The 56308-nt window shown below is 65.1% G+C and carries 51 protein-coding genes and 1 pseudogene (2 of these 52 cut by a window edge); 25 read left to right on the top strand and 27 right to left on the bottom strand.

The window, feature by feature from the left end; all coding sequences use genetic code 11:
- Positions 1–626, bottom strand: the 5' portion of a protein-coding gene (locus N0D28_RS07545) for a TrmH family RNA methyltransferase (protein ID WP_260561750.1). 175 nt of this gene lie to the left of the window's left edge; the window shows 626 of its 801 coding nt (coding positions 1–626); the start codon lies at positions 624–626; the stop codon falls past the left edge of the window.
- A 242-nt stretch (positions 627–868) separates the two neighbouring features.
- Here N0D28_RS07545 and N0D28_RS07540 point away from each other — a divergent pair, with 242 nt between their 5' ends.
- From N0D28_RS07540 to N0D28_RS07530, 3 genes are all read left to right on the top strand, one after another.
- Entirely contained in the window at positions 869–2188 is a 1320-nt protein-coding gene (locus tag N0D28_RS07540) for a cytochrome P450 (protein WP_260561749.1), read from the top strand.
- A 258-nt stretch (positions 2189–2446) separates the two neighbouring features.
- Positions 2447–5629 (top strand): excinuclease ABC subunit UvrA, encoded by a 3183-nt coding sequence (gene uvrA, locus N0D28_RS07535; RefSeq protein ID WP_260561748.1) that lies wholly within the window; start codon positions 2447–2449, stop codon positions 5627–5629.
- Positions 5626–6231 carry a hypothetical protein gene (locus N0D28_RS07530; protein WP_260561747.1) on the top strand — a complete coding sequence of 202 codons (606 nt, stop codon included), beginning with the start codon at positions 5626–5628 and terminating at the stop codon, positions 6229–6231. The genes uvrA and N0D28_RS07530 overlap by 4 nt, the downstream gene beginning before the upstream one ends.
- A 149-nt stretch (positions 6232–6380) precedes the next feature.
- On the opposite strand, the gene map is transcribed toward N0D28_RS07530, so the two are convergent.
- The gene (gene map, locus N0D28_RS07525) at positions 6381–7142 is read right to left on the bottom strand and encodes a type I methionyl aminopeptidase (RefSeq protein WP_260561746.1); all 762 of its coding nucleotides are present in this window, start codon (positions 7140–7142) and stop codon (positions 6381–6383) included.
- 251 nt (positions 7143–7393) lie between these two features.
- On the opposite strand from map, the gene msrP reads away from it, so the two are divergent.
- Together msrP and msrQ are read left to right on the top strand one after the other, a co-directional pair.
- Positions 7394–8377 carry a protein-methionine-sulfoxide reductase catalytic subunit MsrP gene (gene msrP / locus N0D28_RS07520; protein ID WP_260561745.1) on the top strand — a complete coding sequence of 328 codons (984 nt, stop codon included), beginning with the start codon at positions 7394–7396 and terminating at the stop codon, positions 8375–8377.
- A 5-nt stretch (positions 8378–8382) separates the two neighbouring features.
- A complete protein-coding gene (msrQ, locus tag N0D28_RS07515) occupies positions 8383–9078 on the top strand; it encodes a protein-methionine-sulfoxide reductase heme-binding subunit MsrQ (RefSeq protein WP_376777661.1) in 696 nt (231 codons plus the stop codon).
- Positions 9079–9168: 90 nt separating this feature from the next.
- Here the strand turns inward: msrQ and N0D28_RS07510 are convergent, their stop codons facing one another.
- Positions 9169–9570, bottom strand: a complete 402-nt coding sequence (locus N0D28_RS07510; protein WP_260561743.1) for a DUF4259 domain-containing protein — start codon at positions 9568–9570, stop codon at positions 9169–9171.
- Positions 9571–10012: 442 nt separating this feature from the next.
- Complete coding sequence (gene ispG, locus N0D28_RS07505; protein ID WP_260561742.1) at positions 10013–11248, bottom strand: flavodoxin-dependent (E)-4-hydroxy-3-methylbut-2-enyl-diphosphate synthase; 1236 nt, start codon at positions 11246–11248, stop codon at positions 10013–10015.
- A gap of 234 nt (positions 11249–11482) precedes the next feature.
- Here ispG and rimP point away from each other — a divergent pair, with 234 nt between their 5' ends.
- The 6 genes from rimP to N0D28_RS07475 all read left to right on the top strand — a co-directional run bounded on the left by rimP (position 11483) and on the right by N0D28_RS07475 (position 17080).
- Positions 11483–11938 (top strand): ribosome maturation factor RimP, encoded by a 456-nt coding sequence (gene rimP / locus N0D28_RS07500; RefSeq protein ID WP_260561741.1) that lies wholly within the window; start codon positions 11483–11485, stop codon positions 11936–11938.
- Between the two features lie 71 nt (positions 11939–12009).
- Entirely contained in the window at positions 12010–13203 is a 1194-nt protein-coding gene (gene nusA, locus N0D28_RS07495) for a transcription termination factor NusA (RefSeq protein WP_260561740.1), read from the top strand.
- A gap of 9 nt (positions 13204–13212) precedes the next feature.
- The gene (locus tag N0D28_RS07490; protein ID WP_260561739.1) at positions 13213–13518 is read left to right on the top strand and encodes a YlxR family protein; all 306 of its coding nucleotides are present in this window, start codon (positions 13213–13215) and stop codon (positions 13516–13518) included.
- A gap of 52 nt (positions 13519–13570) precedes the next feature.
- Complete coding sequence (gene infB / locus N0D28_RS07485; RefSeq protein ID WP_260561738.1) at positions 13571–15376, top strand: translation initiation factor IF-2; 1806 nt, start codon at positions 13571–13573, stop codon at positions 15374–15376.
- 474 nt (positions 15377–15850) lie between these two features.
- Positions 15851–16267, top strand: a complete 417-nt coding sequence (locus N0D28_RS07480; RefSeq protein WP_260561737.1) for a pyridoxamine 5'-phosphate oxidase family protein — start codon at positions 15851–15853, stop codon at positions 16265–16267.
- Between the two features lie 93 nt (positions 16268–16360).
- Complete coding sequence (locus tag N0D28_RS07475) at positions 16361–17080, top strand: YkgJ family cysteine cluster protein (protein ID WP_260561736.1); 720 nt, start codon at positions 16361–16363, stop codon at positions 17078–17080.
- Here N0D28_RS07475 and N0D28_RS07470 read toward each other — a convergent pair.
- The 5 genes from N0D28_RS07470 to N0D28_RS07450 all read right to left on the bottom strand — a co-directional run bounded on the left by N0D28_RS07470 (position 17077) and on the right by N0D28_RS07450 (position 20424).
- A complete protein-coding gene (locus N0D28_RS07470; RefSeq protein WP_260561735.1) occupies positions 17077–17355 on the bottom strand; it encodes a hypothetical protein in 279 nt (92 codons plus the stop codon). The two genes, N0D28_RS07475 and N0D28_RS07470, sit on opposite strands and share 4 nt — an antisense overlap.
- A gap of 70 nt (positions 17356–17425) precedes the next feature.
- Positions 17426–18055: a phospholipase A2 gene (locus N0D28_RS07465; RefSeq protein WP_260561734.1), complete on the bottom strand. Its 630-nt coding sequence runs from the start codon at positions 18053–18055 to the stop codon at positions 17426–17428.
- 178 nt (positions 18056–18233) lie between these two features.
- Positions 18234–19184 carry an electron transfer flavoprotein subunit alpha/FixB family protein gene (locus tag N0D28_RS07460; RefSeq protein ID WP_260561733.1) on the bottom strand — a complete coding sequence of 317 codons (951 nt, stop codon included), beginning with the start codon at positions 19182–19184 and terminating at the stop codon, positions 18234–18236.
- Complete coding sequence (locus N0D28_RS07455; protein ID WP_260561732.1) at positions 19181–19942, bottom strand: electron transfer flavoprotein subunit beta/FixA family protein; 762 nt, start codon at positions 19940–19942, stop codon at positions 19181–19183. The genes N0D28_RS07460 and N0D28_RS07455 overlap by 4 nt, the downstream gene beginning before the upstream one ends.
- 95 nt (positions 19943–20037) lie before the next feature.
- Entirely contained in the window at positions 20038–20424 is a 387-nt protein-coding gene (locus tag N0D28_RS07450; protein WP_260561731.1) for a GNAT family N-acetyltransferase, read from the bottom strand.
- Between the two features lie 85 nt (positions 20425–20509).
- Here N0D28_RS07450 and N0D28_RS07445 point away from each other — a divergent pair, with 85 nt between their 5' ends.
- Complete coding sequence (locus tag N0D28_RS07445; RefSeq protein ID WP_260561855.1) at positions 20510–20866, top strand: antibiotic biosynthesis monooxygenase family protein; 357 nt, start codon at positions 20510–20512, stop codon at positions 20864–20866.
- A gap of 82 nt (positions 20867–20948) precedes the next feature.
- A complete protein-coding gene (locus N0D28_RS07440) occupies positions 20949–22220 on the top strand; it encodes a hydroxyacid-oxoacid transhydrogenase (RefSeq protein WP_260561730.1) in 1272 nt (423 codons plus the stop codon).
- A 640-nt stretch (positions 22221–22860) separates the two neighbouring features.
- On the opposite strand, the gene N0D28_RS07435 is transcribed toward N0D28_RS07440, so the two are convergent.
- Entirely contained in the window at positions 22861–23274 is a 414-nt protein-coding gene (locus N0D28_RS07435) for a S1 RNA-binding domain-containing protein (protein WP_260561729.1), read from the bottom strand.
- A gap of 104 nt (positions 23275–23378) precedes the next feature.
- On the opposite strand from N0D28_RS07435, the gene N0D28_RS07430 reads away from it, so the two are divergent.
- Positions 23379–24068 (top strand): septum site-determining protein MinC, encoded by a 690-nt coding sequence (locus tag N0D28_RS07430; protein WP_260561728.1) that lies wholly within the window; start codon positions 23379–23381, stop codon positions 24066–24068.
- A 43-nt stretch (positions 24069–24111) separates the two neighbouring features.
- On the opposite strand, the gene N0D28_RS07425 is transcribed toward N0D28_RS07430, so the two are convergent.
- Both N0D28_RS07425 and N0D28_RS07420 read right to left on the bottom strand, forming a co-directional pair.
- Positions 24112–25212, bottom strand: a complete 1101-nt coding sequence (locus N0D28_RS07425) for an NADH:flavin oxidoreductase/NADH oxidase (protein ID WP_260561727.1) — start codon at positions 25210–25212, stop codon at positions 24112–24114.
- A 98-nt stretch (positions 25213–25310) separates the two neighbouring features.
- Entirely contained in the window at positions 25311–26090 is a 780-nt protein-coding gene (locus N0D28_RS07420; RefSeq protein ID WP_260561726.1) for a DUF4388 domain-containing protein, read from the bottom strand.
- A 205-nt stretch (positions 26091–26295) separates the two neighbouring features.
- Between N0D28_RS07420 and argC the strand changes: the two genes are divergently transcribed.
- On the top strand, positions 26296–27357 hold the full coding sequence (argC, locus tag N0D28_RS07415; RefSeq protein WP_260561725.1) for an N-acetyl-gamma-glutamyl-phosphate reductase: 1062 nt from the start codon (positions 26296–26298) through the stop codon (positions 27355–27357).
- Between the two features lie 44 nt (positions 27358–27401).
- Complete coding sequence (locus N0D28_RS07410; RefSeq protein ID WP_260561724.1) at positions 27402–28673, top strand: 3-isopropylmalate dehydratase large subunit; 1272 nt, start codon at positions 27402–27404, stop codon at positions 28671–28673.
- A 206-nt stretch (positions 28674–28879) separates the two neighbouring features.
- Here the strand turns inward: N0D28_RS07410 and rpmE are convergent, their stop codons facing one another.
- The 4 genes from rpmE to N0D28_RS07390 form a co-directional block, all read right to left on the bottom strand.
- The gene (gene rpmE, locus N0D28_RS07405) at positions 28880–29098 is read right to left on the bottom strand and encodes a 50S ribosomal protein L31 (RefSeq protein ID WP_260561723.1); all 219 of its coding nucleotides are present in this window, start codon (positions 29096–29098) and stop codon (positions 28880–28882) included.
- Between the two features lie 79 nt (positions 29099–29177).
- The gene (mutL, locus tag N0D28_RS07400) at positions 29178–30830 is read right to left on the bottom strand and encodes a DNA mismatch repair endonuclease MutL (RefSeq protein WP_260561722.1); all 1653 of its coding nucleotides are present in this window, start codon (positions 30828–30830) and stop codon (positions 29178–29180) included.
- 344 nt (positions 30831–31174) lie between these two features.
- The gene (gene mutS / locus N0D28_RS07395; protein WP_260561721.1) at positions 31175–33748 is read right to left on the bottom strand and encodes a DNA mismatch repair protein MutS; all 2574 of its coding nucleotides are present in this window, start codon (positions 33746–33748) and stop codon (positions 31175–31177) included.
- A gap of 112 nt (positions 33749–33860) precedes the next feature.
- A complete protein-coding gene (locus N0D28_RS07390) occupies positions 33861–35396 on the bottom strand; it encodes a sensor domain-containing diguanylate cyclase (protein ID WP_260561720.1) in 1536 nt (511 codons plus the stop codon).
- 157 nt (positions 35397–35553) lie between these two features.
- Between N0D28_RS07390 and N0D28_RS07385 the strand changes: the two genes are divergently transcribed.
- Complete coding sequence (locus tag N0D28_RS07385) at positions 35554–36051, top strand: DUF4142 domain-containing protein (protein WP_260561719.1); 498 nt, start codon at positions 35554–35556, stop codon at positions 36049–36051.
- A 66-nt stretch (positions 36052–36117) separates the two neighbouring features.
- Here the strand turns inward: N0D28_RS07385 and N0D28_RS07380 are convergent, their stop codons facing one another.
- The 5 genes from N0D28_RS07380 to N0D28_RS07360 all read right to left on the bottom strand — a co-directional run bounded on the left by N0D28_RS07380 (position 36118) and on the right by N0D28_RS07360 (position 39786).
- Positions 36118–36615, bottom strand: coding sequence for a hypothetical protein (locus N0D28_RS07380; RefSeq protein ID WP_260561718.1), 498 nt, complete (start codon positions 36613–36615; stop codon positions 36118–36120).
- Between the two features lie 146 nt (positions 36616–36761).
- Positions 36762–37382 (bottom strand): superoxide dismutase, encoded by a 621-nt coding sequence (locus N0D28_RS07375; RefSeq protein ID WP_260561717.1) that lies wholly within the window; start codon positions 37380–37382, stop codon positions 36762–36764.
- Between the two features lie 130 nt (positions 37383–37512).
- On the bottom strand, positions 37513–38508 hold the full coding sequence (locus N0D28_RS07370; RefSeq protein WP_260561716.1) for an RluA family pseudouridine synthase: 996 nt from the start codon (positions 38506–38508) through the stop codon (positions 37513–37515).
- 28 nt (positions 38509–38536) lie between these two features.
- Complete coding sequence (locus N0D28_RS07365; RefSeq protein ID WP_260561715.1) at positions 38537–38842, bottom strand: hypothetical protein; 306 nt, start codon at positions 38840–38842, stop codon at positions 38537–38539.
- 80 nt (positions 38843–38922) lie between these two features.
- Positions 38923–39786: a GNAT family N-acetyltransferase gene (locus N0D28_RS07360; RefSeq protein ID WP_260561714.1), complete on the bottom strand. Its 864-nt coding sequence runs from the start codon at positions 39784–39786 to the stop codon at positions 38923–38925.
- Between the two features lie 296 nt (positions 39787–40082).
- On the opposite strand from N0D28_RS07360, the gene N0D28_RS07355 reads away from it, so the two are divergent.
- The gene (locus N0D28_RS07355) at positions 40083–40691 is read left to right on the top strand and encodes a hypothetical protein (RefSeq protein WP_260561713.1); all 609 of its coding nucleotides are present in this window, start codon (positions 40083–40085) and stop codon (positions 40689–40691) included.
- Positions 40692–40796: 105 nt separating this feature from the next.
- Here N0D28_RS07355 and N0D28_RS07350 read toward each other — a convergent pair whose 3' ends face one another.
- From N0D28_RS07350 to N0D28_RS07330, 5 genes are all read right to left on the bottom strand, one after another.
- The gene (locus N0D28_RS07350) at positions 40797–41990 is read right to left on the bottom strand and encodes an acyl-CoA dehydrogenase family protein (RefSeq protein ID WP_260561712.1); all 1194 of its coding nucleotides are present in this window, start codon (positions 41988–41990) and stop codon (positions 40797–40799) included.
- A 75-nt stretch (positions 41991–42065) separates the two neighbouring features.
- Complete coding sequence (locus tag N0D28_RS07345) at positions 42066–43988, bottom strand: acetate--CoA ligase (protein WP_260561711.1); 1923 nt, start codon at positions 43986–43988, stop codon at positions 42066–42068.
- A gap of 52 nt (positions 43989–44040) precedes the next feature.
- On the bottom strand, positions 44041–45696 hold the full coding sequence (locus N0D28_RS07340) for an acyl-CoA carboxylase subunit beta (RefSeq protein WP_260561710.1): 1656 nt from the start codon (positions 45694–45696) through the stop codon (positions 44041–44043).
- The gene (locus N0D28_RS07335) at positions 45693–46169 is read right to left on the bottom strand and encodes a MaoC family dehydratase (RefSeq protein WP_260561709.1); all 477 of its coding nucleotides are present in this window, start codon (positions 46167–46169) and stop codon (positions 45693–45695) included. Before N0D28_RS07335 ends, N0D28_RS07340 begins: the two co-directional genes overlap by 4 nt.
- Complete coding sequence (locus N0D28_RS07330; RefSeq protein ID WP_260561708.1) at positions 46166–47044, bottom strand: HpcH/HpaI aldolase/citrate lyase family protein; 879 nt, start codon at positions 47042–47044, stop codon at positions 46166–46168. The genes N0D28_RS07335 and N0D28_RS07330 overlap by 4 nt, the downstream gene beginning before the upstream one ends.
- 135 nt (positions 47045–47179) lie before the next feature.
- Between N0D28_RS07330 and N0D28_RS07325 the strand changes: the two genes are divergently transcribed.
- The 3 genes from N0D28_RS07325 (at position 47180) to N0D28_RS07315 (ending at position 49700) form a co-directional block, all read left to right on the top strand.
- Positions 47180–47812, top strand: a complete 633-nt coding sequence (locus tag N0D28_RS07325) for a TetR/AcrR family transcriptional regulator (protein ID WP_260561707.1) — start codon at positions 47180–47182, stop codon at positions 47810–47812.
- Between the two features lie 6 nt (positions 47813–47818).
- Positions 47819–48724: a metallophosphoesterase gene (locus tag N0D28_RS07320; protein WP_260561706.1), complete on the top strand. Its 906-nt coding sequence runs from the start codon at positions 47819–47821 to the stop codon at positions 48722–48724.
- Positions 48725–48794: 70 nt separating this feature from the next.
- On the top strand, positions 48795–49700 hold the full coding sequence (locus N0D28_RS07315) for a metallophosphoesterase (protein WP_260561705.1): 906 nt from the start codon (positions 48795–48797) through the stop codon (positions 49698–49700).
- A 22-nt stretch (positions 49701–49722) separates the two neighbouring features.
- Here the strand turns inward: N0D28_RS07315 and tnpC are convergent, their stop codons facing one another.
- Positions 49723–51072 carry an IS66 family transposase gene (tnpC, locus tag N0D28_RS07310; protein ID WP_260561822.1) on the bottom strand — a complete coding sequence of 450 codons (1350 nt, stop codon included), beginning with the start codon at positions 51070–51072 and terminating at the stop codon, positions 49723–49725.
- Between the two features lie 342 nt (positions 51073–51414).
- Here tnpC and N0D28_RS15660 point away from each other — a divergent pair.
- The 4 genes and pseudogenes from N0D28_RS15660 to N0D28_RS07290 form a co-directional block, all read left to right on the top strand.
- Positions 51415–51654: pseudogene (locus N0D28_RS15660) on the top strand (GNAT family N-acetyltransferase); the annotation flags it as partial.
- Between the two features lie 164 nt (positions 51655–51818).
- Positions 51819–53309, top strand: a complete 1491-nt coding sequence (locus tag N0D28_RS07300; protein WP_260561703.1) for an amidohydrolase — start codon at positions 51819–51821, stop codon at positions 53307–53309.
- A gap of 89 nt (positions 53310–53398) precedes the next feature.
- On the top strand, positions 53399–56203 hold the full coding sequence (locus N0D28_RS07295; RefSeq protein ID WP_260561702.1) for an ATP-binding protein: 2805 nt from the start codon (positions 53399–53401) through the stop codon (positions 56201–56203).
- 38 nt (positions 56204–56241) lie between these two features.
- Positions 56242–56308: the 5' portion of a hypothetical protein gene (locus N0D28_RS07290; protein WP_260561701.1), read on the top strand. Its footprint extends 122 nt past the window's final position; 67 of the gene's 189 nt are visible here — the first part of the coding sequence; the start codon lies at positions 56242–56244; its stop codon lies beyond the right edge, outside the window.

Below are 56308 nucleotides of genomic sequence, written 5' to 3'. Positions count from 1 at the left end.
CCTGAAAGCGGCGCGTCCCAGTAGGTCTGGGTCGCCTGCGGTGTGCAGGCCAGCAGGGTAAAGCCCCTCGCGCGCAGCCAGGTGAGCGCCGCCTGCGGTTCCAGCACAACCACCGGTTGGGTAAACACACTGCCCTGCGAGGCGCGGATCAGGTTGGGGTTGCCCAGGTCGAGGCCGTCGCCGACCAACAGGGTGGCGTGCGCTCCCGCCCCGTCGGCACTCCGCAGCAGCGCGCCCACATTGCCAGGCTTTTCCAGACCGTCGAGGACCAGCACGCTGGCCTGTTCGGGCGGTTCGGGCAGCGGGCGGGCTTCCGAGCGGGCCAACGCCAGCACCCCGTCGGGGCCTTCGCGGAGGCTGATTTTCTCGAAGGCGGCGCGGCCCAGTTCGGTGATCGGCAGGCCAGTCTCAAGCAGCCCGGCCCAGGGCAGGGCGCGGGCGTCTTCGCTGTGGAGGTCGGGGCAGGTGTAGACCGCCTCGATCGGCACGCCCGCCGACAGGGCGCGGGAGAGTTCACGCGCGCCCTCAATCAGAAAAACACCTTCCCGCAGCCGCTCCCGGCGCTCGCGCAGCCGGATCAGGCGCTTGAGCTGGGCATTGTGTAGAGAATGAATGGGAACGGTCACCGGGGCATTATGCCGCGTCGGGGGAAAATTGGTCTCTCCACCGGGGGCTTGGAGCGCTCAGGCAGGCCCGCTGAGTTCACGCACGAACTCGCGGGGCTGGTCCACGATGCAGCTTAAACTCCGGCCCGGCCAACTCTATTCCCTCGCACCCGCTTTCCGCCGCAGCGCTGCGTCTCCACCATCTGCCCACCTGCTTGCCTTACGCTGAAGACCAACCCCAAACTGCCCCTCTGGAGAATGTCATGACGATCAAAACCCTGCCCGTCGCTCCTGGTCTTCCCCTTCTCGGCAGCCTCATCCCGATGGTGCGCGACACCGAAACCTTTCTGGCCCACCAGTACCGCCGTCTGGGACCGTGTTACCGGGTCAGGATTCTGGGTCAGTCGCTGGTCGTCGTGGGCGGCCCCACCGCCGCCGAGACGATGGCCAACAACGCGGGCGAGATTGACGCCTGGGACACCTGGGAAGGCATGATCCGCGAGTTTGGGGGCAGGCAGGTGCTGACCATGCTGGAGGGGGCCGACCACCTCAAGTACCGGGCGGCGGCAAGGAACGGCTTTGCCAAGAGCCGGGTGCTGGAGCAACTGCCGCTGATCATGAGCCTGACCCGTCAAGCCCTTGACCAGACCCACGTCAGCGGCCACCTCAAGGTCGTTGCGTTCGCGCAGCGGCTGGTGGCCGACTGCATCGGCACCCTGACACTGGGACGCCGCCCCGGCCTCCACCTGAGCGACTTCATCACCTACTGGCACACCCAGCTGGCCGTGCATCTCATCGGCTCGGCCCGGCCCTCGGCGCTGCGCCGCGCCGCTTACCTGAAGGCCCAGCACAGTGCCCGCGCCATCGCCCAGGATATTCTCGATCAGGCTGACACGCCGGAGGGCCTGCCTGCCCTATCGTCGACCTACGTCGCCGACCTGCGTGCCCTGATGAACGAGCGCCCCGATCTGCTCAACCGCGACGAGTTGCTGTTTATGATGCTCATCCCCTACATGGCCGGTCTGGATACGGTGGTCAGCGTTTTTTCGCTGTGCCTGTATGAGCTGTACCGCCGCCCCGAGATCTTGGCACGGGTACAGGCTGAGGCGCGTCCACTCGTTGAGGCTGGCCTCCCTGCCGCCCGACTGCGCGAACTGAAGGTGCTGCACGCGGTGGTGCTGGAAGTCATGCGGCTCTATCCCATCGCCAACAATCTGCCCCGCACCGCCAAACAGGATTTTGAGATTCAGGGCTTCCCCATCAAGAAAGGCGAGAAACTGCTGATGGCCCTGTTCGCCGCCCAGCGCAACCCAGAACTCTTTGCCGACCCAGACCGCTTCGACATCGACCGCTTTCTGGAACCGCGCCACGAGCACAAGCAGAAAGGAGCCTTCCAGCCTTACGGTGCCGGAGCGCACACCTGTCTGGGGGCGGGCATGGCCGAGGCGCTGCTGGCCACCATGCTGGCGACCACCGTCACGCATGGCCGCTTTGAGCTGTTTCCCAGAGACTTTAAAATGAAACCGTTTCACTCGGCCAACCTCTCGCCCGACGCCCGCCTGACCCTCAGACGGCTCCAGTAAATGGCGTGACCCACTGTTCCGGCTGAGCCTGCCAAACCAGGCGTCGCCGGTCAATCGACTTCTTCGTCGCCAGCGAAACCCAGCCTCGCATCCCCGCAGCGACGCTGCCGTCGTCTGTCATTTCACCCGTACACCCATCTCCCCTGACGGTGTAGAATACGATGTTTACCCAGAAGCGCTCCCTCTGCTTCTGCCCTCAACGTATCCACGGCGGCCCCAGACCCCATCCACCGCCAGCCCAAAAGGAAGGTTCCCGGTTTGCAAAACCTGATTGTGCGCGGTGCCAGAGAACACAACCTCAAGAACGTGACGGTGGAATTGCCCCGTGACAAGTTCATCGTCATCACCGGGGTGTCGGGCAGCGGCAAGAGCACGCTGGCCTTCGACACCATCTACGCTGAGGGCCAGCGAAGATATGTCGAGTCGCTCTCGGCCTACGCCCGGCAGTTTCTGGGCCTGATGGAAAAGCCCGATGTGGAGAGCATCGAGGGGCTGTCACCGGCCATCTCGATCGACCAGAAGACCACCTCGCACAACCCGCGCAGCACGGTGGGCACCGTCACCGAGATTCACGATTACCTGCGCCTGCTGTACGCCCGCACCGGCACGCCCTACTGCCCCGTCTGCGGGCGCAAGATCGAGCGCCAGAGCCCCACCGAGATCACCGACAAGTTGCTGGCGGGCTTCACCGATCAGCGGGCCATTCTGCTCGCGCCGCTGGTGCGTGGGCGCAAGGGCGAGTACCGCAAGCTGTTTGCCGACATCCGCCGCGAAGGGTATGCCCGTGTGCGGGTGGACGGCGTGCTGTACGAACTCGACGAGGCCGAGAAACTGAAGCTGGAGAAGTTCGAGAAGCATGATGTGGACGTGGTCATCGACCGCCTGACAGTGCGCGAGTCGGACCGCTCCCGCCTGGCCGAGAGCGTGGAACTGGGACTGCGGCGCGGTGAAGGCCTGCTGCGCGTCCTGTTTCCTGATTCCGGTGCCGAAGAACTCTACTCCGAGAAATTCGCCTGCCCCGAACACGGCAGCGTGCTGGAGGAACTGGAACCCAGGTCGTTCAGCTTCAATAACCCCTACGGCGCGTGCCCCGACTGTGCGGGCCTGGGCAGCAAGCGCGAGTTCTCGCCGGACCTGATTATCGACGACGCGCTGAGCATCGCTGAGGGCGCGATTTTGCCCTGGAGTAAGAAAGGTACTGGCGGCGGCGTCTACTACTGGGACAAGCTCAAGGCCCTGTCCGAGCACTTGAGTTTCGACCTCAAGACACCCTGGCGTGATTTGAGCAAGGCGGCGCAGAAGTCCATCCTGCAAGGCCCCGGCGAAGCCTTCGAGGTGGTCTACCGGCGCGGCGGCAAGGAAACCATGCGCTTCATGACCGAATTCGAGGGCGTGCTGGTCAACTTGGAGCGCCGCTACGCCGAGACCGAATCGGAATTTATGCGCGAGAAACTCGAAGAGATGATGGAGCTGCGGCCCTGCCCGACCTGCGGCGGCACCCGCTACAAGCCCGAGATTCTAGCAGTGCGGGTCGGCGGCCTCAACATCGCCCAGGCCAGCGGCATGAGCGTGCTCGACGCCGATCAGTTCTTCAGGGAACTCCAGGACGGCGAGGTCAACCATGAGGTCATCAAGTCCTACCTCGGCCAGCACGACGGCGGAGAAGCCAGAATCGCCCGGCCCCGGCACTACGAGTACGGCCTGAGCGAGTTCGGCGCGGCGGTGGCGGCCCCGATTCTGCGGGCCGTCCGCACCCGGCTGACCTTTCTGGTGGACGTGGGTCTCGATTACCTGAGCTTGGATAGAACCGCCAACACCTTATCGGGCGGCGAGGCGCAGCGCATCCGGCTGGCGACCCAGGTGGGTTCGGGCCTGACCGGCGTGCTGTACGTGCTCGACGAACCCAGCATCGGGCTGCACCCCAAGGACAACGGGCGGCTGATCGAAACCCTCAAGCGATTGCGCGACCTCGGCAATACCCTGCTGGTCGTCGAACACGACGAGGACACCATGATGTCTTCGGACTACGTGGTGGATATGGGGCCAGGCGCGGGCGTCCACGGCGGCGAGGTGGTGGCCGTCGGCACCCCCGCCGAGATCAAGGCCAACCCCGACAGCCTGACCGGCAAGTACCTGCGCGGCGAACTCAGGATCGAGGTGCCCACCAAGCGGCGGCGCGGCAACGGCAAGCGCCTCAAAGTCATTGGCGCGCGCGAGCACAACCTCCAGAACGTCACCCTGGAGGTGCCGCTCGGCACCATGACGGTGGTGACGGGGCCGAGCGGATCAGGCAAAAGCACCCTGATTCACGACATCCTGCATGCCACCCTGGCCCGCGACCTCAACGGAGCCAAGACCACACCCGGCAAGGCCGACGCCATCACCGGCATCGAATATCTGGACAAGGTCATCGAGATCGACCAGTCGCCGATTGGCCGCACGCCGCGCAGCAACCCGGCCACCTACACTGGCGTGTTTACCGAGGTGCGCGATCTGTTTACCCGCACCCCGGAAGCGCGGCGGCGCGGCTATCTGGCCGGACGCTTTTCCTTTAACGTCAAGGGCGGACGCTGCGAGCACTGCAAGGGCGACGGCGTGATGAAGATCGAGATGAACTTCCTGCCGGACATCTACGTGCCCTGCGAGGTCTGCAAAGGCGCGCGCTACAACCGCGAAACGCTGGAAGTCAAGTACAACGGCAAGACCATTGCGGACGTGCTGGACATGACGGTAGAGGACGCCCACGCCTTCTTTGAGCCGATTCCGACCATCGAGCGCAAGATGCAGCTGCTGTGCGACGTCGGACTGGGCTACATGAAGATCGGTCAGCCCTCCACCACCTTATCGGGCGGCGAGGCGCAGCGCATCAAGCTGGCGTCCGAACTCAGCAAGCGCGCCACCGGCAAGACCATCTACATTCTCGACGAGCCGACGACCGGCCTGCACTTCGAGGACGTCCGCAAGCTGATGGAAGTGCTGGAACGGCTGGTCGAGGGCGGCAACACCCTCATCATCATCGAGCATAATCTGGACGTGATGAAGTGCGCCGACTGGATCGTGGACCTCGGCCCGGAGGGCGGCGTGCGAGGCGGCACCATCGTCGCCACCGGCACGCCCGAGCAACTGGCCGCCCACCCGACGAGCTACACTGGCGAGTTCCTCAAACGGGTACCGGGCATCGTGCCGAGCAGCAAGCCGCTGGTCAGCGTCAAGCCTGACCCGCTGACCGAAGCCGAGCGCCCTGGGGTGGACCCAGACGGCCTGACCGACGCGGGCGAACTGGAGGCCACCGGAGCCGTGAAGAAAGCCAAACCCAAGGCCGCATCCAAGAAAGTACCGTCCAAACGCGGCAAGAAGCAGATCGAGGCGCTGGATGATCTCCTCGACGATGAGGACGCCGAGCTGATGGCCGTAGACGCGCCGCACAAGAAGACCGCGTGAGTGCAGCGCGCGGGATGAGTGGGCAGGCCAGGCACGCCACCTTCGTGGCGTCCATGTGGGTGCTGGGGCTGGCCTCGCTGGGCGTGCTGGCCTACGCCATGACCTTGCCACTCGACTGGCAGCAGAAGCTGGTCGTGTGGATCGTGCTGACCTTTATCGCCGACGAGGCAGGCAACTGGTTCGGCTACAGCGCCGTGCCGCTGGGCATCATTCCGCTGGGGGCACTGCCGTTTTTGCCCATTGCAACGGTGCCGGAGCAGTGGTGGGTGATCTTTCCACTGATCACCGGAGCGCTGCTGGCCGCCCTGGTCGTGAAGCACGCGGGCGGCCCATTGGTGCTGCCGTTCGCCGCCGCGCTATTTGCCCTGCCGATTCTGGCGGCGGCCCGGCTCGCGCCGCTGCTCGATCCCACCATCAAGTTTCCGGCCAATGCCCAGTTTCAGAAACTGGCTTTCATCGCGGCGGGTATCGGCTTACTACTGAGCCTGATCCGGCAGGTCGCAGCGGCGATGGTGCGGGCACGGATGGAGCGGCCAGCCCGTGTGCCGAGGCTGGAGCCGGTGGCGACCGCAGGAACCGTTTCACTGAACAAAAAAAACTGAAATTCAATGTCGAGGACGGCCCCACTTCTTTGAGGTTGGGGCCGTTCTCATAACAGCTCAGTGGTCTTGAGGTGACCAGAATGAAGCCGCTCAGCCCGTCTTGCACCGCCCGCCCGACATGCAGAGCACTTGAGCCTGAAGGCAATACCTCAGAGCGTCAACAAATCGTACCCCTTGTCAGTCACCACCAAGGTATGTTCGAACTGGGCGCTGGGCTGGCCGTCCGCCGTCACCACTGTCCAGCCATCGGCCAGCAATTTGGTTTCGGCACGGCCCAGGTTAATCATCGGCTCGATGGTGAAGACCATACCCGGCGAGAGCTTCATGCCGGTTCCGGCGCGGCCCACGTGCGAGACAGTGGGTTCCTCGTGAAGGCGGTAGCCGATGCCGTGGCCGGTGTACTCGCGCACCACCGAGAAGCCGCGTGGCTGGGCGGTGGCCTGAATTGCCGCGCCAATATCGCCCAGGTACGAGCCGGGCCGGACGGTTTCCAGCGCCGCGTCCAGGCTGGCGCGGGTGGCGTCCACCAGCTTCTGGACCGGCGGGGCCACCGCGCCCACCGTGTAGGTGTGACAGGCGTCGCCGTAGACCCCGCCGAGCTTGACGCCGATATCCACGCCGATGATGTCGCCCTCCCGCAGCTTGCGGGGAGTGGGAATGCCGTGACAGATGACCTCGTTGACCGAGGCACAGATGGTCGCCGGAAAGGGATTGTTGCGCGGGCCGTAGCCGACGTAGGCAGGCACCGCGCCGCACGAGCGGATGAAGTCCTCGGCAATCTTATCGAGTTCCTGAATGCTGGCACCCGGCACGACGTAAGGATCGAGCAGCCGGAAGGTCTCGGCCACCAGCGCCCCCGCACGGCGCATGAGTTCGATTTCGCGGGCGGTTTTCAGGGCTACTTTGCTCATCTCGGCGTCAGGCTAGCACGCGGCTGCGCGCGGGGCCGGAGCCGTTTCACCTTCCTGGCGGGCATCTGCCTTGTGCCAACCGTAAGACTCCGCGAAGTTCGCTGTCATGGCTGGAGCGTAAGCTGAAGATCTTGCCGCCCGCCGCAGACTTCTACCGACAGCTTTAAATCCATCTGGCCCCGGCCCGCGTATATCTAATCAGAAGCACGCACTCGCCCTCACCCCCCACGCACTGCCACCAAGGAGACCCCATGACCAAGTTGCCCCCTGAGCCGGACCAGAACGCCGCCAAGCCCGAACCGTCCAGGATCGTCAATCCCCGCCGCGAATTTCTGCGGAGTGCGGGCCTGTTTACCGGCACGGTGGCAGCCCTCGGCGGCGGCCTGGAACTGCTCAGCCGCAGGCCCGGCGCGGTGGCCGAGAGCGTCGTGCCCGGTCTGGTGGGTCAGGCCAAGCGCCCACTGGGGCCGTACGACGTGTCCGATCCGGTGACGCCCTACCAGCAGGCCACCACCTACAACAACTTCTATGAGTTCGGCACCGACAAGGCCGACCCGGCCCGGCTGGCCGCCACCCTCAAGCCTCGCCCCTGGACCGTCAAGATCGACGGCGAGGTCAAGAAGCCGATGACGGTGGACATCGACACCCTGCAATCCTGGTTCCCCCTAGAAGACCGCATCTACCGAATGCGCTGCGTGGAGGGCTGGTCAATGGTGATGCCCTGGCTGGGCTTTCCGCTGGCGGGCCTGATTCGCCGCCTCAACCCCACCAGCAAGGCCAAGTACGTGCAGTTCACAACGCTGCTCGACCCCAAGCAGTTTCCTGGCCAGCGCTCCGACGTGCTGACCTGGCCCTATGTGGAGGGACTGCGACTCGATGAAGCGCTCAATCCGCTGGCCTTCATGGCGGTGGGGCTGGCGGGCCGGGTCCTGCCGGGGCAGAACGGCGCGCCGCTGCGGCTGGTGGTGCCCTGGAAGTACGGTTTCAAGAACATCAAGTCCATCGTGCGGATCACCTTCACCGAGAAGCAGCCCAAGACCACCTGGAGCATCGCCGCGCCCGATGAGTACGGCTTTTACGCCAATGTAAACCCCAAGGTCGATCACCCGCGCTGGAGTCAGGCCACCGAGCGGCGCATCGGCGATCTGGGACGGCGACCCACGCTGATGTTCAACGGCTACGCCGATCAGGTCGCCTCGCTGTATTCGGGCATGGACCTGAAGAAGAACTTTTAAACGCCATGTCCAAAGCCTCCCCTTCCCCGGCAGCCAGCCTCACCAAGAGTAAGCCGCGCCGCAAAACCAGCAAATTCGGTGGCCTCGGCCCAGGCATCGTGGTGGGCGGTCTGGTGCCGATGGCCGTGATGCTCTGGGACGCCCAGACCGGTGCGCTGGGCGCGAACCCGGTGCAGCGCCTGCAACTCCAGACCGGCATTCTGGCACTGGCCCTGCTGATCATCTCGCTGGCTGCCACGCCGCTAAGGCTCGTCACCGGCTGGACCTGGCCCGCCCGCGTCCGCAAGGCGCTGGGGCTATTGGGCTTTCTGTACGCCACCCTGCACGTGCTGGTGTATCTGGTCGACAAGGGTATTCTCAACGGCGACTTTGGTCTGTCTACTGTGCTGGACGACATCGTGAAGCGGCCCTTCATCACAGTGGGCTTCGTGTGCTGGCTGCTGCTCATCCCCCTGACCCTGACCAGTTTCAAAAATTCGGTCAAGAAACTCGGCTTCGAACGCTGGACGCTGCTGCACCGCCTGGTGTATTTCATCGTGGCGCTGGGCGTGGTGCATTACTGGTGGGGCGTCAAAAAAGACCATACCGAGCCGCTGATCTACGGCCTGGTCGCGGCCATGCTGCTGGCGCTCCGGGTGATTTTCAAGGATTACCGAAGCAAGAAGAAAGTGAGTGGGACAGGAAAAATAGTGGCACCCTGAATTTTCAAGTCACTTGCGGCGGCGTGGGCGGGGGCCTGTGCCGCTTTCTCGTTTTTCGGTGTTTTCCCAAGCTGCACAACACAGGCCGCCCTACTCCAGCACTTCCCGCAGCCGCGCCATGTTCCCCGTCCACACTTCGCCGTCCTCAGTCTCGGCCCAGAACTCTGGCAAATCCGAGTTTGGACCCGCCACGCGCTCCAGCGCCTCACTCGCCAGCTCACGCATCGGCTCCAGCTCACCCGCTTCCAGTTGGCCGAGCCAGTCGCGCAGGGCAGCATCGAAAATGGTCCCAGTGTCACCTGAAAGATGCGCAGCCAGAACCTCAGCGGCGGCGACAGCCCGCGCACCTTCCTCCTGGGCCACGAAATCGGTGTCAGGATCGAGAACGACCTCGAAGGCTTCTTGCAGGGCGAACGCGCCGTCTTCTAGCACTTCCTGAAGAAACATCTTGGCGGCGTCGTTGTCGAAGGCGGCAGTGCCCCAGGTGTTCATGCGTTTATGGTACTCGGCGGCTGGGCAGCAACTTGCACGGCACCCAAGACAACACCCCGCTGAGCCAGGGCCGTCTTAAGTCGAGTGGCCAGGACCAGATCAGTTGTCTGCAAGTGCAAGTCATTATTCATGGCAGCACAGCAACTTGAGGAGCACGTCGGTCTGCCCCTCCAACACCCAGTCGTCTTTGCCCAACGTCCCAACGTGAAGCCTAATTTTTGCCGCTGCTCCAGCAAAACGGGCAAGTGAGCTGGAATCACCAGGATGTCTACCCACTGCAAAGCCTCGAACTCTGGGTGATCCTCAAATGCCGATTCTGTCCAGCCGTGCATGCTGGTCAGCATCGTTACATCCCCGTTTGCCAAAACCTTCGAGCAAACACCGATGACTTCGGGCCATAGCAACGGGGAGAGTTGAGGGGTGACCCAGGTCGGGGCATCGTTCACACCTCTACTCCAGCTCCGTAGCGCCGCTCCACGTACCTCTCCATCAGCTCCTGAAACTCCTCGGCGATGCGGGGGCCACGCAGGGTGGTGAGCAATTTGCCGTCTTGGTACACCGGGGCGCGGGGGTCCTCACCCGTGCCGGGCAGTGAGATGCCGATGTTGGCGTGCTTGCTCTCACCTGGGCCGTTGACGACGCAGCCCATGACGGCCACCTGCATCTCCTCCACACCGGGATACTTGGCCTTCCAATCGGGCATGGTGTCGCGGATGTAGTCCTGAATCTTCTGGGCGAGTTCCTGAAAGAAAATAGAGGTGGTGCGCCCGCAGCCGGGGCAGCTCGTCACCTGCGGCAAAAATTGCCGGATACCCAGGCTCTGCAAGATCTGCTGGGCAACTTCCACTTCCAGCTTGCGCGAGGCTCCGGGTTCGGGAGTGAGGCTCACACGGATGGTGTCACCGATGCCCTCCAGCAGCAGCGGCGCGAGGGCCACGCTGGACGCCACCATACCTTTCATGCCCATGCCCGCCTCGGTCAGCCCCAGGTGCAGCGGATAATCGCACTCGGCGGCCAGTTGGCGGTAGACCTGCCAGAGTTCTGGGGCGCTCGATACCTTCACCGAGATCAGGATCTTGTCGTGGGCCAGGCCCAGCTCCTCAGCGTAGCGTGCACTCTCCAGGGCCGATACCACCATCGCGTCGATCATCACGTCGGTGCCGGACTTGGGGCTGCCCTTGCTGGCATTGGCGTCCATCAGCCGGGCCAGCACCTGCTGATCGAGGCTGCCCCAGTTGACCCCAATACGCACCGGCTTGCCGAACTCCCTGGCGACCTCAATCATGGTGGCGAAGTTGGCGTCGTGGTGCTGGCCCGCGCCCACATTGCCGGGGTTGATGCGGTACTTGGCGAGCAGCCGGGCCGCTTCGGGAAACTCACGCAGCAGAATGTGGCCGTTGTAGTGAAAGTCGCCCACGATGGGCACGCTCAGGCCGACTTCCTCCAGGCGGGCGACGATCTCCGGCAGGGCGGCCGCAGCCTCGCGGGTGTTGACCGTCACACGCACCAGTTCCGACCCGGCACGGGCGAGCTGGGCCACCTGAATGGCCGTCGCCTCGGCGTTAGCAGTGTCGGTGTTGGTCATGCTCTGCACCACCACCGGGTGCTGGGAGCCGATCAGAACGCCGCCCACGTTGGCAGTCACGGTGCGGCGGCGGGCGGGCGAGGAAAGCGTCATGGCCCCAGTTTACGGCGGCGGACTCGGGGCAAATGGCAGGCGAACTTACCTGAGGTGCTGGCCTGTCATCTCATACGGCGGGCTGCTGAAGGTGACGCCGCCCCGTGCCCCGCCTCACTCGGTGGGCTATACTGCTGTTTGTAAAGTCCTCGTCGGCGGGGGTGGGTGAGGTGACCCACCCCTTGCCCATGAGAGAGGTGGTGAATCGCCCGCCGCGTGAGGTGGGAACAACTTATGACAACCAAAACCGACAACCTGACAACCATCGCAAGCCGCGTGCTGACCCCCCTCGGACTCGAAGTGCTGGACGTTCAGCTTCAGAATCCGGGCCGCCATCCCACCCTGTTGGTGCGCATCGACCGGCTGGACGAACAGCCCGTCGCAGTCGAAGACCTGGAAGCCGCCAGCCGCGCATTCGGTGCAGAACTCGACACGCTCGACCCGATCAAGGAAGAGTACCGCCTGGAACTGGAATCGCCCGGCAGCAAACGCCCGCTGATTCGCAGCCGCCACTACGAGCGGATGCTGGGCCTGCTGACCCGCGTGCGCGGCGAGGGCCACGCCTTTACCGCGCCCATCAAGGCGGTCGACGGTGAGCAGGTGACCTTCGACGTGCTGGGCGAGGACGTGACGCTGACCGTTGGGCAGTTCCAGGGCAACCTGGCCGAGTTTCCGCCGGAACACCGGTAGTTTTCCCGCAGCCAGGAGAATGAACCGGGTGGATTCAGCCCAGCCCTCATCACTCAAGAAAAGGAAGTGAGATGACCCAACCAGAAGTCAATTTTGCCGAGGCGCTGCGCGACGTGGCGGCGGCGCGCAACATCAACGAGCTGCAACTGATCGAAGCCTTCGAGCAGTCACTCGCCCAGGCCTACACCCGCAACGTCGAACCCGACAAGCGCATTGAAGTTCACCTTGACCCAGATTCGGGCGACCTTGAAGTGCTGATCGTGCGTGAGGTCGTCGAGAAGGTCGAGGACGAGAATCTTCAGATCTCGCTGGCCGACGCCCTGGAACTCGATCCCGAAGTGGAACTCGGCATGGAGATGGAATTCCCGGTGGACCGTGAGCAGTTCTCGCGCATCGCCCTGCAAGCCGCCAAGCAGACCCTGACCCAGAAGATGCGCGAAACCGAGCGCAACGTCGTATACAACGAGTACAAGGACAAGGAAGGCCAGGTCATCAACGCCACGGTGGTGAGGATGGACAACAAGCAGAACTACTTTGTCGAGCTCGGCTCGGGCGAGGCGATCATGCCGCCGCGCGAGCAGATTCCCGGCGAGCGGCTGCTCAACGGCAACCGCGTCAAGGTCTACCTCAAGGAAGTCCGCAAGACGCCCAAGGGACCGACCATCCTGGCCAGCCGCGCTGACGAGCGCCTGCTCGATTACCTGCTCAGGCAGGAAATTCCCGAGGTCGCCAACGGCATCGTGGAAGTCAAGGCGATTGCCCGCGAGGCCGGACAGCGCAGCAAGGTGGCCGTCTACAGCACCAACTCCAACGTCGACCCCATCGGCGCGTGCATCGGGCACCGTGGCAACCGCATCCAGGCCGTGACCGGCGAGCTCGGGCGCGAGCGGGTGGACGTGATCTTGTGGGACGCGACCCCGCGCGAATTTATCCGCAACGCCCTGTCGCCCGCCAAGGTGGGTCTGATCGAGATCAGCAGTGACCGGGGAGAAGCCACCGTGACGGTGACGCCCGATCAGCTCTCGCTGGCCATCGGCAAGGGCGGGCAGAACGTGCGGCTGGCCGCCAAGCTCACCGGCTTCAAGATCGATCTGCGCGAAACCCAGGCCATCAGCGACCTCGACGCCGCCATGCAGCAGGCCATGCAGGAAGGCGAAGCAGGGCGCGACGTGTCGAGCAGCCAGCAGGCCGCCTTCGACGCGCTGTTTCGTGACAGCAAATCGGTGGCCACCGCCTCGCCCGACGACGCCAACCTGGGAGAGTAAGCCGTGCCTATGCCCGACCTGACCCCTCTTCCCCCACTGACCCGGCATGTGCCGGAGCGCAGTTGCGTGGCCTGCCGCAAGAAGCGCCCCCAGGCGCAGTTCGTGCGGCTCGTCCGCACAGCGTCGGGCTGGAGGGTGGTGGGCCAGGCCATCAAAGCTGGCCGGGGCGCTTATGTCTGCGCCGATACACCGGGCTGCTGGGCCGAGAAGAAACTCAGGCGGGCCTTCGGCCTGCAGGCCACCTCACTCTGTTCAGAACTCCAAGAGCGCTATGAATTAACCCCTTCCTTTTCTATATCCGCTGCCCCGTCATGAGCTGCTTTGATCGCTCACGGCAGAGGCCGCCGACTCACCCGGAGGTGAGGACATGTCAAAAGTCAGAATTTATACCCTTGCCAAAGATCTGAACGTGGACAACCATAGAATGCTGGCCATGCTCGACGATCTGGGCGTGCAGTACAAGAGTATCAGCAGCACCCTCGAAGAAGACATCGTGGAGACCATCAAGGGCCTGGTGGCCGAGGAGCAGGGCCAGGCCGCAGCGGGCGGCACTGAGAGTGGAGCGGAGGGCACAGCCCAGTCTCAGATGCAGAACGCCGCGCCCTCCGCCCCTGTCGCGGTGGCCGAGCGTCCCGCAGCAGGCGAAGAGACTGCCGCCGCGCCCGACGCAGGCTTGCCTCACCGCGCACCTGTGGTGACCATCATGGGACACGTCGATCACGGCAAGACTTCTTTGCTCGACTACATCCGCAAGACCAAGGTGGCGGCCAAGGAAGCGGGCGGCATCACCCAGCACGTCGGTGCCTTCGAGGCCCAGACCAGCAAGGGCAAGATCGTCTTCATCGACACGCCGGGTCACGAGGCCTTCACCACCATCCGGGCGCGTGGAGCCAACGTCGCCGACATCGCCATCATCGTGGTGGCCGCCGACGACTCGATCATGCCGCAGACCCGCGAGGCGGTGGCGCACGCCCAGGCCGCCAAGATTCCTTTGATCGTCGCCATCAACAAAATAGACTTGCCGCAGGCCGACGTGGAACGGGTCAAGACCGATCTGACCCAGCTCAACCTCGTGCCGGAAGAGTACGGCGGCGACACGGTGGTCGTGCCGGTGAGCGCCAAGACCGGCGAGGGCGTCGAGGACCTGCTGGAATACATCAGCCTCACCGCCGAACTCGAAGACCTGCGGGCCGATCCCAAAGGCGAGTTCGCGGGCGTGATCATCGAGAGCAAGGTCGACAAGCAGGCCGGAGTGCTGGCCACCGTGATGGTTCAGGAAGGCACGCTGCACGTCAGCGACTTTCTGGTGGTGGGCGAGAACTACGGCAAGATCAAGGCCATGACCGATACGCTCGGCGAGCGCATCAAGGAAGCCGGGCCTTCAACGCCGGTGCAGGTGCTGGGCTTTTCCGACAACCCCAGCAGCGGCGACAAGGTGCAGAGCGCCAAAAACGAGCACCAGGCCCGCGAGATCATCGCCGTGCGCGTGCAAAAGCGCCGCGACGACGAGGAGCAGGGCAAGCGCCGCAAGATGACCCTCGAAGAGATGATGGGGCCGCTCAGCGAGATTCGCACTGTCAATCTGATTTTGCGCGCCGATACCCAGGGCAGCCTGGAAGCCCTCCAGGGCATTCTGGCCCGCAAGGAAAGCGACGACGTCAAGCTCAACGTGATGCTCTCGGGCATCGGCGCGCCCACCGAGGGCGACGTGCTGCTGGCCTCCACCGCCGAGGCGACCATTTTGTGCTTCAGCGTGGTGCCGTCGGGCAGCGTCAAGAAAGCCGCCGATCAGAAAAGCGTCGATCTCAAGAGCTTCCGGATCATCTACGAGTTGATCGACGAGGTCGACCGTCTGATCAAGGGCAACGTCGAACCCGTCTTCGAGGAGAAGTACCTGGGCCGCGCCGAGGTGCGGATGGTCATCAGCCACCCCAGGAGCGGCAACATCGCCGGGTCGTACATCACCGACGGCTCGTTCAAACGCAACGCCAAGGCCAAGGTCACGCGCGGCAAGCAGGTCGTGTTCGAGGGCACCGTGGTGGGCCTCAAGCGCTTCAAGGACGATGTGCGCGAGGTGCAGACTGGCTACGAGTGCGGAATCAACCTCGACTGGGACGAGGTGGCCGTGGGCGACATCATCGAGGCCAGCGAGATGGTGGAAGTCGAGCAGTAAGCTTCAGCGAACGACTGAGCGGGCCGCTTCCATCTCCGGAAGCGGCCCGCTTTGCTGTCGTGCCTCCGGGCAGGTCAGGCTGGGCAAGGCCACGAACGAAGATTGGGGTTGCCGGACTTCAGCGGCACGAAGATTTTCGTCCAGGACGTCTGGGCAGCGTCAGCGTCAATACCGATCAGCACCAGAATTGACGCTGCCCTCAAAGGGAATTTTTTCGTACCCGGCAGTCCAACAAAAAACGCTCAGCGGAAAAGACGTTAGGACGACCCAGACGTTCGGCCCCGGTTCACGTTGTTCGCTCAGGCGACGGGGCGTTTTCAGTATCTGGGCCTACCGTTCGGGGCGAATCTAAACCTGTATTTATGCCACTGTGCACGCTCGCGGCGGCCCGCCTTGCAGACTGCGTTGGTCGGCCTGGTCCGAGCGTTTACAGCCAATAGTCAGCACCATCCAATTCAAGCGGAGGAATTGCCCATGCCCACCAAGACCTTGTCGGAACTGTCCAAGTCCATGCAAAAGATTGACATCGCGATGCTCTCGACCTACAGCGGGGGCGGCGAGATCGCCGGGCGGCCCATGAGCAACAACGGCGAGGTGGAGTACGACGGCACCTCGTATTACTTTACCTACGACCAATCGCGCACCGTCTCAGATATTCAGGGCCATTCCAAAGTCGCCCTCGCCTTTCAGGGCGAGAAGTCGTTTCAGGTCGCGGTGGAAGGCGAAGCTTCGCTCATCCGCGACACGGCGGCGATGAAAGACCACTGGACGCCCGATCTGGACCGCTGGTTCAAGGACGGCCTCGACACCGAGGGCTTGGTGATGATTCAGGTCGATGCCACCCGCATTCACTACTGGGACGGTGAGGACAACGGCGAGGTGAAACGCTGAGCAAGTGAAGATCTGGGCAGGTAACGCGGGAAACGACAGGTCTTCACCCGGTCTTCCTTTTGCCCGCGTCAAAGCGCTCTATGCTGCCCGGTAATGACCGCGTCTAACGCCCTGCTCGAAACCGTCAAAGCCGCCTACGCCCGCTACGAGCAGGAGGCCGGAGAGTTTCTGCACGAGTACACGGCGGCAGGAAACCAGGTCTACTGCGGGGCCGGGTGCTTCGGCTGCTGCAACATGCCGATTCGCCTCTCGCTGGCCGAGGCCGCGCTGGTTGCCAGCGTGCTGACGCCGGAGGAGGCACGCAAGGTGGAGAGGCACGCCCGCAAGGTGCTACACAACGCCCGAACCGCCCCGGACGAGGACGAGTACGTGCGCCGCCACCGCCTCAAGGTGGGGTACTGCCCCCTGCTCGGCGCAGACGGGGCCTGCACCCGCTACGAGGTCCGCCCCACCCGCTGCCGCGACACCTTCAGCGCCATGAGCGCGGTGTACTGCCAGGAAGGCACCTGGGAAGGGATGACCAAGCCTGAGCGCCGCGAGTATCAGCGTGAGGTGCGCCGCACCCCCGGCACCGACGGCGAGACGCACTTCATCGCCCCGCTGGAAGCGCTCAGCGAGCCGGTCTGGGAACGGTGCAGCCGCGCCATGCGCCGGGAGTGGAACCTGGAAGCCTGGGGCGACTTCTGGGTGCTGACGACCCTGGCGGCGCGTCCGGCCTTCATGGCAGCCATTGCGCGGGGCGACAAGGGCGCGGCCCTGAGGGAAGCGCGGCAGGCCGGACTGGAACACCCCGAATTGATTGAGTTCGCCTAGAGCGAGGCCATCGGCGGCAAAATCTTGAGGCCCGGCTGCTCAGCTTCCAGCTTGTGCCCCGCCTCGAACAGTGCGGCAGGCACCACCACGCCTGCTGGACGCTCGCCTTTGAGATGTGTGGCGAGCACCTCACCTTGCTGGCTGACCACGAATCTTGGTGCGAAATCGTCCATCCAGGCGGCCTCAATGCCCTCAGCCCGCAGCCTGTCCCAGACCTGACGATGCGGCGGGGCAAGTTGATCGGTCCAGCTCCGGTTGAGTTCGTCGGCAGTCATGGCCCCACGCTAAGCCCGGCTGCCCCGGTGCTGCAAGTCCGCAAGACTTAACGCTCGGGCAGACCCGATGCTAGAAGCTGTCTCCCCCACCGACCCGCACGGCCTGGTAGTAAGCGTAAGCAGCAGCGTAGCACGGCGGCTCCTTGTACCAGGGCTTGGCATTGCAGATGGTTTTCATGTTGGTGTAAAACGCCTCGTCAGTGGTTTTGCGGTTGGCGTCGGTGCGCTGATAGACCTTGAGATTGCGGTAGCCGAAATCGTGAACGTTGCAGGCTGGCCGGAAATCTCCGGTGTAGCCCAGTCCCAATCCGGTCGGGGCGGAGCAACCGTCACGGCTCCAGTCCAGGCCCGGATACACGGCGTTGACGCTGCCCTGGTTGGCATACTGACGGTCGTAGTTGGGCACATTACCCCAGCCCACCGACTTGATGTAGCTCAGGCGGTCCGAAGACAGGTCAAGTCCGGTCAGGGCGGGCACGGCGGGCAAACTGAGCTGGCGCGGCACCTCGTTGTACGCCTCACGCAGCGCTTCCAGCAGGCCCGGATCGTCGCCGTAGCGCTGCAAGATGGCCTGGCTCTGCGGGTCTTGCAACTCGGGGCGTTCAGCATAGCCAGAGAACGAGGCGGCATGCGGCTTGGGCTGTTGGCTGCACGCGGCGAGCAGCAGGCTGACGGCGAGAACGGCAACGTACTTTTGCATGGGGCACTCCCAGCGCCGCGCCAGACCGTTCCAGGACTCAACGCAGCAACTTCAGTTGGTTTGGCCTTACTCTAAGACTTATCTCATCTGCTTGTCCAGCCGCCGCCAATCCACCCCCAGTGACCAGGAAAAAACCGCCCAGCGCAAACTGGGCAGCCCTCTCTTCCAGATCAATGCCTCAGCGCTTGCTGGCCTCGATCAATGCGGGCACGATCTCGTTCACGTCGCCCACAATGCCGTAGTCGGCCACCTTGAAGATCGGCGCTTCGGCGTCCTTGTTGATCGCCACGATGTACTTGCTCTTGCCCATGCCCGACAGGTGCTGCACCGCGCCCGAGACGCCCAGCGCGATGTAGGCTCCCGGCTGCACGGTCTTGCCGGTCTGGCCCACCTGCTCAGCGTAGGGCCGCCAGCCTGCGTCCACAACGGCCCGCGTCGCGCCCACGCCCGCACCGAGGTTGTCGGCCAGCGGCTCCACGTACTTGCTGAAATTCTCAGCGTTGCCCACCCCACGCCCGCCGGTCACGATGATGTCGGCCTCGGCCAGCGCCACGCGGCTCGACTTCTCCACGTTTCTGCCGGTCACGGTCACTCGGCTTGTCGGCAATTCCAGATCCACGTCGTACTGCTCGCCCGGCTGGGCAGCAGGCGCGGCAGCGGCGAACAAGCCGGGCTTGGCACTCACCACGATGACGGGCCCCCCGGCCTCCACCGTCTCGGTGACGCGGGCCAGGTAGGTGTAGCGCTGCGCCTTGAGACCTGTGCCGCTACCGCTGAGCGAGATTACGTCTTCCAGATACGGTGCGTCGAGCTTGACGGCCACGCGCGGGGCGTACTCGCGCCCGGAGCGGCTGCCACCAATGATGACGGTGTGGGCTTCGCCCTCCTGGGCGATCTGGGCAGCAGCGGCAGCCCACGTTTCAGCGTTGTACTGCGCCAGGCTGGCACTGTCGGCCACCAGCACCTGATCGGCGAAGGCGGCGGCCTCAGTCGCCACGCCCGCCACATTCTGACCCAGCACCAGGATGGTCACCGGGCCTTCCCTGCCTGTCTCCCGCGCCGCCGTGACCATTTCCAAGGTGGACTTGGCGAGTTTGCCGTCCAAATATTCCGCAACGATCAGAATCATTTGATCACCTTCGCTTCGTTTCTGAGCAGGTCGAGCAGTTGCGCTGCCGCCGCCTGCGGGTCTTTGCCGTCGATGATCTTATTCAGGCGGGCGCGGGTCTGGATTTCCGCGCCGACGAATTTGACTTTGGGCTGCGCGCTGTAACTCGCCAGATCGTCCTTGCGCAGCTCTTTTTTCTTGGCCTTCATGATGTTGGGCAGGGTCGGGTAACGCGGCTCGTTGAGGCCCTGCTGGGTGGTCACGACGGCAGGCAGGGTCGCCTCGAAGCTCTCGTTGCCCTCGTCCACATCGTGGCGGCCCGTGAGCTTGTCGCCTTCCAGCTTGAGTTCGTTGGTCCAGGTCAGTTGGGGCCAGCCCAATCGCTCGGCGGTGGCGGCTCCCAGCGCCTGCGAATCCCAGTCGGCTTCCTGTCCGCCCACCAGAATCAGCTCGGCGTTCTCGGCCTGGGCGAGCTGGGCCACCACCTTGCTCAGCGACACGGCGTCGAGACGCTCGTCGGTTTCCACGTGCACGGCGCGGTCTGCGCCCATCGCCAGCGCCGTTCTGAGGGCGTCCTCGTTGCGCTTGGGGCCAACCGCCAGCGCGATAATCTCGTCCACGCCCGCGCCGCTCTCGCGCAGCCGCAAGGCTTCCTCCACGCCGTACTCGTCCATGCCGTCCATGACGACGGTGGTGCCGTCCAGGTCTACGGCGTTGCCGCTCAACCGCACGCGGGCCTCGGCGTCCGGCACCTGCCGGATTAAGGTCAGAATCTTCATGTTGCCTCCTTGTCGCTCTCTACCTGCTCGCTGTCTACCCGCTTATTCTCGCAAATTGCACTCGGTCTAAGTTTAGCAGTTCGTGCGGACTTCTCTCAAGCCAGCCGCATGAGTCCCGCCTCCGTCGCCCGGAAGCCGCAGGCGCGGTAAAAACTGGTCAGGTGCGGCTCAAAGTCCACGTGCAACCAGTGCATTCCGCGTTCACGGGCCTCTTCAGCGGCGCGGCGCACCAGCTCACGGCCCAGGCCCCGGCGCTGCCAGTCAGGATGAACGGTGGGATCAAGCAGAAAAGCGTGAATGCCGCCGTCCCAGGCCACGTTGACGAAACCGACGAGTCGGGCTGAATCATAGGCGCAGATCCAGGTCAGGCTATGGTCCAGACGCTTCAAGCTTGCTGGCCCCGGCCCATGCCACGCTGCCGCACAGAGCATCTGGTAAGCGGCGAGGTCGGGCACCTCACCGACGGTGTAGCGGACAGTCACAGTCAGTCCAGCCTACACTGAAAGCGCGGCGCTTCCACTCAGTCTCGCCCCCATGCCCCTGCCTGACCCAATGGAGGAACCACCGATGATCACCGTCATGAACCGGATTGCCGTCAAGCCCGAATACGCCGATCAATTTGAAGCCCGCTTCCATGACCGCGCCCGCCTGGTCGACGAGATGCCGGGCTTCGTCAGCAACCAGGTGCTGCGGCCCGTCAACCCCGAGGAGCCGTACATCGTGCTGACGCTCTGGAACAGCCGCGAGGAATTTGAAGCGTGGACGCATTCCGACGCCTTCATTCAGGGCCACGCCCGCTCCGGTTCGCTGCCCAGAGAAGCGTTCAGCGGCCCCAACAAACTGGAAATTCACGAGGTCATTCAGGATTCCAGCCGCCCCGACCTGAAACCGGAGCCGCGCGGCGAAGCCTTCCAGCCTCACTGAGCAGACCTCAACCACAAGCCGTCCAGGGCGGCCCGCAGTGAGGAGCCGTCTTTCTTTTGCGCGACTTCTATACTGACCCCCTATGACCAATCAGACGCAGGAAACCGTCTTCACGATGGAGGCCACCCCGGTCAAGTTCGGGCGCGGCGCGGCGCAGGAAGCAGGCTGGGAAGCGGCGCGGCTGGGGATGCGGCGGGTGCTGCTCATCACCGACCCCCAGGTGGCGCGGCTCGACATCGTGGGCAACGTGGCGGCGCAGCTCAGGGCGGCTGGCCTGGAGGTCAGCGTGTTTGACCGCAGCCGCGTGGAACCCACCCTGGAGTCGTTGCAGGAGGCGGTGGCCTTCGCCCGCGCTTACAACCCCGACGGCTTCGTGTCGCTGGGCGGCGGCAGCAGCATCGACACCGCCAAGGTCGCCAATCTGCTGCTGACCCACGGCGGCGAGATTCTGGAGTATGTGAATCCACCGATTGGAACGGGGCGCAAGCCTGCTGGCCCCCTGTTGCCCCACCTCGCCATCCCGACCACAGCGGGCAGCGGCTCGGAGGCGACCACCGTCGCGGTGCTGGATTTGCCGGAACTGAAGGTCAAAACCGGCATCTCGCACCGCTACCTGCGGCCCTCTCAGGCCATCGTCGACCCGGAGCTGACCCGCAGCGCCCCCGCCGCCGTCATCGCCTCGGCAGGACTGGACGTGGTGTGCCACGCCGCCGAGAGCTATCTCAGCCGCCCGTTTGACACCCGCCCAAAGCCCGCCACGCCGGACGAGCGCCCGCCCTACCAGGGCAGCAACCCGGTGGCCGACGTGTGGAGTAGCCAGGCACTCCGGTACGGCGGTCAGTATTTGCGGCGGGCGGTGGCGGACGCGGACGACCTGGAAGCGCGGGGCATGATGATGCTGGCGGCGACGATGGCGGGTGTGGGCTTCGGCTCGGCGGGCGTGCATATTCCGCACTCGTGCGCTTACCCCATCGCAGGCCTCAAGCACGAGTACCAGGCCGAGGGCTATCCCAGCCCGTTTATTCCGCACGGCTTCTCGGTGATCGTCACCGCGCCCGCTGCCTTTCGGTTCACTTACGGGGCCATGCCGGAGCGCCACTTGCAGGTGGCAGAATGGCTGACCGGCGGGCCGATTCAAGACCCCGGCCCGGACAGTTTGCCCGACGCCCTGATTGCCCTCATGCGTGACCTGAATGCGCCCAGCGGACTGGGCGAGCTGGGCTACACCGAACAGGATTTACCCGAACTGGTGGCCGGAGCCGTGAAGCAGCAGCGCCTGCTGGCGGTGGCCCCAAAAGCAGTGACGGACGCGGAATTGGAAGGGATTTTGCGGGCGAGCTTCCGCAACTGGTGAGTGCCGAACCTGGTCCAGCTACTCCTCAAAGGTGACAGAACCCACTTCAGTCGTAACTGCTTAGCAATGGGCCGGGACGCGGCGAATTGCATAGAGTAAGGCATCAGCGGGGATGCCTTGCCACAACAGCAAACATCCAGAAACCCAGTTGACTGAGATCCTGGCCGAACTTGAGGCGATCAAGGCCCGACTCAATTGAGAAAGCGGAACTCCCAGTCAGTTGCCCAGCCAGAACAGAAAGCCCAAGAGTGAGCGCCAGAAGACCAGTCCGTCTTCTGGCGCTCACTCTTGGTCATGTGGGTAAGATCCTCAATATGGCTGAGCATCTCAACGAGATCATTCCATTGAGGCTTACTGGGCAGTATGGGTGCGGACATGCACGGGAGATGGTTGGCCGACGAGTCCGAACGCGATATGTAACCCTGGTGCGTCAAGCGCAAAGTCTCCAGGGGCTTCCGACCCGAGGAAGTCGGCCAGCACTTCGCCCGCATTCAGAATGACATCTCGACGTTCCACAACCAGGGATTGAACGTCTGACACGGCATAGTGAGCGTGTTCCGTGCCGACGCCATCATGCCCAGTTTCTACTGCTGAGCAGTCACGTTTCGACCTTTCAATTTTATGATGCTGAAGCCAGCGCCTACTTCTTGCGCTTGGTGGCCGTCGCGGGCTTTTTGCCGCCAGCGGTGGTGCGCTCCTTGGCGTCACGCATGAACGAGCGCAGCTTGGCCTCGAACTGCGGGCTTTGCCGTCCGATAGCACGTGGACGCGGAATTTCTTCCGGTTCCTCCAGCAGTTCCTTGATCGACAAGTCGAGCCTGCCGCGTTCGTCGCGCCCCAGCACCTTGACATCCACGCTGTCGCCCTCGTGGACATGGTCGTGGATGTTGCGAACGAAGGAGTGCGCGATCTGGGAGATGTGAACCAGCCCGGTCTCGCCGTTGTCGAATTGGATAAACGCACCGAAGTCGGTGACGCGGGTGACGCGGCCTTCAGCGACCGCGCCGGAATCAAGTTGCACGAAGAGTGCCCTCCAAAAGAAGCATATAAACATGGTACACCATCACAGCGCGGTGAGGCTAGCTGGCAAGCGGAGCATGGCCTGCCGGAGTAGACGCTGAGCGCCACAGCCCGCGCCGAGGCTGTAAAGTGAGCTTCATGAAGTTTCGTGGCACACTCGGCGGCCTGAACATTCAGCTCGACGCCTCAGACACTCCGCAGTCGGTGGCGGGAGGGCTGGCCGCCCGCGCCGCCCTGCTGGCCAGTGAAGTCACGCTGGAGATTGACCAGGAAGCCAGCTTGGATACCCTGGACGCCGTGCGCGGCGCGGTGGCGGCGGCGGGCGGACATATCGCCAAAGTACGTGCTCCGCGCGCGGCTGCCCCGACTCCCAGTCCAGCTGCCTTTCCTGATGCCAACTCGGGGGCCAGTCAGGTCACGGCGCTGCCGACGGCCAGCTTACCGCCGGTCAACGTGACCTCCAGCCTGGACAACCATACGGTGGTCTTGCCCAACAGCGTGCGGGCAGGCTTCCGGGGCGAGTACGGCGGCAGCGTGGTGGTGCTGGGCGACGTGAACCCCGGCTCGGAACTGGTGGCGGGTGGCGACGTGATCGTGCTCGGCGCGCTCAGGGGTGTGGTGCATGCCGGGGCCGACGGACGCGAGAGTGCCATCGTCTGGGGCAGGCCGATTGCCAGCGCCCAGATCCGGATCGCGGGTGCGGTGGCCCGTGCACCGGAAGGCAGCAGCCTGAACAGCATGAAAAAACTCGGTACGGCGGTGGAATCCGAGGTGGCACGGCTGCTGCACGGCCAGATTGTCATCGAGGCCAGCCACGTACCGAGGTAGGCCGCTCAACTGCCTACGCTGAACCGTGATCTGAGCTTCAGTTTTACCTGGGTTTGGGTCCGGCCCGCTGGTACTGCAACGGTGGGATCAGTTGAGCACCCAGTTCGGCAGCGGCGCGCTGAGCAAAGTGTGGATCGCGCAGCAGCTCGCGGGCCAGCGCCACCAGATCGGCCTGATCGGCCTGCAAGATCTGCTCGGCCTGCGCCGCCTCCGTGATCATACCTACCGTCATCACAGTCAGGTCGGTGTCTTGCTTGAGGCGCTCGGCGAACGGCACCTGATAACCAGGGCCGATGACGATTTCCTGCGCCGCAGTCAGACCGCCGCTCGACACGTCGATGACCTGCACACCCTCCCGCGAGAGCCATTTCGACACCTCCACCGTCTGCTCGATGTCCCAGCCGCCGGGTGCCCAGTCGGTGGCCGACAGCCGCACGAAGACCGGCAGGTGTGCAGGCCACACGCCACGGACCTTTCGGGTCACATCCAGCAGCAACCTGGCGCGGTTCTCCAGCGAGCCGCCGTAGTCATCGGTGCGCGAATTGCTCAGCGGCGAGAGAAACTGATGCAGCAGGTAGCCGTGTGCGGCGTGAATCTCGACGGTGTCGAAGCCCGCGATCATGGCGCGCTGGGTGCTGGCCCCAAACGCCGCCGTCACGTCTTCGATGTCCTGGGTGGTCATGGGCCGGGGCAGGCCGTAGCGCGGCGAGTAGGGCTGATCGTCCGGCCCGATGACCTCCCAGCCGCCCGCTTCCAGCGTCACCAGACCGCTGCCCTTCCACGGCGCGAAGGTGCTGGCCTTGCGTCCGGCGTGGGCCAGTTGAATGCCGATGAGTGAGCCTTGCTGATGAACGAAGTCCACAACCCTGGCAATCGGCCCGATCTGCTGGTCGTTCCAGAGCCCCAGATCGTCGGGGCTGATGCGGCCCTCCGGTGAGACGGCAGCAGCCTCGGTGAGAATCAGGCCCGCGCCGCCCAGCGCGAACGATCCCAGGTGCACCAGATGAAAGTCGTTGGCCAGCCCCTCATCGGAGCTGTACATACACATCGGCGACACCACCACCCGGTTCTTGAGGGTCAGTTGACCAAGGCGCAGTGGGCTGAAGAGCAAGCTGCCGGAAGCTTCGGAGCGGGAAGAAGTCATGCGCCTATTGTGCCGTGTCGCTGCCTACCCTGTCTGGTAAACGGGTTTATCTTCTGTTGTGGTGTGCCGTTGAAGGGTGCTTCACAACAGACTGCAAATCATACCGGGCGCACCAGCACCGCGTCGCCGCCGCGCAGGCCGGTGCGGATCAGCAGTTCGGGCGGCAGCTCAAGCACCGTGCCCACCTGCGAACCGGAAATGACCGGCAACAGGTGCACCTTGCCACTGCGCTCTTCGCGCACCTGAATCTGCTCGATGCGGCTGCCCACCGCCTCGCGCCAGCGGCGGTAGATGCTCTCGTCCATCACCGCCGCCGCGCCGCCGCGGCGACTGACCTGCACCAGCAGCCGGGCCACCCGCGTGCGGCGCTCACCGATGAGTCGCAGACGAACCAGGCGGCCCAGCAGCGCCGCCGCCTGGGGGTCGCGGGCCGCTGCCAGGTCCGAGAGCGGTTTGCCCTCGGCCACGCCGCGCAGCACTTCCTGCTCATAGAGATTGAGACTCAGCTCGGCCAAACGCTCCGGCGACTCCAGACGGCCCGCGCCGGGAAACTTGAGCGGCGGCGGCGGCAACAGCTTGAACGCCTCGTAGGCGAAGGCGTCGTAAGACAGATCGAGGGTCGGGGGCGGGGCGGCCTCGCCCTCCTCGAACCGAAAGCGGCCACGCGGGTCTTTGAGCAGCCCGGCCAGGGCCGCTGCGTCCGTCGCCAGACCCGCACCGTCCATGTGGCGCACCCGGCCCGCCGACAGCCACAGGGTCAGTATCTGCTGGTCGCGCTCGACCCGCAGCGCCCCGGTCTTGCCGCCCCTGGCCAGCATCGCCAGCAGTTCGAGGAAATCGAAGGTTTCCAGCGAGTTCCCGGTCTCGGCCTGACTCACGCCGAGCACCGCAGAAGAGGAAAGCCGGACAGGGAGGAAAGGAGCAGCGCAGACCACACGCCCCCAACTTAGCGCAGACCCGCTCTGCCGAGTACAAAAGCGCACCTTCTCGCTGGTTAACCGAGACACACCGGCCTATCATTCGCCAACTTTAAGAACGATTGACTTCCAATCTGTATAGCAGTGATGTGCTTTACTGGAATCCATGACGGCTCTCCCTTCCTCCACCGAGCAACTCTCCGTCGCCATCGTCGGGGCTTCCGGCTATGCGGGCGGCGAATTTCTGCGCCTGGCCCTGGCACACCCTCACCTCAAGGTCACGCAGGTCACGTCCGAGCGCAACGCAGGAACGCCGGTGCCCATGGTTCATCCCAACCTCCGCAGCCTGACCAACCTCAAGTTTCGCAAGCTGGCCGACCTGGAACCGGCAGACGTGATCGTGCTGGCGCTACCGCACAACTCGGCAGCCAGGCAGATTGGGACATTCGAGGCGCTGGGGCAGGTCATTATTGATCTGTCCGCCGACTTCCGCATCAAGGACCCGGAACTCTACGCCCAGTACTACGGCGAGGCCCACCCCGCGCCGGACAAACTCGCTGAGTGGGTCTACGGCAATCCGGAGCTGCACCGTGAGGAACTGCGCGGCGCAACCCGCATCGCCTGCGCGGGCTGCTTTGCCACCTCGGTCATCCTGGGCCTCTATCCGCTGCTCAAGCTGGGCACGGTGCTGCCCAAAGACATCATCGCCACCGGACTGGTCGGCAGCAGCGCGGCGGGCGCGAGCGGCTCGGACGCCTCGCACCACCCCGAGCGCGAGGGCAGTTTGCGCGTTTACAAGCCTGTCGGCCACCGCCATACCGCCGAGGTGATGCAGGAACTCCCCGGCAACTTCCCGATTCACCTGACCGCCATCAGCACTCCGCGCGTGCGCGGCATCCTGACCACCATCCAGACCTGGCTGCCCGACGGCTATTCCGAGCGCGACGTGTGGGGCGCATACCGCGAAGTCTACGGCGAGGAGCCGTTTATCCGCATCGTCAAGGTGCAAAAAGGGATTCACCGCTACCCCGATCCCAAGCTGCTCGACGGCACCAACTTCTGCGACATCGGCTTTGAGCTGGACGTGGACACGGGCCGGGTGGTCCTCATGGCGGCCATCGATAATCTGGTGAAGGGGACGGCGGGCCACGCTGTACAGTCTCTGAACATCGCACGCGGCTGGGACGAGCGCGCCGGACTGGGCTTTGCGGGGTTGCACCCGGCCTGAGCTGCCCCCCTAACGCCACCGCTGCCCACCCAGGAGGCCCACCGATGACCGCTCCACAAACGACAACCGACCCGTCACGACCCCAAACAATGGCCGAGCGCATCCTGTCCCGGCGCGGCGGCGGTACCTTCTACGCCGGAGACCTGGCGGTGGTGGAGGTCGATCAGGTGATGGTGGTGGATTCCATCGCCCAGAGTTTCATTGAGCGGATGCAAAAAGACCTGGCCGCCGTACCCAAGTACCCTGAGCGCGTCTCCATCGTCATCGACCACGTGGCCCCGGCCAGCACCGTCAGCGTGGCACAGGCGCAGAAGGAGGCCCGCGAGTACGCCGCCCAGACCGGCGTGCGGCTCTTCGACGTCGGAAGAGGCATCTGCCATCAGGTGCTGATGGAGGAGGGTCTGGCGCAGCCCGGCTGGATCGTGCTGGGCAGTGACAGCCACTCGACGACCTACGGCGCGGTGGCGGCTTTCGGCAGCGGCATGGGCGCAACAGATATTGCACTCGCAGCGGCCAGCGGCAAAACCTGGCTGCGCGTGCCGGAGAGCGTGAAGGTGACGCTGACCGGTGAACTCAGGAGCGGTGTCGGCGCGAAGGACGTGGCGCTGGAAATGATCGCCCGCCTGGGCGCGGACGGGGCCACCTATCAGAGCGTGGAGATTCACGCCGGAGACAGGTTCACGCGCAGTGAGCGCATGACGCTGGCGAATTTGTGCGTGGAGGCAGGCGCAAAGGCCGGGCTGGTGGTGCCTGGCGGCGAGATTCTGACCATGTACGACGTACCGGAATGGGTCTACCCGCAGAAAGGCGCGACCTATGTCCGCGAGGTGGAGATCGATCTGTCGGTCCTCAACCCGCGCATGAGTGCACCGAGCGAGGTGGACAACGTGCATGACGTGTCGGAGTTGCGCGGCCTGAAGGTGGATCAGGTGTTCATCGGCACCTGCACCAACGGACGGCTCGACGATTTACACGCTGCCGCCGATGTACTTAGGGGCCAGAAGGTGGACCCGACCACCCGCCTACTGGTCATTCCCGCCAGCAGCGAGGTGATGGAAGCGGCGATGGCCGACGGCACACTGCTCACCCTCATTCAAGCGGGCGCAGTGCTGGGCACACCGGGCTGCGGACCGTGTATGGGGCGGCACCAGGGCGTGCTGGCCCCCGGCGAGGTCTGCGTGAGTACCTCAAATCGCAACTTCATAGGCCGCATGGGCGACAAGGACGCCAGAATCTATCTGGCCTCGCCCGCCGTGGCGGCAGCGACAGCGATCAAGGGAAGGATCGCCTTGCCGGAGGATGTGGGAGTGGCGTGAATCCAGCGCCCACTCCGGCGCACGCGGCGAGGACAGCAGTGCCTGTTTTCATGCCCCGGACGGCAGCCTGATGGAGATTGTACGCTCAGGCTCACGAACGTTCTTCATTTGCCTCGCTTCACGCCTGAAATTAGTGAAAAGCCGCCAGAAATCCAACAAAAAAGGCCACCCGGTTGGGGCGGCCTTCTGAATTCTTGCTGTTCGGGTTACTTGCCCCGGTTGCGGTAGCCGGTGCCGAAGCGCTTGTTGAACTTGTCCACGCGGCCCTCGGCGTCAAGGAAGCGCTCCTCGCCGGTCCAGAAGGGGTGAACACCGCTCCACACATCGACGTGAATTTCGGGCCGGGTGCTCATGGTTTCGAGAACCACTTTGCCCTGATAGATGATCTTGCAGGGAACCGCTTTGGGATGGATATCTTTTTGCATGCTGGTTGTCCTTTGCCGTCACGTCGTGGGTGCGTGTACGGACTAACCGAAGAAATATAGCAAATTTACGGACTCAGCGCTAGTCGGCCTCGGCGCTCAGCGGCACTTTCAGCTCTGTCTCGTCGCGGCCCCGTGCCACATCGCGCACGCTGCGGCGGCCAAAGCTGTGCATCAGGTCACGCTCGGAGAGCCGCAGTACGGTGGGCCGTCCGTGCGGGCAGGCCCAGGGCTGATCGCAGGCGGCGAGCTGGGCCAGCACCACCGCGCCGCGCTCTGGCGTCAGCATGCCCGCCTTGAGGGCCGGAGCACAGGCCAGGCGACCCAACACCTCGCGCTCGGCAGAAGAACTGATCCCCAGCGCCGACTCGATGATCTGCTCGTGAAGCCTGGGCAGCGGCAAAGCAGCCAGCACGGCAGGCAGCGTGCGCAGCCGCGCCAGCCCCGCGCCGAATTCCTCCAGGGTCAGGCCCCAGCTTCTGAGTTCGGCGTCTCGCTCGTGCAAGCGGGCCAATTGCTCGGGGCCAAGTTGCAGCAGTTCAGGTTCAGCCAGTTCCAAGGGCGGCTCGGAGCGCAAGCGCCGCGCGAGTTCTTCGTACAGAACCCGCTCGTGGGCGGCGTGGGCGTCGATGACCCACAGATCGCCCTCGCCCTCGGCCAGCAGGTAGGTTTCGCGGTAAACGCCGACCAGATGCAGCGCGGGAAATGCTCCGCCGCCCACGGGCACAGAACTGGGCGCAGGCGCTCGGAGTTCAGGCAGCGGGCGTGAGAGTGGATGCACGCTCAGCGCCGCCTGCACCGCTGCTGTCAGCCGCAGGCACAGGGCACCCAGATCGGCCAGCGCCACCACTGCCTTGGCCGGGTGGACGTTGGGATTCACGTCCTCCGGAGGCAAAGTCAGATTCAGTACGCACAGCGGGGCATGTCCGGCGGGCAGCAGTTCGGCGTAGGCGTCGATCACGGCGCGTTCCAGCTCGGGCGGGGCCAGCACCGGGCGGCCATTGACAGCGAAGTGCATCCGGTCACGCCGGGGGCGGGTCAGTTCAGGGCGGCTGAGAACGCCCTGAACGCCCACCGCATGGATACCGATGACCCGGTTGGCGTTGAGCGGGCCATACACGCTCGCCACCGCGCCCCGGTGATCGGCAGGCGCGTGCAGGAGTTTGGTTTCTTTGTCCACCGTCAGTTTCCAGTGGAGCTGCGGCCAGTGCAGCACGTAGCGGGTCAGCAGCGCCGTGATCTCGCGCAGTTCGGCCCCCGCCGGAAGCTGGGTCCGCAACCGGGCGGGCAGGTGCTTGAACAGGTCGGAGACGCTGACGCTGGTGCCCGCCGGGGCGCTGACCTTACCGACCTCCACTGCCTCGCCGTGCGCGGTGAGCTGGGTCGCGCCGAGTTGAGACGGCGGGCGCGTGACGAGCCGCAGTTGCCCCGCCTGCGCCGCCGCCCACAGCGCCTCGCCCCGGAAACCGAGCGTCGTGACCCGGTCCACCGATTCCAGTTTGCTGGTGGCGTGCCGCAGCGGAGAAAGCGGCACATCTGCCGCCGGGATGCCGACGCCGTTGTCGCGGACCCGGATGAGCGCGAGGCCGCCGCCCTCCACATCCACCTCGATGCGGCTGGCCCCGGCGTCCAGGGCGTTGTCCAGCAGCTCACGCACCACGTCCAGCGGGCGCGAGACGACCTCGCCAGCGGCAATGAGGCGGGCAGTTTCGGGAGAGAGAAGGCGGATGGTCATGCTTCACTGCCCTGCATTCGGATGCGGGCAAAGGTCGTGAACGCGATCAACCCTGAGATCAAAGACGCCGCTCGGAAGGATGCGGATGGTCATCCCCTGCCCTCTGTAGCGCCCCGGCCTCCCGAGCGCAAAGTCCAGAACGTAGCTCCGTCCCCGGTAACGCCTGACGATCAATGATTGTGTGTTGGATGGGATGAGCAGCAGGTGTTGACCACTCCTGCAGGAACGCGTCTGAAACGGTAAGTTCATGGAGCCTGGCAGGGGAACAGACCCACCGTCGGCCAGCGCGAAAGGAAGACCCGATGCCAGACACAAGACCAGTCCTCTTCTAAGCGCTCCCAGCTTCATAGCTCCCCCTGCCACTTATGCAAAATTGCCAGCGCCTCCAGGGGCGTCAACCGCGTCAAATCCAGCGCCGCGAGATCGGCATGCAGGGCGTTGCTCTTGCCCTCTTCCCTGGCGTTCAGGCCGTTCAGCAAGGCGGCGGCGCGGGTGGTCACGCGGGCGGGCAATCCGGCGAGGCGGGCCACTTCCACGCCGTAGCTCTGGCGGGCCGCGCCGGGAATCACCTGATGGTAAAAGGTCAGCGCCCCAGCGTCCTCCTCAGCAGCGACGTGGAGATTGATCAGCCCCGGCATCTGGCCTTCCAGACGGGTCAGCTCGAAGTAGTGGGTGGCAAACAGGGTATACGCGCCCGTCTCGTGCAAATGCTCCAGTGCCGCCTGCGCGATGGCGAGGCCGTCCAGGGTGGAGGTACCGCGCCCGACTTCATCCAGAATGACCAGCGACCTGGGCGTGGCATGGTGCAGGATGCCTGCCAGTTCGTGCATCTCCACCATGAAGGTGCTGCGCCCGCCCGCCAGATCATCCGACGCGCCGATGCGGGTGTGGATGCTGTCGAAGATCGGCAGCTCGGCGGCGTCGGCAGGCACGAACGAGCCGATCTGGTGCAGCAGGGCGCAGATGGCGACGGTGCGCAGATAAGTACTCTTGCCCGCCATGTTCGGCCCGGTCAGCAGCAGGGTACGGCGGGCGGGCGAGAGTTCGGCGTCGTTGGGCACGAAGGTGCCGCTGCCCACCAGCTCCACGACGGGGTGGCGGGCCTGCCTCAAGGTGACGGTCTGAACGTCGTCGCCCAGCGTGTGGGGGCGCGTCCAGGCGCGGGTGGCGGCGATCTCCGAAAGGGCACACAGCACGTCCAACTCGCTCAAGGCTCCGGCGGCCTCGCTCAGCGCGTCGGCGTGGGCGGCCAACCCGGCTCGGAGTTCGGTAAACACTTCCACTTCCAGCCGCTCGGCGGCCTGCTCCAGGCGGGCAATTTCACGCTCACGCTCGCGCAGATCAGGGCGGGTGAATCTGGCACGGTCTTTGAGGGTGGCGATCTGTCGGTAATCGGCAGGCACTTTTGAGAGGTGGGAACTGGTGACTTCCAGAAAATAACCGAAGACGTTGTTGTAGCCGACTTTGAGGCTGCCGATCCCGGTGCGTTCGCGCTCGGTGCGTTCCAGTTCGGCCAGCCAGGCGCGGTGGCCCAGCGCCTCGGTACGCAGGCCGTCCAGTTCGGCGTGAAAGCCCTCGCGGATCAGCCCGCCGTCGGAAGCGCGAATCGGCGGCTCATCCACGAGAGCGGCGCGGATCAGGCGTACCACGTCGGGCAAGGCTCCCAGCCGGGCGCGAACGCCTGAGAGGAGTCCTCCCCCACTCACCGAACTCAGCAAGTCTGAGGCGTCGGGCAGGAGTTCCAGCGTGCGGGCGAGCGAGGCCACCTCGCGCGGCGTGGCGCGGGCCGAGGCCACGCGGGCAGCCAGCCGCTCCAGATCGTGGGCGCGGTAAAGTAGCGCCCGCACGCCGCCGCGCAGATCGCTGGCACGGGTCAGGGCTTCCACCGCGTCCAGGCGCGATTCCAGGCTGAAGCGGTCCAGCAGCGGCGAACGCAGCCAGGCCCGCAAGCGCCTTCGTCCACCTGCCGTGCGCGTCTCCGATAAGGCGTCCGTCAGGGTGCGGCCCTGCGGCGACTGGGCGGTGAAGATTTCCAGCGCCCGCAAAGCCCACTCGCTCAGGCGCATCTGCGCTCCCGGCTCGAAGCGCATCAGGCGGCGCACCATCTTCAGTTCGCCGCCCTGCACCCCGGCGTGAATGCTGCGGGCGTAGCCGAGAACTGCGCCGCAGGCCCGCGTCAGGCCCGAATGGTTTTCCAGCACGCCGGGCAACTCTCCCAGCACGGCCGTCAGCGCTTCATGGCAGGCCACGTCCTCAAAGTTGCCGTGCGAGAGCATCAGCGGGAATCTGGACTTGAAATCGCTCAGCAGCGCGGCGTTTTCAGAGAGTTCGGGAGCCAGCAGCACCTCGCGGGCACGCCAGCGCGCGAGTTCGTCATAGAGGGCCGTGCGGCTGCCGAACCCGGCGCAGCGAAACTCACCCGTGGACACGTCCAGCAGGGCCAGCGCGTAGCCGTCACCTGTCGCCACCGCCGCCAGATAATTCTCGTCGGCAGTCAGGTGACGCTCCTCGGTGACAGTGCCAGGGGTCAGCAGTTGCGTCACCTGGCGCTCGACCAGGCCCGCGCCCGACAGCTCCATCTGCTCGGCCACCGCCACGCAGACACCTTTGTTGAGCAGGCGCTGCACAAAGCTGTCGAGCGTTCGAATCGGGATTCCGGCCATCGAGGTGGAAAAATCCTTGCTGCTCTTGTGGGTCAGGGCGATATTGAGCAGGCGGGCGGCGCGTTCGGCGTCCTCGCCAAAGGTCTCATAGAAGTCGCCGCACTGAAACAGCAAGAGCGCGCCGGGATACTGCGCGTCGATCTCGTCGCGCAGGGCCACGTACTGCTCCAGCATCGGCGGCAGCTTACCGTGGCCGTTGCCCTTGAGTTTGCCGCGCTGCGGGTCGAGCGCCAGCACTGTTACGGTTCCCGTCATCTGGCGAACAGTCTAACGTTCTGCTGTGGGCGTAGCGTGGGAGCGGGGTCACGGTTGAGAGCGGTGTCGACCAGCCTCCTAGGTCTGGGCCGCCTTCAGCCAAATTCGGCGCTCAGCGGCGACCGGAACCGACCTTCTGGCGGCGCTTGGCCTCGTACATCCGCTCGTCGGCCAGCCGGAGCAGATCGGCGGCAGTTTGCTGCCCGTTGTTCCTGGGGTGATAGGCCACACCCGCACTCGCCCCGGCGTTGGGAAACCCGTCGGTCCGCAGATGCTGCACAGCCCTGCGCACGCGGCCCAGCGCCTCGTCTTCTGCCAGCGGCCCGGGCCACAGCACGGCGAACTCGTCGCCGCCAAAGCGGTAGACCTCGGCCTGCGGCAGGAACTGGGCCTGGAGTGCGGCGGCAAATTGTGCGAGCAAGCGGTCACCGGCAGTGTGGCCCTGCTGGTCGTTGACCGCTTTAAGGCCGTCCAGATCGGCCATCAGCAGGCCGTAGGGTTCGGCCAGTCGCTCCAGCGTGCGAATGGCCTGGTCGAAGGCCCGGCGGTTGCCCAGCCCGGTCAGGACGTCCTGGCCCGCCGCTTCCTCCACTTCCCGCAGGTGGGCCCGGCGCTCCAGTGATCCCCGGATGCTGCGGGCCGCCGCCTCAAACAGCGCCCGGTCGCTGCCGCGCCAGAACTGTGGCCTGTTGCGCACCACCGCCAGCACGTATTTCCCGTCGCCGTACTGATTGTCACTGTACTTCCCCAGCGGCAATGCTGCCACCGCCTTGACGCCCGCCGCCACGTACTCGGGGAGCGCCTGGGGATGGGCGGCGTAGTCGTCCACGAACCAGGCCTGCTGCTGGCCGGCGAGGGCACCGATCAGACCGTGCCGGTGGTCGTCCAGATTGGTCGGCACCGGAAAGTCACTCACCCCACCGGCTGGCCAGGCACTCAGGAGCCGCATCGTCTCGTTTCCACACAGCAGCAGACCCGCCCAGTCCACATTGACGGCCTGACTGAGCAGCTCGGCGCTCGCAAGGGTGGCTTCCTCCGGCTCGAAGTTGGCGTCGAACAGCGCAGTGATGGCCCCGAGCGTCTCGGCGTGGGCGGCGGTGCGACGCAGATCATCCATCTGTGCGGTGCTGGCCGCCACCTGACGGGTCAACTCGAGTTGCCGGACCCGCAGCTCCAGAGCCTCCATGACCACTGCCGCGAAGCCTTCGAGCAGCCGGACCTCGCGGGCACCGAAGGGGTGGGGCTGCTCGTCAACCACACACAGGGTGCCGATGGCGTGGCCGTCCGGCGTCATCAGCGGCGCACCGGCGTACAGATGGATGTGCGGCTCACCCAGAACCATCGGATTGTCTGCAAAACGGGGATCGGCATGGGCGTTTTCAACCACCAGTACCTCGTTATCCAGGATAGCCCAGGCACAAAATGAGATATCCCGCCCTGCCTCGCTGCTGTCCATGCCCACGCAGGACTTGCCCCACTGCCGGAACTGGTCCACGAAATTGATCAGCGCCACCGGCACCTTGAGCACCTCGGACACCAGCCGGGTAATTCGCTCGAAGCTCTCCTCCGGGCCAGTATCGAGAACGCTGTAGCGGGCCAGCGCCATCAGCCGGGCGTATTCAGTGTCTGGAAGGGGAGCCGCCTGCATACCCGGATGCTAACCTTCCCCGTCTGTTCCGGCTATGACAAAGTCGCTCTTTGATGACGGTGGTCCGGGCCGTGAGAGCGGTGTGCTACAAGCCACAAGGCCAGCATCCAGACCGCATTTCACCTCGTTCTTAGACACCGGGAACCAGAATGCGCGCATGAAAAAAAGTTTTGTTCTGGCCGTACTTCTATCTGCCGCTTCCGCTTCCGCCGCGTCCATGCTCTCGAAAACCGATACCACCTTTCTGACCAAAGCCGCCATGAGCAATACTTTTGAACTTGACGCTTCTCAGATGGCGCTCAGCATGTCCAAGACCCCGGCGGACCAGACTTTCGCCAGGCAGATGATCACTGACCACACCAAGCTCGGCGCGGAGGTCAAGGCGGCGCTGGCCAAAGTGGACCCCGGCATGATGCTGCCCAGCGGCGTCTCGAAGGCCCAGCAGCGGATGCTGAACAAACTCAAGACCGCAGGCAAGCACTTCGACAGGGTCTACAAGGCCGAGATGCTTTCCAGCCACGCCCAGGCCGTGAAACTGTTTACCAAGTACACCGGGTCGCGCCGTGCCAACGCCACCCTCAAAGCGGTGGCCATGAACGGGCTGCCCACCATCAAGATGCACCACGACGAGGCCAAAACCCTGCCGCAGATGTAAGAACCGCTCAACAGGGCCGGGCGTCAAAGCAGACCGCTGACGCCCGGCCCTTTGCTGACGCTAAGTTCAGTTGACGCTCTGGTAGGCCTTCAGAAACTCGTCGATGATGCCCTTGCCCTGGGTCAGTAGGAAGTCGGCCAGGCCGTCGTTGCTGGCCAGCACGCCGTAGTATTCGCTCGACCAGACGCTGACCGGCTGCTTGTAGACGTCGCTGGCCTTGGGCGAGAAGTAGGATGTGCTGTCGTAGAGGTTGACCGAACCGTACCAGGCGCGCGGCGTGCCGGTGGTCGCGCCGAAGTCGAGCGACACCGAGTAATCGGCGCAGGTCTTGGCCCCGAGTTCGTCAATGGCGATTTTCTGGACCGCCGCCTGATCCACGAAATAATCGTACAGGCTCTGGGCCAGCTTGCCGGAAGTGTTTTCCAAACCGCCAATTTTTGCCGTGAACGAGCTGTCGTCAATACACAGTTTGACACCTTCCAGGTTGTCGTTCTCGCCCGCCGCGAGCGCCGAAGTGCCCAGCACACCGCACAGTGCCGCCATCAGCATCATCTTTTTCTTCATGTCCACCTCACCAACATTTCACTCTTCTGAGAAGTCGCTGGATGTAAGAAACTTCATCTTCGCCGACGCCCCCCATTGGCGGGAGCCATAGAAAGTAGATACGGAAAAACGCGCCCGAAGACGCGTTTTGATGGATTAGAAGAAAGTTATTTGGCGGCAGCGTAGCGGCGGGCCACTTCGTCCCAGTTGACCACGTTCCAGAACGCCTTGAGGTAATCGGGGCGCTTGTTCTGGTAGTTGAGGTAGTAGGCATGTTCCCACACGTCCACACCCAGAATCGGGGTGCCGGACACGCCCGCAATGGCCTCGCCCATCAGCGGGCTGTCCTGATTGGCCGTGCTGACGACGGCCAGCTTGCCGTTCTGCACGACCAGCCAGGCCCAGCCAGAGCCGAAGCGGGTCTTGCCCGCGTCCTCCAGCTTTTCCTTGAAAGCGTCGAACGAGCCGAACGCCCCGTCAATGGCAGAGGCGAGTTCGCCGCTCGGCTGACCACCGTTCGCACCCAGCACCGTCCAGAACAGGCTGTGGTTGGCGTGGCCGCCCGCGTTGTTGCGCAGGGCATTCTTCTTGTCGGCGGGCACCTGATCGAGCTTGGTGATCAGTTCCTCAACGGGCAGGTTCGCCATGTCACTGCCTTCGAGCGCCTTATTGGCGTTGTCCACATAGGCCTGGTGGTGCTTGTCGTGGTGAATCTCCATGGTGCGGGTGTCGATGTAAGGCTCCAGGGCGTCGTAGGCGTAGGGCAGTGGGGGAACGGTATAGGTCATGAGGAAACTCCTTTGGTGCTCGCGCCGCCAGGGTGGGCGGAGGTCGGGACGCGGAACGTAGTCTTGATTTTAACGCCGGAGCCGGGGGTGGCGGTCTTCAGCGCTTCTTTAGACGCTGCCCTGGGCACCCTCACACTGGCCTGGTCACTGTTTCCGCCAACTCAGCAGCGCTGCCCAGCACTTCCGGCGGCAACTCGCCGCCCAGCGCCACCCAGGCGCTCAGCAGATCGTCCGGCGGCGGGGCCAACAGGTGCAGCGCCTCGCCCGTGACCGGGTGCGGCAAAGTCAGTTGCCAGGCATGCAGGGCCTGCCGCCCGATGACTTCACTCTCCCGTCCGTACACCTTGTCACCCAGAATCGGGCTGCCGAGGTGCTGGAGATGCACCCGGAGCTGGTGGGTGCGCCCGGTGCGCGGCTCGCAGCGCAGCATGGCCAGCACCCGCCCGTGCCCGTCCGGATGGTGCGCCAGCGGCACGAACACGGTCTGGGCCTCGCGGGGATGTGCGCCGCCCACCGTCATGCGCTGGCGCTGCACCGGATGCCGCCCGATGGGGGCGTCAACGCTGACGCGCTGCTCGGCCTTCCACTGCCCGGCCACCAGCGCCAGGTACACCTTGCGGGTTTCGCGGTCCTTGAAGCTCTCCGAGAGCCGGGCATGCGCCGCCACCGTCTTGGCGACCACGATCACGCCGCTGGTGTCCTTGTCGAGCCGGTGGACGATGCCGGGGCGGTAGCCACCCTCCGCGTCGAACTCGGCCTGCTCCGGCAGCTTCATACGGCCCAGCAGGGCGTTGACCAGCGTGCCGGACGTGACGCCGGGGGCTGGGTGGGTGATCATGCCGGGCGGCTTGTTGAGGGCGATCAGGAATTCGTCCTCGTAGAGCACGTCCAGCGGCACGTCCTCCGGCTCGACATATGAACTGGTCGGCGGGGGCATGACCAGGCCCAGTTGTTCGCCGCCGCGCAGCTTGAAACTGGTCTTCAGCACGGCCTGTCCGTTGACCGTGACCTGCCCGGCCTCGATGAGTTGCGCCACCTGTGAGCGAGAGACGCCCGAGAGGTCGCTCAGCGCCGCGTCAAGGCGTCCGGCGGGGGCGGTAAAAATGAGTGCAGCTTCAGAGGTCATCCCATCAGTCTAGAGCTTGAGACCCGGCTCACTCGTCCCAGTCGTCCCAGGCACTGCCGCCACCCTCTTTGCGCGCCCGCTTGTTCTCGGCGCGGCGTTCCTTCTTGCGCTTGGGCCTCGGCGGCAGCCCGATCACGTATCTGCCCTGGCCGCAGCGGGCCAGGGCCTCGCCGAGTTTCTCCATCGGGTCGGTTTTGCCCGCGCCAGCCGGATGAAAATGCTGCGCGCCGCAAAACGGGCACACCGGCACCACCCAGAAGCCCACCGAGGTGCCGGGCAACTCACGAAACGAGACGGCGACTTCGGGCACTACGGGCGGTTTGGGCTTGGCCATGCTGCCAAAACGCTAGCGCAGCCGCCCCAATCAGACTGTGAGGGCAGACTGCGAGACGCGTGGCAGCCCCCGCCTCTTGTTCAGGCTTCCTCGCCGTCCGGCTCCAGCACGTAAGTGACGACGCTGCGGCAATGCAGGAACCCGGCGTGGGCGTACAGCACCCTGGCCGGTCCCTCATGGTCGTGGGCACGCACCTGCACCGCGCTGATCTCGGGGCGCTCGAAGGCCGCCTGAGACGCGTGCATCAGCAAGACCTTGCCGTAGCCCTGGCCGCGCTCCGCCGGGTGGACCGCCAGGTAAGTCATGCGGGCCAGTTCGCCGTCGAGTTCGGTTTCGGCAAAGCCCACCGCCTTGCCGCCGCGCATCAGCACGCTCAGCAGCACGTCGGGCGAGTGCAGGTGGGCCAGGAGTTGCGCCTCGCTCCAGTGCAGCCGCTCGCTCCAGGTGTCCTGCGCGGCGCGGTAGAGGGAGCGGTAGGTCTGGGGATCAGTGCGCCCGCTGAGGCCCAGACCCTCCGGCAGCGCGGGCACCGGGTGCAACTTTCCCCGCGCCAGGCGGTAGAAATCGGTGGAATGCATCGGTAGAAAACCGGAACTTTCCAGCGCTGAGCGCACTGGAAGGTTGTCGCGGGCGGCGAAGGCGTAGACGCTCTGGCTGTCGTTGTGCGCCAGGGCCGCGCCCAGCAAGCGGGGCAGGGTTTCAGGCGACTCCGAGAGCGGGCCTTCGAGGAGCAGACCGTCCTGAAACGGCGAGAGCGCGGCAAAGGCCGTCACGCTGCCGAGGTCGTCGGCGGCCACCAGGCAGGTCTTCCCGGCGTTCTCGAAGGCCAGTTCGTCGGGCGTCCGGGCGTCGGGGGCGAAGACCTCACGCTCGGGCGCGCCGTCCATCCACGACAGCAAACTGATGATCTCGGGGGCGTCACTCGACTGCGAGGTGCGAATCATGAAGTCTTCCTCCCTGAACCAGACTGGGCAAACGGCGATTGCGGGGGTGCAGTTGCATGGCCGGACCTGTTCAGTCTAGGCGTGTGGGCCGCCCGGCGAAGCTGCCCCGCGTTACCGATTCGGAGAGCGGCGGCGTGTTACACTCGCCTCATGCCCTGAACAGGGTACGGACTGCACTTTCCCACGGACGCCATGACGCGCGTTTGGGGGATTTTTTCGTTTTGGGAGGGTGGCCGTGGGCTGGCCGCGCCGGAGAGCTGTTCAGCACTGCTGCCTGTACCACGCTGGGGAGGAAGATGACCTTGAGAGAGCCGACTGATCTGCTGGCCCTGCGCGCCCAGCTTGCCCGCGCCGAGAAGGCCGCGCGGCGCGCCCCCGCACCGGCCCCCAAGCCGAGCAACCTGACCCTGCGGCCCCTGAGTCCCCAGCGCGAGGCGGAGTTGCAGGGGGTCAGCACCGACGCCTTCCTGCTGTCCCGCGCCCACGCCCGGCTGCGCGAGGCGGTGTACGAGACCCACTATCAGCTCTGTCCTCACGCGGTAGGCCACGCCCGTGCCGAGGGTTTTCTGGAGCACGACATCATCCAGGTGCTGCTCTCTGGGCGGGTGCGGGCCGTCTATCCCGAGGAGAAACGCTGGCTGGTGGCGGGATTTTTTGAGGCGTGCAATGTGGTGCTACCGCTGCACACGGTGGTGGAACTGTCGGTGATCCGGACACCCGCCGGACCGGTGGACTTTCTGGACGTGGTCACGGCCTTCGTACCCAAGCACCCACACCACATCATCAGCCGCGCCCGGCTGGCGGTGATGTTGCGCTACGACGACGAAACCATCAAGCACCGGCTCTCGGCAGTGGCCAACCGCACCGGCCATAAGAGCAAGGGCAAGTGGAAGCGCGGCGCATAGAGTACGCTGACAAAAGCCCCCTCACCCAGCAAGGCGGGAAGGGAGCTGAGGTCGATCAGGCCCGGCTCAAGTCAGCCCTTCAAGTCAGCCCTTCAAGTCAGCCCTTCAGGCCAGCGCCGTCTCCTTGGCAAAGCGGGCCGTCAGTGCCCGGCTGATGATCATGCGCTGCACCTCGCTGGTGCCCTCGCCGATGGTGGTCAGACGGTTGTCGCGCCAAAAGCGCTCGACCGGGTACTCCTTGATGTAGCCGTAGCCGCCCAGCATCTGAATGGCGCTGTCGCAGGCGGCCAGCCCCTTCTCGGTGGCAAACAGCTTGGCCCGCGCCGCCGCCACCGTGAAGTCACGCCCGGCGTCTTTGAGGTCGGCGGCCTTGCGAATGAGTAAGCGGGCGGCTTCCAGCTCGGTGTCGATGTCGGCCAGCCGGAAGCTGAGCGCTTGATTGAGGGCCACCGGCTTGCCGAACTGCTCACGCTCCATGCCGTACCTGGTGGCAAACTCCAGCGCGGCGCGGCCCAGCCCCAGCCCCATCGAGCCGATGCCGATGCGCCCGCCGTCGAGCACCTTCATGACGTCCTTGAAGGCCTGACCACGGGTGCCCAGCAGGGCATCGGCGCTCAGGTGAATGTTCTCGAAGATCAGCTGGGCCGTGTCACTGCTCCTAAGTCCCAATTTGTCTTCCTTGCGGCCCACGCTGAAGCCCTCCACCTCGTCACGGTTGAAGACGAAGGCGCTGATGCCGTCGTTCTTGCCCTTGCCGGGGCGCGGCGCGTCGGTGCGGGCCAGGATGACGTAGGTTCCGGCCACGCTGCCCTGGGTGATGAAGTTCTTGGAGCCGTTGAGGATCCAACTGCCATCTTCCTGCTCGGCGGCGCGGGTGGCGAGTCCGGCACTGTCGGAGCCGCTGCCAGGTTCGGTCAGGCCCCAGGCTCCCAGCTTCCCGGCGACGGCGAGGTCGGGCAGGAATTTCTGCTTTTGCGCCTCAGTGCCGCCGATCAGGATGTGACCCTGGCACAGCGAGTTGTGCGAGGCAACGGTCAGGCACAGCGAGCCGTCGTAAGCGGCGATTTCCTCGATGATCAGGGCAAAGGTGGCGGTATCCAGGCCCGAGCCGCCATACTGCTCCGGCGTCTGGGCACCCATGATGCCCATTTCACCCAACGTTTTGACGATCTGCATGGGAAATTCGCTGGTCTGGTCGCGCTCGGCGGCACCGGGAGCGACTTCCTTTTTCAGGAAGCTGGTGAGGGCGCTGAGAATGGTGCGCTGGTCGTCGGTCAGGTCGTAGGGAAGGGTGGTCATTTGGTTCTCCTTGAGCTGTGGGGTATGGGAAAAGCGGGCTTCGTTTCTGGCTCTCTCTTTGAAGGGGAGGGTTGCCTAACTGGAACTCTGGATATACCCAAGCACCACCTCCAGCGCGTCGGGGTTCTCCAGGCTGCTCATGTCGCCGCGCACTTCGCCGTGTTCCAGCAGGTCACGCAAGAGGCGGCGCATGATCTTGCCGCTGCGGGTGCGGGGCAAGGTCGGCACCACGTAGACGGCGGCGGGGCGGGCGTATTTGCCCACACCCATCACGATGGCCTCGGCCAGCTCGGCACTGAGATTCGCGCCCTCGCCTGCTCCACTCCTGGGCACCACGAAGGCCACCGGCACCGCGCCGCGCAACTCGTCGGACTGGGCGACAACCGCCGCCTCGCTGACCGCCGGGTGGGTGATCAGGGCGGCTTCCAGCTCCATCGTGCCGATGCGGTGGCCCGACACGTTCATCACATCGTCCACCCGGCCCGTGACCCAGAGTTGCCCGTCCTCGTCAAACATGGCGGCGTCGGCGCTGGCGTAGCGGCCCGGAAACTCGCTGAAATAGGTTTCATGGTAGCGCTGCGGACTGCCCCAGACGCCTCTCGCCAGACAGGGAAACGGCTCAGTCAGCGTCAGAAAGCCGAGTTGACCGGCCTTCACCGGCTGGCCGTTTTCGTCGACGACCTCGGCGCGGTAACCGGGCAGTGCCTCGCCGCACGACCCGGCTTTGGTGGCGGTCGCGCCGACAATGGCCGACGACCAGGCGGTGCCGGTCTCGGTCTGACCGTAGGTGTTGTTGACGAAGGCCCCGAAGGTCTCCGCCGTCCAGTGCCAGGTTTCGGGGTCGAGCGGCTCGCCCACCAGCGAGATGAGTTCCACCTTATTGAGATCGTGGCCGTCAAGCGCAGTCTGCCCGGCGCGGCGCAGCATCCGCAGGGCGGTGGGCGCGGTGAAGATCTTGTTGACACCGTACTTCTCGACCAGCTCATACGGGCGGCTGGGCGTGGGCGTGTCGATGCTGCCCTCGTAGAGCACCTGCGTGACGCCGTTGGCCATCCCGCCCACCAGCGAGAAGATCGGCACCACCAGCCAGCCCACATCCGCCGTACACCAGTAACTGTCCTCGGGGCGCAGGTTGAGCGACCATTTGACGTTGGCGTAGGTGCCGACCAGAAAGCCGAGGCCCGAATGCACCAGCCCCTTGGGTTTGCTGGTCGTGCCGGAGGTGTAGATGATGAAGCCGGGGTCGTTGGCCTCCAGCATCACCGGGGCAGCTAGGCGGCGGGTACGGGTCATCAGGGTGGCCCAATCGTGTTCATCCGGCTGCCTATCGGTCTCTAAGTTCAGCCGGTTGATGACGACCACGTGTTTGATGCTGTCGATGCCGCGCCGCGCTTCGTCCAGCACAGGCTTGAGGGCGACCACTTTGCCGCGCCGCAAGGTGCCGTCCGCGACGATGACCACTCTGGGCTGGGCGTCTTCCAGGCGGTCATGCACCGCCGCCGCCGAGAAACCCGCGAAGATCACCGAGTAGATCGCGCCGATGCGGTAGCAGGCATGAATGGCGATGAACGCTTCGGGAATGTTGGAGAGCAGCAGCGACACCCGGTCACCCTTCTGCACGCCCATGTCTTGCAGCACGGCGGCAAAGCGGGCCGTCTCGGTGGTGAGGCGCTGATAGGTCCAGGTTTCGGTCAAGCCGTCCTCGCGCTCGTAGTGCAGGGCCACCTTATTCGGCGTTTTCTCGGCGTGACGGTCCAGACAGTTGACGCTGACATTGCCCTTCGCGCCCACGAAGTAGCGGAAGTCGCCCAGCTCGCCGTCCAGAATGTTGGTCCAGCGCTCGTCCCAGTCGAGTTCGGAGGCCACCTCAGCCCAGTATTCGGTGGGTGGCAGGGCCTTGAGGCGCTCAGCTTCCTGAGGCGTCACAGGAGCCTGGCGCTTGAGGGCGTCACTGGGCGGAATCAGGGGCTGGGTAAGGAGAGAGGGATCAGTGGTCATGTGGCTCCTTGTGTGGGAAACGAAGGGCAATCGCTAACGCTCACTGACCCCTTCACACCTGAAACACCCCCACCTTGAATTCCTCCGTCTTGGCCTGCCCCGCGCAGACTTCCAGGGCACGAATCAGGCGCTGGCGGGTGTCGCCGGGCTTGATGATCTCGTCGACCCACAATCGGGAAGCGGCGTAGCGCGGGTCGAGTTCGGTGTCGTACTTGCCCTTGACCTCGTTGTAGAGCCGCAAAAGCTCCTCATCGTCGGGTTCGTGGCCGCTACGTTTGAGGGCGGCCAGCTGAATATCGAGCAAAGTCTTGGCCGCCGCGTTGCCGCTCATCACGGCGTATTTGGCGCTGGGCCAGGCAAAGATGAAGCGCGGGCCAAAGGCCTTGCCGTTCATGGCATAGTTACCAGCCCCGAAACTTCCGCCGGTAATCAGGGTGAGTTTGGGCACCACCGAGTTGCTCACGGCGTTGACCAGCTTGGCCCCGCGCCGGATGATGCCTTCCTGCTCCGAGTCGCGGCCCACCATGAAGCCGGTCACGTCGGATAAGAAAATGAGGGGCGTTCCGGCCTGGTTGGCGTCCAGAATGAAGCGGGCGGCCTTGTCGGCGCTGTCGCCGTAAATGACGCCGCCGACCTCAATGCGGGTCCGCAGACCCGGTTCGCCGCCCGCCTTGAGCTTCTTCTTGATGACGGTGCGCTGGTTGGCGACATACGCCACCGGATAACCACCCAGCCGCGCGAAGCCGCACACCAGTGTCTCACCGTACTCGGCTTTGAACTCCTGAAAGCTACTCTCACCCGTGTCGGTCACGTCGCTGATGGCCGCAATGAGGTCGCGCACGTCGTAGGGCTTGCCGGAGTCGAAGGCCACCAGATCGGTCAGGTCTTTCTGAGTCGGGGGCAGGGCTTCCCTGCGCCGCCTGGCCCAGCCCGCCACGTTGACCTCGGCGTAGAGGTCGGCCAGCGAGCGCAGGCGCTTGATGGCCGCGTCGTCGTCGGGTTCGCGGTAATCCACCGTTCCGGCAATCTGGGCGTGCATGGCCGCGCCGCCGAGGTCTTCCGAGTCCACCGTCTGCCCGATGGCGGCCTTCACCAGCGCCGGTCCAGCCAGGTACAACCCGCTCCCCTCGGTCATGATCAGCGTGTCGCACATCACCGGCAGATACGCCCCGCCCGCCACGCAGTTGCCCATGATGGCGGCGAGCTGCGGAATTCCGGCGGCACTCATCCGGGCATTCAGGTAAAAGACCCGCCCGAAGTCGTCCTGGTCGGGGAAAATTTCATCCTGCATCGGCAGATACACACCCGCCGAGTCGACGAGGTACATCACCGGCAAATGATTTTCGAAGGCAATGGTTTGCGCCCGAATGACTTTCTTGGCGGTGATCGGAAAGAACGCGCCCGCCTTGACGGTGGCGTCGTTGGCGATCATCATCCAGGGCCGCCCATGCACCATGCCTATACCCGTCACCGTGCCGCCGCTAGGGCAGCCACCGACGTCGGTGTACATTTCCCACCCGGCAAACGTCATCAGCTCGTCAAATGGGGTGCCTTCATCGATGAGACGGCTGATGCGCTCGCGGGCGGTCAGGCGGTTTTTGTCGTGCTGGCGCTGCTGGGCCTTGGGGCCGCCGCCGAGCCGAACCTGGGCGGCGTCAGCATCAAAGCGGGTCAGGGCGTCTTGCCAGAGGCTGGTGGTCTGGGTCATGAGGATTCCTTATTTGCAGGTTGTTTTTGCATTAGGGCGCTACGCCGACACTGCGCCACCAGTTCGCCGCGCTGATTGAAGGCGCGGTGCTCGAAGGTGACGATTCCAGCCTCCGGGCGCGACTTCGATTCCCGCCGAGTTACCACTTCACTCTCAGCGTGAATGGTGTCGCCGTGCTTGACAGGTTTGGGAAAACTGATCTCGGAAAAGCCCAGATTGGCGACCAGCGTGCCCAGTGTCAGCTCGTAGACGCTCAGGCCGACGAGCAAACTCAGTGTCAGCATGGAGTTGACCAGGCGCTCCCCGAACTCGGTCTGGGCGGCGTACTCGGCGTCCAGGTGGAGCGGCTGGGGGTTCATAGTCAGGGTGGTGAACAGCACATTGTCAGCCTCGGTAATGGTGCGGGTGACGTAATGCTGAACCACCGCGCCGACGGGCAGTTCTTCAAAGTACTTGCCGGGCGGACGGATCACGCCTCCACTTCCGCGCTCGCCAAGACCGCTCTGGCCCGAACGAGCATCGGCGCATCCACCATCTGGCCCTCGAAGGCAATCACGCCGCGCCCCTCCTGCTGCCCTTCCTCATAAGCGGCCAGCAGCGCCCAGGCCCGCTTAATCTCCTCCGGCGAGGGGCTGAACACTTCATGCGCCAGCGCCACCTGAGCTGGATGAATGCACAGCTTGCCGCCGTAGCCGAGCGAGCGGCCCAGTTGGGCGTCCTGAAAGAAGGCGTCGTCGTCGCGCAACTTGGTGACCACGATGTCGAAGGCTGCTACCCCCGCCAGCCGGGCAAGCATTGCCACCCGCGAGCGCGGATACAGCACTTCCAGGCCCGCCTCCGTCCGCACGCCGCCCAGATCGGCCACGTAATCCTCAGCGCCGAAATAGACCGAGGTGACTGCACCTTTGCCTGGGCCTTGCAGCAGTTCGGCAGCGTTCTCCACTCCAGCCACCGTTTCCAGTCCGGCCATAATCTGCAAGTGCTTCAGGCCCCGGGCCTTAAACTGCGCCACCGCTTCTTCAAGCTCGGCGACGCGTTCCAGTTTGGGCAGCACGACTCCGACCAGCGTCGGCGTCAGGGCGGCCAGGTCGCCTACGAAGTAAGGTGAGTGAACGGCGTTGAGGCGCAGATACACCGCCTGCTCGGGATGATGGACCGAGAGCCAGGTCTGGGCTTCCATCGCCACGTTTCTGGCCTGCTGCTTGGCGTCCGGATTGTCCGGCACAGCGTCTTCCAGGTCCAGAATCGCCAGATCGGGGCGGCTGCGTGGCAATTTTTGCAGGACCCCGAGCTGGTTACCGGGAGCAAACAGGGCACTTCTGAAGCGTAGACGGGGGGGCGAACTCATGACAACTCCTCAACGATGAACGGGCTATGAATATTCAACCGCCCGGTCGGATTTTTGGTAGCCTGAGCCTAACACGGCGCAGCGAGTGGGCGCTAGGGGCAGGTGATGAGCGTGCGGGAAAGACGATCAGAGAGTGTGAAGGTGCAGCAAAAGGTGGAGGCCCGCCGCCGCGAGATCTACGCTGCCGCCGCCGAACTGTTCAGCACGCAGGGCTACCGCGCCGCGTCCATGCGCGAACTGGCCGCCGCACTGGGCCTCAGCAAGGCCACTCTCTACCACTATGTCCAGAGCAAGGAAGAACTCCTGACCCTCCTTTACACCGAAGTGATCGCTGAAAACACCGCCATCATGCAGGCAGTGATCGACCTCGGCCTCAGCGCCGCCGAGACACTGCGCGAGGTTCTGGTGCAGCGGGTCATCTACACCACTACCCACCAGCGCCTGCTACGGGTCTTTTATGAAGAAGAACTGGAATTGCCTCCTGCTGTCAGCAGCCCGATGCGCCAGGAGAGGGGGCACTACGAACAGATTTTGCTCGGCGTGGTGCAGCGCGGACTCGTTGAGGGCGCACTGGCCTCGCCGGTTTCGGCCCAGATGACGGTGAATATCCTGCTGGGGGCCGTCAACTGGACGTACCGCTGGTACAAGCCGGGCGGGCCGCTCTCGCCGCGCCAGTTTGCCGAGGGGGTGGCGGGGACGGTGCTGGGGGGCGTCCTGTCTCCCCACTGGGCCTCAGGCGCGCCTTCTCACCCTGATCCTTTACCCTGAACGGCGATGCCGCTGACCCGCCGCCAATTTCTCGATCTCACCTTCAAGCGCGCCGCACTGGGCACAGCAGGATTCGGCATCCTGGCAGGCGGGGCAGGACTGGCCCAGGCATATGCGCCCGCACAACTCAACACCCACCGCGCCGGGTTACGTGGCCTGACCCGGCCCGTGCGGGTGCTGCTGCTGGCCGATCTGCACTACGGCCCACTGATCGGCCTCGGTCAGGTGCGCGGCTGGATCGACAAAGCGCTGAGCGCCCGCGCCGACGTGATCTTGCTGCTGGGCGACTTCGTGGACGTGGACCTGAGCGCTCAGCTGCCCCACGCCTTCCTGGACGAGCTGGGGCGCTTGAGTGCACCGCTGGGCGTCTGGGGGGTCTGGGGCAATCACGATTACAGTTCGTTTGGCCTGCTCTCTGAGCCGAACACCTGGCCCCGGCAGCGAGACGCTCTGACGGCAGAGCTGGCCCAGCGCCGCATCCGGATTTTGTGCAACGAGGGCGCGATGCTGCGGCCCGACTTGTTTCTGGGCGGTGTGGACGATGTGTGGGGCGGGGTTCCCGATGTGCCCGCCGCCGTGCGGGGCGCTCTGACCGGGGCAGCCAGAATGGTGATGAGCCACAACCCCGATGTTCTGGCCGACGCTCCGCCCCTGTTCGATTTGATGCTCAGCGGCCACACCCACGGCGGCCAGGTGCGCTTGCCGCTGGTGGGTGCCCTGGTAGTGCCAAGTCGGTATGGCCAGCGCTTTGCGCAGGGCTGGATCGAGGGCGGCGCGGCGCAAAGCCCCGGGTCTAAGCCTGAGTTGGCCCCACGCGGCTTCGTCAGCCGGGGCCTGGGCCTGACCACCATTCCTTTACGCAATCTCTGCCCCAGCGAAATCGTGATGCTCGACCTTCATCCGGCAGGCTGAGTCGCCTGGCCTGACGCCCATTGACCCCTCTCCCACTTCACCCAGCCGCCAGACGCTACCCTGGGTGCCTATGCTCGCCGTTCGTTCGCTGCTTTCCCTGGTGGGGGGCACCCTCGGGTTTTCCTACATCAACGCCTACCGCTATCGGGTGCTGAATCAGAAGTTCGCGCTGAACGGCCTGACCCGGCCCCTGCGGGTGGTGCAACTCTCGGATTTGCACTACGGCAACTGGATCGGGCGCGGCTCGGTGCGGCGCTGGGTGGCCTCGGCGATGGAGCAGCAGGCCGATCTGATTGTCATCACCGGCGACTTCCTCGACAGCAGCGTCTCGTACCGGCCTACGGGCACGCTGATCCGTGAACTGTCGAAGCTGAAAGCCCCGCTGGGCGTCTTCGGCGTCTTCGGCAACCACGACTGGACCAGCCTCAACACCCAACCGGTGCGCGCCCGCTTTGCGCGGCAACTCGGCGAGGCGGGCATCCGGGTCATCAACAACGCGGGCGTGCAACTGCGCGACGACCTCTATCTGTGCGGCATCGACGACTGGTGGTTCGGCAGCCAGGACCTGAAATGCACCCTTCAGGATAAGACCGGCGGAGCCACCTTGATGCTCTCGCACAACCCCGACTTTCTGCCGAATGTACCGGAGGGCGTGGGCCTGACCCTCTGCGGCCACACCCACGGCGGCCAGGTGCGGCTACCGTTCCTGGGGCCGGTCAAGCAGGCCAGTTTGTATGGCACCCGCTTTCTGGAAGGCTGGGTGGAAACGCAGCCCGAACCCCCCAGCGCCGCCGAGCCGACCATCGAGCCTGCCGAGTCGCGCCTGATCCGGGGGTTTGTGACGCACGGCCTGGGCGTCACCGGCCTGCCGATCCGCTTCAACTGCCCGGCGGAACTGGTTGTTTTCGATCTGGAGCCGGAAAGTGCCGGTGACAAGGCCGCCAAAGCGCAGCAGACCGCCCCGCCCGCGCCGTAAAGCTTAAGCCAGACGTAACTACTCAGCAGCAAAAACTAGGCATAATGATTTCACTGCGAAACACGCTGACGAGGCCATGCCAGACGTTCAATCCCTGCTTGTGGAGCGTCGAGATGTCACTCCGGATACGGGCGAAGTGCTGGCCGCCCTCCTTGGATCGGAAGCCCCCAGAGACCTTGCGTTTAACGCACCACGGCCTGATGTCCCGTTCGGCCTGATTGTTGTCAAAAGGCACACCTTCGTCGTGGAGGAAGCGCAGCACCGCCTCGCGGTGCTGCTGGCACCTCAGGGCCAGGTTGCGGCCTGGTGTCTGTTTCGTTCGGCCTCGTCTCCCAGGGACCGGAGGTGCTGGAGGATTGGCCTTCAGTCCAGCGTCCAGCAGGGCATCGAACTGCTGTTCGAAGGCGATCACGAGGTCGGGAGTGATCGTCCCATCCTTCTGCTGGTGGTACACCAGGCGCAGCGCGTCTCGCAGCTCTCCCGCCCATACTTGAGCGTGATGCTCGGCGAGGCCACGCAGTTCGCGCAGCAGGTGTGCCCCGCAGAGTGCGTGTTTCGCGGAGAGCTTGAAAGACGTGCTCCAGGCGTCGTGCATCAGGATGCCCTTGAACTGCGGCAGGACATTCATGGCTTCCAGCGCGGCGAAGCCCCGCTGGGAATGCTGGCCATCCAGGGTGAGCTGCGCGCAGCTCACGACATGCATCCACTGCAGCTTGCCGTTGACCTTGCTGCCGGTCTCATCGGCGTGCAGGACGGGTTGATTGAGCAGCGCGGCTTTGAGCTGTGTCTCGAAGTCGATGAGGCGGTCAGCAGCCAATTGGAGGTTCAGGACAATGGTGCCTTCACTGGGATGCGCTCCACACAACGCTTCGAGGATCTCCGTGGTGCGTTCCAGCGGTATGAAGTGTGCCGCATTCAGGGAGACCGCCAGCCCATGAACCCGAGACCCGTACTGAACCCGGCCGGGAACGTCGTCAGGGAAGGATGCGTGCTGGCGGTGCCGACACCCTGGGCAGACCTTGACGTCCGCGCGGTACTCGGTCACCTGCAAACGCAGCTCTGGCAGGTCCATGACCTGCCGTGCTACGTGCCCTTGGGCACTGACGCTCTCCCACGCGTGTCCACAGGCGCAATATCCGGTCAACGGTAAGGAGACGACCTCATCCACGTGCTCCGCCATCTTGAGGGTCTTACCGACATGACCACGTTGAGCGCCAGAAGACCGGCCGGTCTTCTGGCGCTCACTCTTGGGTACCCACGGCTTGTCTTTGCTCGGTGGTTGACTGGACGTCGTGCTGTCCTGTGCCAACCGGGCCTCGAGGTCCCGGAGCCGTCCGAGCAACTGAGCCACCTGCGCTTCGAGTTCACGAATCCGGGCCTCAAGGCGCTCACAGTTGGGACAGGGAACTTCGCAGATGTCCAACTGTAGCAAGGAGACTGAGCTACCTCGCTGAGTAGTTACAGCCAGACAGCAGATGCGCTGCTGACCAGCCCAGACTGAAGGCATGAGCCCTGAAGGGATAATCACCGCTGCGCCCGCTGCCAGACTGTTCGACCCTGACGCCGTCACACCCGCCAAGCGCCTCGCCGTCGCTCAACTGATATCCGAGTGCTTCGCGTTCGTTTATCCAGAAGACCCCCCACTCATCCCCGAACAGGAAGCGCTGAGTCTGGGGTTTGTCACACCGGGCGAGAAGGTGGAGCAGTTTGCCGTATGGGAGGGAGACAGCGCTGGCCTGGGGCCGCCTGGGAAGAACAGCTCAGCGCCCAGGGCGAGGTCTGTTGGACGGCGGCGGTGGAAGACACCCGCAGCGGCGAGCTGGTCGGCTACAGCGAGATGTACTGGTCACCGCTGCGGGCCGCCGCGCTGCATCAGGGCGCAACCGCCGTTCGCCCTTCGGCGCGCGGGCAGGGACTGGGCAAGTGGCTCAAGGCCGCATTGACGCGCCAGGTCGCCTCGGCGTGTCCCGGCGCGAGTTGGGTTCGCACCGGCAACGCCAACGAGAACGCCGCCATGCTCGGCAATGCGGCGCTGGGCTTTGCGCCCTGGGCTGAGACGACCGAGTGGCAGCTCAAGCTCTCTCCTCTCGCCTGATCCACTGCGCTAGCCTCTACGGTATGGCTTTCCAGACCCTGATCCTGGCCCACATCCTGACACAAGACGACGCCCAGCCCGCTGCCGAGGCGGTACTGGTGGAGGCCGGGCGGGTGCAGGCCGTCGGTCTCCGCGCGGACCTGCAGGCGCTGGCTCCACGCGCCGAGGTCCTCGATCACCGTGACCTGCTGCTGACACCGGGGCTGTGTGACGCCCACATCCACCTGGTCGCCTACGGCTTCTCGCTCTCGCAGCTTGGTCTGCACGGTGCCCGCAGCGTGGCCGAGGTCGCCGCACGGGTCGCCCAGCGCGCCGCCAACACGCCTCCCGGCACCTGGATTCGCGGCGGGGGCTTTTTGATGTCCGAACTGGGCCTCAGCGACTACCCCACCGCCGAGATGCTCGATGCCGTGAGCCAGCACCACCCGGTGCTGCTGTACTCACGCGACCTGCACCTGGCCTGGGCCAACAGCCTGGCGCTGCGGCTGGCCGGGGTGGGTGCCGCCACGCCCGACCCAGCGGGCGGCCAGATCGTGCGTCCACTCGGCAGCCTGCTGGAAAGCGCCACCGAACTCGTGGCCCGCGCCGTGCCGGAGCCGGGCGAGGCCCAGACACTGGCGGCGGCCAGGGCCGGGGCCGACGATCTGGCCGGACGCGGCTACGTCAGCGCGCACACCATGGGCTACGAGGGACCACAGGCCCCCAGAGCGCTGCAAAGCCTGGCCGCCAGGGGTGAGCTGCCGCTGCGGATCTGGGCCTGCCTGCCGCACGAACGCTTACCGGAAGCACCCGAGCTGATCAGGCAGAACAGCGACCTGTTTCAGTTCGGTGGGGTCAAGTTCTTCGCCGACGGGGCGCTGGGGAGCCGCACCGCCTGGCTGCACGCGCCGGGCTTCGCCGACGGCAGCGGCACTGGCATCGCCCTCGACTCGCCTGAGCTGATCCGTGAGCGGGGCCGTCAGGCGCTGGCCCTCGGTCTGGTGCCGGTCACGCACGCCATCGGGGACCGGGCCAATACCGAGGTGCTGGACGCCTACGACGATTTGCGCGATCTGGCGCGGCAGCGCGGTGTGAGGCTCAGGATCGAGCACGCCCAGCACCTGCGGCCCGCCGACATCCCGCGCTTCGGCGGCCTCACCGCCAGTGTCCAGCCGATTCATTTGCAGGGCGACGCGGCCATGATTTCAAACCTGCTGCCGCAGCACGCGCAGACCAGTTACGCTTTCAAATCGCTCAAGGCAGCAGGCGCGCTACTGGTTTTCGGCTCCGACGCCCCGGTGGCCCCGCCAGACGTGCGGGCCAGCTTCGCGGCCGCCACGACCCGTGTGGGAGACGACGGCACTCGCCTTGCCCCGGATGAAGCGCTGAGCCTGGAAGAAACGCTGTGGGCTTTCACGCGCGGCCCCGCCATCGCCGCTGGCTGGGACGACGAAGGCATCGTGCGGGCGGGCGCACGGGCGGCTTTTACCTTGTGGGACAGCCTGGGTGGTCATGCGCGGACGCTCTTGCCATAACGCCTGCGCCGAGCGGCGATATGGCAGCCAGTTAAAGAGAGTGTGAATTATCCAACGCCGCCCGGCGCTGAGACTTCATAAGCTGGAGTATGACCACCTGGCCAGTTGCCCTCACCACCGGGCAAGCAACCCACGACACTGTCCCCGTCCCGACACTGACAGTCCAGACGCTGGGCGTGCCGCGCATCTGGGTGGCAAGTGAGCTGTGCACTCTGAGCGGCAAGAGCCTGGCCCTGTTGGTGTATCTGGCCCTGGAGGGACCGGTGCACCGCGACCTGCTGACCGAACTGCTGTGGACCGAGAAAGCCGGGCAGGGCGCGCGCGGCAACCTGCGCCAGGAACTTTACCGACTGCGCAGCAAACTACCGGGCAGTTGGCTGCGCGTCGAGGGCGACTGGGTAGAGGTGCGCGGAGCTGAGGTGGACGCCTTGCAGCTCCGTGCCCACCTGGCCGCTGGCCGCTGGGAGGCTGCCGCCGGGCGGGTGGGCGGCGAATTTCTGGTGGGCCTGACCCCTCCCGCCGCAGACGGCTTCAGTGAGTGGCGCGAGCAGCAGGCGGCGCAGTGGCGCGAGGAAAGTCTGCGGGCACTGGGTGGGTGGGCCGCCGAACTCGAAGGCCAGGGTGAGTACCGGGCGGCGCTGGCCGTGCATGAGCGGGGCTGCGCCCTCGACGACTTCAGCGAAGCGCACCAGCAGGGCGTCATCCGGCTGCAGCTGGTGCTGGGCGAGCGCGAGGCCGCCTTGCAGCGGGCCAACGCCTTTAGCGCCCTGCTCCGCCGCGAACTGGGCACGGCTCCCAGCCAGGCGATTCAGCGGCTCACCGAGCTGGCCCAGATTTCGCCCAACGCCGCACCACTCCCACTCACGGGCCGAGAGGACGCCCTCTACGTCCTCTCGCACGCCCGGCTCTCGCTGATTCTGGGCGAGGCGGGCATCGGCAAAACCCGGCTGTGCGCCGCCGCCGCGCCGAGGCCAGGCCTGACGTTGCGGGGGCTGGCCGATCTCAGCGGCATTCCCTACGCACCGCTGGCTGAGGCGCTCAGTGCCCACAGCGCAAAGTGGCCACCGTCAGGCAGTCTGGCCCGCAGCGCCATGCTGCGACTGTTGGCCGCCGAGGACGCGGGGAGCACGCCGCCCCTACCGGAAGACCGTGCCCTATTTGTCCGGCTGCTGGGCGAGGTACTGGGAACAGTACTCGGCAGCGGCGCATTGGTGGTCGAGGATCTGCACTGGCTCGATCCTGGCACGCTGGCCGTGGTGGCGCACCATATCCGCCACGGCCCCGGTGGCCCGGCAGCGGGGCGCGTGATCATGACTGCCCGGCCCGGAGAATTGCAGACCAGAGCCGATCTGAACGTCATACTCGACGCTCTAGGCCGCGACCAGCCGCTGACCCGCGTGCAGATCGCCGAACTCAGCGAGCCGCAGTTGCGCCAGCTCACCCAGCAGATGGTCGGCCACGACGCGCCGCTGTTCTCGCAGCGCCTCCACCGGGCCACCGCCGGGAACCCGCTGTTTATTCTGGAAACACTGCGCGATCTGCGCGAGCGCGGCGAACTGCGCCAGATCGCCGGACTGTGGCAGACACCCTACGACGACAGCACGGTGGACTACGCCGAGATCCTCACACCGCCGAGCGTCCACGCCGCCATCCACGAGCGACTCTCACGGCTGGGTGAGGGCAGCCGCCGCGCCCTGCAAGCGGCAGCCCTCAGCAGCGAGGCGCTCAGCCCCGCCCAGATCGCCGAGGTCAGCGGCCTCAGCGAGTGGGACACGGTGGAAGCGCTGGAGCAGGCGCAGGCCGCCAGACTGATCACAGCAGTGGACGGCAGGTACTCGTTCGGCCATGAGCTGTACCGCCGCGCTACCGCAGAGGGCGTGGTGGGTGCGCGGCGGCAAACGCTGCACCGATCACTGGCCCGCATGCTGGAGCGAACGGGTGCCCAGCCCGCCCGCATTGCCGAACATCTGGAGGCCGCGCTTGAGCGCCGGGAAGCCTGGCCCAGATGGCGCGAAGCGGGCCAGCGCGCCGCGCGACTGTTCGCCTACGCCAAGGCCAGCGACTACTTCCGGCGTGCCCTGGCGTGCGACCCTGCCGACGCTGACGCTTTTGAACTGCTGACCGAACAAGCCGAGCTGCTGCGCCACGTTGACGATCAGGCCGCCCGTCTGAAAGCACTGGAGCGTCTGCGCGCCCTGGCCGACACCCTCGGCGATCCGGAGCGCCAGGCCGAGGCAGCCATCCGCTTGGCCTCGTACTCCACCGAGCAAGACGACTATGCCGGGGCGGTGCAGGTGGCCCTGATGACACTGGAAGCGGTGCAGGCGGTGCTCAGCCCCGATCGCCAGGCCGCACTGCTGCTGGAAGCGGGAGCGGCGCTGGCCTGTCAGGACAATCACGCCGAGGCCCTGACCCGGCTGGGCCAAGCACTGGCCCTGACCGCGCCCGGCACGCCGCTCAGCACCAGTCCCCGCCACGCCAACATCCTATACTGGATGGGCCACTGCGCCGGGCAGCAGGGCGATCTCCAGACCGCCGCCCAGCATTACCGGGCCGCTCTGTTGAGCCTGTCGCCCAGCCACCTGACACGGGGCCGGGTGCTGACCTTATGGAAACTGGGTCAGTTCGAAACCCGCCTGGGCCAGTGGACAGTTGCCCTCGAACACCTGTCCCTGGCCGAACACGAATCCCGAACGCTGGACTCGCCACCGCTGCGCTTGCTGTGCCTGACGGCTCTGGGCGAATGGGAGTTGTTGCAGGGCCATATCGAAAAAGCCCTGCGCCTGGCTGCCGACGCCCAGCAACTCAGCGCCCACAGCCACGACAGCGAGGGGCGCGAGGCGCTGGCCCACCTCCTTATGCAACTGCACGAGCGCGGCTTGACGCCCACTTGACGCCCCCTGTCTTAAGGTCATCTGGGAGGTCAGAAAGGATGCCGCAACCAGAGCAGATGTTGCAAGAAGCCCGGCGCTACACCCTGGACATTCAGCGCCCGGTGG

This window comes from Deinococcus rubellus (genome assembly GCF_025244745.1).
Classification (GTDB): Bacteria; Deinococcota; Deinococci; order Deinococcales; family Deinococcaceae; genus Deinococcus; species Deinococcus rubellus.
This window is presented reverse-complemented; position numbering and strand designations above follow the sequence as displayed.

What these genes read in the sequence shown, in the direction of transcription:
- N0D28_RS07425 (WP_260561727.1), bottom strand. Translation starts at nt 25,212, where the DNA reads ATGACTTCTTCCCGCTCCGAAGCTTCCGGCAGCTTGCTCTTCAGCCCA.
- N0D28_RS07540 (WP_260561749.1), top strand. Translation starts at nt 869, where the DNA reads ATGACGATCAAAACCCTGCCCGTCGCTCCTGGTCTTCCCCTTCTCGGC.
- N0D28_RS07470 (WP_260561735.1), bottom strand. Translation starts at nt 17,355, where the DNA reads ATGACTGCCGACGAACTCAACCGGAGCTGGACCGATCAACTTGCCCCG.
- N0D28_RS07480 (WP_260561737.1), top strand. Translation starts at nt 15,851, where the DNA reads ATGCCCACCAAGACCTTGTCGGAACTGTCCAAGTCCATGCAAAAGATT.
- infB (WP_260561738.1), top strand. Translation starts at nt 13,571, where the DNA reads ATGTCAAAAGTCAGAATTTATACCCTTGCCAAAGATCTGAACGTGGAC.
- N0D28_RS07430 (WP_260561728.1), top strand. Translation starts at nt 23,379, where the DNA reads ATGAAGTTTCGTGGCACACTCGGCGGCCTGAACATTCAGCTCGACGCC.
- N0D28_RS07510 (WP_260561743.1), bottom strand. Translation starts at nt 9,570, where the DNA reads ATGAACACCTGGGGCACTGCCGCCTTCGACAACGACGCCGCCAAGATG.
- N0D28_RS07345 (WP_260561711.1), bottom strand. Translation starts at nt 43,988, where the DNA reads ATGACCACTGATCCCTCTCTCCTTACCCAGCCCCTGATTCCGCCCAGT.
- N0D28_RS07350 (WP_260561712.1), bottom strand. Translation starts at nt 41,990, where the DNA reads ATGACCACCCTTCCCTACGACCTGACCGACGACCAGCGCACCATTCTC.
- N0D28_RS07375 (WP_260561717.1), bottom strand. Translation starts at nt 37,382, where the DNA reads ATGACCTATACCGTTCCCCCACTGCCCTACGCCTACGACGCCCTGGAG.
- N0D28_RS07360 (WP_260561714.1), bottom strand. Translation starts at nt 39,786, where the DNA reads ATGATTCGCACCTCGCAGTCGAGTGACGCCCCCGAGATCATCAGTTTG.
- N0D28_RS07445 (WP_260561855.1), top strand. Translation starts at nt 20,510, where the DNA reads ATGATCACCGTCATGAACCGGATTGCCGTCAAGCCCGAATACGCCGAT.
- map (WP_260561746.1), bottom strand. Translation starts at nt 7,142, where the DNA reads ATGAGCAAAGTAGCCCTGAAAACCGCCCGCGAAATCGAACTCATGCGC.
- N0D28_RS07315 (WP_260561705.1), top strand. Translation starts at nt 48,795, where the DNA reads ATGCTCGCCGTTCGTTCGCTGCTTTCCCTGGTGGGGGGCACCCTCGGG.
- N0D28_RS07410 (WP_260561724.1), top strand. Translation starts at nt 27,402, where the DNA reads ATGACCGCTCCACAAACGACAACCGACCCGTCACGACCCCAAACAATG.
- N0D28_RS07440 (WP_260561730.1), top strand. Translation starts at nt 20,949, where the DNA reads ATGACCAATCAGACGCAGGAAACCGTCTTCACGATGGAGGCCACCCCG.
- N0D28_RS07390 (WP_260561720.1), bottom strand. Translation starts at nt 35,396, where the DNA reads ATGCAGGCGGCTCCCCTTCCAGACACTGAATACGCCCGGCTGATGGCG.
- N0D28_RS07355 (WP_260561713.1), top strand. Translation starts at nt 40,083, where the DNA reads ATGACCTTGAGAGAGCCGACTGATCTGCTGGCCCTGCGCGCCCAGCTT.
- N0D28_RS07385 (WP_260561719.1), top strand. Translation starts at nt 35,554, where the DNA reads ATGAAAAAAAGTTTTGTTCTGGCCGTACTTCTATCTGCCGCTTCCGCT.
- N0D28_RS07460 (WP_260561733.1), bottom strand. Translation starts at nt 19,184, where the DNA reads ATGATTCTGATCGTTGCGGAATATTTGGACGGCAAACTCGCCAAGTCC.
- ispG (WP_260561742.1), bottom strand. Translation starts at nt 11,248, where the DNA reads ATGACGCTTTCCTCGCCCGCCCGCCGCCGCACCGTGACTGCCAACGTG.
- N0D28_RS07320 (WP_260561706.1), top strand. Translation starts at nt 47,819, where the DNA reads ATGCCGCTGACCCGCCGCCAATTTCTCGATCTCACCTTCAAGCGCGCC.
- rpmE (WP_260561723.1), bottom strand. Translation starts at nt 29,098, where the DNA reads ATGCAAAAAGATATCCATCCCAAAGCGGTTCCCTGCAAGATCATCTAT.
- N0D28_RS07370 (WP_260561716.1), bottom strand. Translation starts at nt 38,508, where the DNA reads ATGACCTCTGAAGCTGCACTCATTTTTACCGCCCCCGCCGGACGCCTT.
- N0D28_RS07490 (WP_260561739.1), top strand. Translation starts at nt 13,213, where the DNA reads ATGCCCGACCTGACCCCTCTTCCCCCACTGACCCGGCATGTGCCGGAG.
- N0D28_RS07380 (WP_260561718.1), bottom strand. Translation starts at nt 36,615, where the DNA reads ATGAAGAAAAAGATGATGCTGATGGCGGCACTGTGCGGTGTGCTGGGC.
- rimP (WP_260561741.1), top strand. Translation starts at nt 11,483, where the DNA reads ATGACAACCAAAACCGACAACCTGACAACCATCGCAAGCCGCGTGCTG.
- N0D28_RS07340 (WP_260561710.1), bottom strand. Translation starts at nt 45,696, where the DNA reads ATGACCCAGACCACCAGCCTCTGGCAAGACGCCCTGACCCGCTTTGAT.
- N0D28_RS07465 (WP_260561734.1), bottom strand. Translation starts at nt 18,055, where the DNA reads ATGCAAAAGTACGTTGCCGTTCTCGCCGTCAGCCTGCTGCTCGCCGCG.
- N0D28_RS07435 (WP_260561729.1), bottom strand. Translation starts at nt 23,274, where the DNA reads ATGTTTATATGCTTCTTTTGGAGGGCACTCTTCGTGCAACTTGATTCC.
- mutS (WP_260561721.1), bottom strand. Translation starts at nt 33,748, where the DNA reads ATGACGGGAACCGTAACAGTGCTGGCGCTCGACCCGCAGCGCGGCAAA.
- argC (WP_260561725.1), top strand. Translation starts at nt 26,296, where the DNA reads ATGACGGCTCTCCCTTCCTCCACCGAGCAACTCTCCGTCGCCATCGTC.
- N0D28_RS07475 (WP_260561736.1), top strand. Translation starts at nt 16,361, where the DNA reads ATGACCGCGTCTAACGCCCTGCTCGAAACCGTCAAAGCCGCCTACGCC.
- nusA (WP_260561740.1), top strand. Translation starts at nt 12,010, where the DNA reads ATGACCCAACCAGAAGTCAATTTTGCCGAGGCGCTGCGCGACGTGGCG.
- msrQ (WP_376777661.1), top strand. Translation starts at nt 8,383, where the DNA reads ATGTCCAAAGCCTCCCCTTCCCCGGCAGCCAGCCTCACCAAGAGTAAG.
- mutL (WP_260561722.1), bottom strand. Translation starts at nt 30,830, where the DNA reads ATGACCATCCGCCTTCTCTCTCCCGAAACTGCCCGCCTCATTGCCGCT.
- N0D28_RS07300 (WP_260561703.1), top strand. Translation starts at nt 51,819, where the DNA reads ATGGCTTTCCAGACCCTGATCCTGGCCCACATCCTGACACAAGACGAC.
- msrP (WP_260561745.1), top strand. Translation starts at nt 7,394, where the DNA reads ATGACCAAGTTGCCCCCTGAGCCGGACCAGAACGCCGCCAAGCCCGAA.
- N0D28_RS07295 (WP_260561702.1), top strand. Translation starts at nt 53,399, where the DNA reads ATGACCACCTGGCCAGTTGCCCTCACCACCGGGCAAGCAACCCACGAC.
- N0D28_RS07365 (WP_260561715.1), bottom strand. Translation starts at nt 38,842, where the DNA reads ATGGCCAAGCCCAAACCGCCCGTAGTGCCCGAAGTCGCCGTCTCGTTT.
- N0D28_RS07330 (WP_260561708.1), bottom strand. Translation starts at nt 47,044, where the DNA reads ATGAGTTCGCCCCCCCGTCTACGCTTCAGAAGTGCCCTGTTTGCTCCC.
- N0D28_RS07455 (WP_260561732.1), bottom strand. Translation starts at nt 19,942, where the DNA reads ATGAAGATTCTGACCTTAATCCGGCAGGTGCCGGACGCCGAGGCCCGC.